The 57,671-nt window shown below is 66.5% G+C and carries 43 protein-coding genes and 1 tRNA gene (2 of these 44 only partly in view); 18 read left to right on the forward strand and 26 right to left on the reverse strand.

All coding sequences use genetic code 11. The annotated features are described in order from the left end of the window. A protein-coding gene (locus tag QY325_13790; protein WKZ65828.1) for a heme-binding domain-containing protein crosses the window boundary here: on the forward strand, positions 1-221 show its final stretch. The gene continues 262 nt to the left of window position 1, outside the view; 221 of the gene's 483 nt are visible here — the last part of the coding sequence; the start codon falls outside the window, past its left edge; it ends in the stop codon at positions 219-221. Positions 222-416: 195 nt separating this feature from the next. Here the strand turns inward: QY325_13790 and QY325_13795 are convergent, their stop codons facing one another. From QY325_13795 to QY325_13830, 8 genes are all read right to left on the reverse strand, one after another. After that, positions 417-2,504, reverse strand: a complete 2,088-nt coding sequence (locus QY325_13795; protein WKZ65829.1) for a T9SS type A sorting domain-containing protein — start codon at positions 2,502-2,504, stop codon at positions 417-419. Between the two features lie 237 nt (positions 2,505-2,741). After that, entirely contained in the window at positions 2,742-3,857 is a 1,116-nt protein-coding gene (locus QY325_13800; protein WKZ65830.1) for a hypothetical protein, read from the reverse strand. A 189-nt stretch (positions 3,858-4,046) separates the two neighbouring features. Further along, entirely contained in the window at positions 4,047-4,748 is a 702-nt protein-coding gene (locus QY325_13805; protein WKZ65831.1) for an ABC transporter ATP-binding protein, read from the reverse strand. After that, positions 4,745-5,956, reverse strand: a complete 1,212-nt coding sequence (locus QY325_13810) for an ABC transporter permease (protein WKZ65832.1) — start codon at positions 5,954-5,956, stop codon at positions 4,745-4,747. The genes QY325_13805 and QY325_13810 overlap by 4 nt, the downstream gene beginning before the upstream one ends. Before the next feature lie 2 nt (positions 5,957-5,958). Beyond that, a complete protein-coding gene (locus QY325_13815; GenBank protein WKZ65833.1) occupies positions 5,959-7,173 on the reverse strand; it encodes an ABC transporter permease in 1,215 nt (404 codons plus the stop codon). Between the two features lie 12 nt (positions 7,174-7,185). Next, positions 7,186-8,247 (reverse strand): ribosome small subunit-dependent GTPase A, encoded by a 1,062-nt coding sequence (rsgA, locus tag QY325_13820; GenBank protein WKZ65834.1) that lies wholly within the window; start codon positions 8,245-8,247, stop codon positions 7,186-7,188. A 4-nt stretch (positions 8,248-8,251) separates the two neighbouring features. After that, positions 8,252-8,998, reverse strand: coding sequence for an outer membrane lipoprotein-sorting protein (locus tag QY325_13825; protein WKZ65835.1), 747 nt, complete (start codon positions 8,996-8,998; stop codon positions 8,252-8,254). An 81-nt stretch (positions 8,999-9,079) separates the two neighbouring features. Continuing rightward, positions 9,080-11,575 carry a cation-translocating P-type ATPase gene (locus QY325_13830; GenBank protein ID WKZ65836.1) on the reverse strand — a complete coding sequence of 832 codons (2,496 nt, stop codon included), beginning with the start codon at positions 11,573-11,575 and terminating at the stop codon, positions 9,080-9,082. A gap of 198 nt (positions 11,576-11,773) precedes the next feature. Here QY325_13830 and QY325_13835 point away from each other — a divergent pair, with 198 nt between their 5' ends. Together QY325_13835 and QY325_13840 are read left to right on the forward strand one after the other, a co-directional pair. Further along, complete coding sequence (locus QY325_13835) at positions 11,774-12,169, forward strand: heme-binding domain-containing protein (GenBank protein ID WKZ65837.1); 396 nt, start codon at positions 11,774-11,776, stop codon at positions 12,167-12,169. A 102-nt stretch (positions 12,170-12,271) separates the two neighbouring features. Continuing rightward, positions 12,272-13,543: an NAD(P)/FAD-dependent oxidoreductase gene (locus tag QY325_13840; protein ID WKZ65838.1), complete on the forward strand. Its 1,272-nt coding sequence runs from the start codon at positions 12,272-12,274 to the stop codon at positions 13,541-13,543. Here the strand turns inward: QY325_13840 and QY325_13845 are convergent. The 6 genes from QY325_13845 to QY325_13870 all read right to left on the reverse strand — a co-directional run bounded on the left by QY325_13845 (position 13,515) and on the right by QY325_13870 (position 20,551). Further along, positions 13,515-14,603, reverse strand: coding sequence for a hypothetical protein (locus QY325_13845; GenBank protein ID WKZ65839.1), 1,089 nt, complete (start codon positions 14,601-14,603; stop codon positions 13,515-13,517). The genes QY325_13840 and QY325_13845 overlap by 29 nt on opposite strands. 57 nt (positions 14,604-14,660) lie before the next feature. Beyond that, the gene (locus QY325_13850) at positions 14,661-15,386 is read right to left on the reverse strand and encodes a hypothetical protein (GenBank protein ID WKZ65840.1); all 726 of its coding nucleotides are present in this window, start codon (positions 15,384-15,386) and stop codon (positions 14,661-14,663) included. A 41-nt stretch (positions 15,387-15,427) separates the two neighbouring features. Continuing rightward, a complete protein-coding gene (locus QY325_13855; GenBank protein ID WKZ65841.1) occupies positions 15,428-16,132 on the reverse strand; it encodes a response regulator transcription factor in 705 nt (234 codons plus the stop codon). Further along, positions 16,101-17,591 carry a HAMP domain-containing sensor histidine kinase gene (locus QY325_13860; GenBank protein WKZ65842.1) on the reverse strand — a complete coding sequence of 497 codons (1,491 nt, stop codon included), beginning with the start codon at positions 17,589-17,591 and terminating at the stop codon, positions 16,101-16,103. The genes QY325_13855 and QY325_13860 overlap by 32 nt, the downstream gene beginning before the upstream one ends. 247 nt (positions 17,592-17,838) lie before the next feature. Beyond that, positions 17,839-18,204, reverse strand: a complete 366-nt coding sequence (locus QY325_13865; protein ID WKZ65843.1) for a transmembrane 220 family protein — start codon at positions 18,202-18,204, stop codon at positions 17,839-17,841. A 10-nt stretch (positions 18,205-18,214) separates the two neighbouring features. Then, on the reverse strand, positions 18,215-20,551 hold the full coding sequence (locus QY325_13870) for a carboxypeptidase-like regulatory domain-containing protein (protein ID WKZ65844.1): 2,337 nt from the start codon (positions 20,549-20,551) through the stop codon (positions 18,215-18,217). A 61-nt stretch (positions 20,552-20,612) separates the two neighbouring features. Between QY325_13870 and QY325_13875 the strand changes: the two genes are divergently transcribed. Beyond that, positions 20,613-22,055, forward strand: coding sequence for an aldehyde dehydrogenase (locus QY325_13875; protein ID WKZ65845.1), 1,443 nt, complete (start codon positions 20,613-20,615; stop codon positions 22,053-22,055). Here the strand turns inward: QY325_13875 and QY325_13880 are convergent. Together QY325_13880 and QY325_13885 are read right to left on the reverse strand one after the other, a co-directional pair. Further along, complete coding sequence (locus QY325_13880; protein ID WKZ65846.1) at positions 22,045-22,179, reverse strand: hypothetical protein; 135 nt, start codon at positions 22,177-22,179, stop codon at positions 22,045-22,047. The two genes, QY325_13875 and QY325_13880, sit on opposite strands and share 11 nt — an antisense overlap. A 95-nt stretch (positions 22,180-22,274) precedes the next feature. Further along, entirely contained in the window at positions 22,275-23,333 is a 1,059-nt protein-coding gene (locus tag QY325_13885) for a SiaB family protein kinase (protein ID WKZ65847.1), read from the reverse strand. A gap of 54 nt (positions 23,334-23,387) precedes the next feature. On the opposite strand from QY325_13885, the gene ppk1 reads away from it, so the two are divergent. From ppk1 to QY325_13900, 3 genes are all read left to right on the forward strand, one after another. After that, on the forward strand, positions 23,388-26,081 hold the full coding sequence (gene ppk1 / locus QY325_13890) for a polyphosphate kinase 1 (protein ID WKZ65848.1): 2,694 nt from the start codon (positions 23,388-23,390) through the stop codon (positions 26,079-26,081). Positions 26,082-26,396: 315 nt separating this feature from the next. Then, a tRNA-Ala gene (locus QY325_13895) sits at positions 26,397-26,470 on the forward strand. A 37-nt stretch (positions 26,471-26,507) separates the two neighbouring features. Next, on the forward strand, positions 26,508-27,392 hold the full coding sequence (locus QY325_13900) for a fructosamine kinase family protein (GenBank protein WKZ65849.1): 885 nt from the start codon (positions 26,508-26,510) through the stop codon (positions 27,390-27,392). A 7-nt stretch (positions 27,393-27,399) separates the two neighbouring features. Here QY325_13900 and QY325_13905 read toward each other — a convergent pair whose 3' ends face one another. Further along, positions 27,400-28,386: an aldo/keto reductase gene (locus QY325_13905; protein WKZ65850.1), complete on the reverse strand. Its 987-nt coding sequence runs from the start codon at positions 28,384-28,386 to the stop codon at positions 27,400-27,402. A gap of 372 nt (positions 28,387-28,758) precedes the next feature. On the opposite strand from QY325_13905, the gene QY325_13910 reads away from it, so the two are divergent. Together QY325_13910 and QY325_13915 are read left to right on the forward strand one after the other, a co-directional pair. Beyond that, complete coding sequence (locus QY325_13910) at positions 28,759-29,439, forward strand: response regulator transcription factor (GenBank protein ID WKZ65851.1); 681 nt, start codon at positions 28,759-28,761, stop codon at positions 29,437-29,439. Continuing rightward, positions 29,436-30,806: an ATP-binding protein gene (locus tag QY325_13915; GenBank protein ID WKZ65852.1), complete on the forward strand. Its 1,371-nt coding sequence runs from the start codon at positions 29,436-29,438 to the stop codon at positions 30,804-30,806. The genes QY325_13910 and QY325_13915 overlap by 4 nt, the downstream gene beginning before the upstream one ends. Before the next feature lie 3 nt (positions 30,807-30,809). Here the strand turns inward: QY325_13915 and QY325_13920 are convergent, their stop codons facing one another. Genes QY325_13920 through QY325_13930 form a run of 3 tightly spaced genes read right to left on the reverse strand, consistent with a single transcriptional unit; the run spans position 30,810 to position 33,848 of the window. Then, entirely contained in the window at positions 30,810-31,493 is a 684-nt protein-coding gene (locus QY325_13920) for an ABC transporter ATP-binding protein (protein ID WKZ65853.1), read from the reverse strand. Then, complete coding sequence (locus tag QY325_13925) at positions 31,490-32,767, reverse strand: ABC transporter permease (protein WKZ65854.1); 1,278 nt, start codon at positions 32,765-32,767, stop codon at positions 31,490-31,492. Before QY325_13925 ends, QY325_13920 begins: the two co-directional genes overlap by 4 nt. Positions 32,768-32,771: 4 nt before the next feature. Further along, on the reverse strand, positions 32,772-33,848 hold the full coding sequence (locus QY325_13930; protein WKZ65855.1) for an efflux RND transporter periplasmic adaptor subunit: 1,077 nt from the start codon (positions 33,846-33,848) through the stop codon (positions 32,772-32,774). A 97-nt stretch (positions 33,849-33,945) separates the two neighbouring features. Between QY325_13930 and QY325_13935 the strand changes: the two genes are divergently transcribed. Both QY325_13935 and QY325_13940 read left to right on the forward strand, forming a co-directional pair. Continuing rightward, positions 33,946-34,356, forward strand: a complete 411-nt coding sequence (locus tag QY325_13935; protein WKZ65856.1) for a RidA family protein — start codon at positions 33,946-33,948, stop codon at positions 34,354-34,356. 197 nt (positions 34,357-34,553) lie between these two features. Then, the gene (locus QY325_13940) at positions 34,554-34,958 is read left to right on the forward strand and encodes a hypothetical protein (protein ID WKZ65857.1); all 405 of its coding nucleotides are present in this window, start codon (positions 34,554-34,556) and stop codon (positions 34,956-34,958) included. Here QY325_13940 and QY325_13945 read toward each other — a convergent pair. From QY325_13945 to QY325_13960, 4 genes are read right to left on the reverse strand one after another with little or no spacing between them, the layout of a single operon-like run. Then, positions 34,937-36,178, reverse strand: a complete 1,242-nt coding sequence (locus QY325_13945) for a hypothetical protein (protein WKZ65858.1) — start codon at positions 36,176-36,178, stop codon at positions 34,937-34,939. The genes QY325_13940 and QY325_13945 overlap by 22 nt on opposite strands. Beyond that, positions 36,171-38,609, reverse strand: coding sequence for a DUF2339 domain-containing protein (locus QY325_13950; GenBank protein WKZ65859.1), 2,439 nt, complete (start codon positions 38,607-38,609; stop codon positions 36,171-36,173). The genes QY325_13945 and QY325_13950 overlap by 8 nt, the downstream gene beginning before the upstream one ends. 29 nt (positions 38,610-38,638) lie before the next feature. Next, a complete protein-coding gene (locus QY325_13955; GenBank protein ID WKZ65860.1) occupies positions 38,639-39,844 on the reverse strand; it encodes a DUF418 domain-containing protein in 1,206 nt (401 codons plus the stop codon). 13 nt (positions 39,845-39,857) lie between these two features. Continuing rightward, complete coding sequence (locus tag QY325_13960) at positions 39,858-41,333, reverse strand: SLC13 family permease (GenBank protein WKZ65861.1); 1,476 nt, start codon at positions 41,331-41,333, stop codon at positions 39,858-39,860. 207 nt (positions 41,334-41,540) lie between these two features. Here QY325_13960 and QY325_13965 point away from each other — a divergent pair, with 207 nt between their 5' ends. Beyond that, entirely contained in the window at positions 41,541-42,842 is a 1,302-nt protein-coding gene (locus QY325_13965; GenBank protein ID WKZ65862.1) for a T9SS type A sorting domain-containing protein, read from the forward strand. A gap of 65 nt (positions 42,843-42,907) precedes the next feature. On the opposite strand, the gene QY325_13970 is transcribed toward QY325_13965, so the two are convergent. Continuing rightward, a complete protein-coding gene (locus QY325_13970; protein WKZ65863.1) occupies positions 42,908-43,693 on the reverse strand; it encodes an SDR family oxidoreductase in 786 nt (261 codons plus the stop codon). Between the two features lie 81 nt (positions 43,694-43,774). Between QY325_13970 and QY325_13975 the strand changes: the two genes are divergently transcribed. The 6 genes from QY325_13975 to QY325_14000 all read left to right on the forward strand — a co-directional run bounded on the left by QY325_13975 (position 43,775) and on the right by QY325_14000 (position 54,999). Then, positions 43,775-46,402: a GEVED domain-containing protein gene (locus QY325_13975; GenBank protein WKZ65864.1), complete on the forward strand. Its 2,628-nt coding sequence runs from the start codon at positions 43,775-43,777 to the stop codon at positions 46,400-46,402. Between the two features lie 162 nt (positions 46,403-46,564). Next, a complete protein-coding gene (locus tag QY325_13980) occupies positions 46,565-48,598 on the forward strand; it encodes a hypothetical protein (GenBank protein WKZ65865.1) in 2,034 nt (677 codons plus the stop codon). Positions 48,599-48,639: 41 nt separating this feature from the next. Then, complete coding sequence (locus QY325_13985) at positions 48,640-52,794, forward strand: T9SS type A sorting domain-containing protein (protein ID WKZ65866.1); 4,155 nt, start codon at positions 48,640-48,642, stop codon at positions 52,792-52,794. 90 nt (positions 52,795-52,884) lie between these two features. Next, positions 52,885-53,394 carry a hypothetical protein gene (locus QY325_13990; GenBank protein ID WKZ65867.1) on the forward strand — a complete coding sequence of 170 codons (510 nt, stop codon included), beginning with the start codon at positions 52,885-52,887 and terminating at the stop codon, positions 53,392-53,394. A 61-nt stretch (positions 53,395-53,455) separates the two neighbouring features. Then, positions 53,456-53,986: a 3-hydroxyanthranilate 3,4-dioxygenase gene (locus QY325_13995; protein ID WKZ65868.1), complete on the forward strand. Its 531-nt coding sequence runs from the start codon at positions 53,456-53,458 to the stop codon at positions 53,984-53,986. Further along, entirely contained in the window at positions 53,986-54,999 is a 1,014-nt protein-coding gene (locus tag QY325_14000; protein ID WKZ65869.1) for an amidohydrolase family protein, read from the forward strand. Before QY325_13995 ends, QY325_14000 begins: the two co-directional genes overlap by 1 nt. A 9-nt stretch (positions 55,000-55,008) precedes the next feature. Here QY325_14000 and dnaE read toward each other — a convergent pair whose 3' ends face one another. Continuing rightward, positions 55,009-57,671, reverse strand: the 3' portion of a protein-coding gene (dnaE, locus tag QY325_14005) for a DNA polymerase III subunit alpha (protein ID WKZ65870.1). Its footprint extends 433 nt past the window's final position; the window shows 2,663 of its 3,096 coding nt (coding positions 434-3,096); the start codon falls outside the window, past its right edge; its stop codon occupies positions 55,009-55,011.

Raw genomic sequence — 57,671 nt, forward strand, 5'->3', positions numbered from 1 at the left:
GCCTGTGGGACAAGTTCGCCACCGACAAGCACGCCCGTGAAGCGGGCAAGGAATTGGGGGAAGGCGAGATGCCCCCGGGCTACTATCGCCTGATGCACGGCCACGGCCGCATGGGCGATGCCGACAAGCAGAAACTGGTGGCCTGGTTCAATGCGAACCTGGGCAGTGTGGACGGTGGTGGTGGAGAGGCCACCGAGGCCGAGGAGGGCGAAGGGCATTGAGCAGCGCTCAATTTCTCCACCGGATCCGCAGATACGCCGCGTTGCCGCGCACGTTCCAGTCCAGGCCGTTGTCGTTCCAGATCGATTGCGCAATGATGCCCGGCTTGATGCGCCGATCGCTTCAAGAGCGCCTCATGTAACGATAACGGGCGATGACCGTTCTGCCATCGCCCGTCACCGGATTCAAGGACCTGCTCAATCCACCTTCACCACCCGCTGCACGTGCTCCCGGTCCTGTTGCCGGTAGCGGACGAAGTACAGGCCTTCGGGTAGCGCTGACAGGTCGAGTGTGGCCTGTGAAGAGGAGAACCGTTCAGTGAGCACCACGGCACCCAGCGCATCCACCACCTCGACCTGTCCCAATACGCCACCATCGTCCATCCGCACGTTGATCATACCGTTGGTCGGATTGGGCCAGAGCATCGGTGCGTTCGACGCAGAGGCCTCTGGCATATCCGTGGAAATGTCGCTCCCACGTCCCCAAACGCCCTCGCGGTGCGTGCCCGCCAGCAGGCGGCCGTCACTGGTGTTCAGGAAGCAGCGCACCGAGGTGCCCGCTGGCATGCCTTCCGATGCATCGGCCCAGGTGAGCCCGCCATCCGCACTGGCGTAAAGGCCGGGCACGGCGGCACCGGTCTGCGGCCAGCTTGCATCGAAGCCCGCGAAGAGCGAATCATTGTGGAAGGCGATCGCCCTGCAGTACATGCCGGCCGGTAGGCCGCTGTTGGCCGCCTGGAAGCTGTTGCCCCCATCCATGCTGCGATAGAACTGTGTGTAGGCACCGCTCTTGGCGCTCACCACGAGCAGTCCCGGTCGGGAGGCCATGGCCTCGATCTGCAGCACGCCGCTCAGCCCGTTGAGCACCGTCCAGGTGTTGCCATTGGTGGTGCGCTGCAGTCCGCTCGTGGTGCCGGCGTAGAGCGCGCCATCCGCAACGTGCAGTGCCGTGACCAGGCTGGGGGATGGAATCGACTGCCAGGTGAGGCCCTCGTCCACACTGCGGAAGATGCCGTCCCCATAGGTGCTGGCGTACAGCGCACTGTTCCAGGCCACGATCGCGGTCACATCGCCCGAAGGTCCGTTCTGCAGGAGGTTGGTCCACGTGAGGCCGTTGTCGGTGCTGCGGTACATGTTCAGCTGCGCACTGGCCAGCAGGAATTCCTCGCCGGCATACAGGGCGTCGAAATTCAGTTCCACGGCCAGCCCGGCATTGCGTGGTTGCCAGGTGAGGCCGCCGTCGGTGCTCATGTGCACCCCTTCGCTCTGTCCCGCCTCCGTATTGCGCGTGGTGGCGAACAGGCGGTCACCGGCATCCACCATGGTCACCAAACTGGTGTGCGGGATGCCGCCATCGGTGTGGCTCCACTGTGGCGTTGTGCCGGTGGTGCGCCAGATACCTCGGTTGGTGGCCAGCAGCAGGTCTCCGCCGCTGCGCACCAGGGTGTGGGGAAGCAGGGAAGGCGCCAGGCCCTGTGACATCAGGGTCCAAGTGAGCCCGCCATCCGTGCTGCGGCGAACGCCGCCGTAGGGGTTGATGCCCAGGTGCACCGTGTCGCCCTCCACCAGCATGGCCATGCCCTGCCAGCTTCCCACCGGCGCGCTGTGGGGCACGGTGGGGGTCCAGCTCTGGCCGTGGTCCGTGCTGCGGAACACCCCATGCTGGTTGGTGGTGAGCAACTGGTAGTCCGCATTGCCCGCGATGCGCAATGCACTGACGAAGTTGGGCAGACCGCTCATTAGGTTGGTCCAGCTATTCCCTTGGTCATTGGTCCGGAACAGCATGCCTGCGCCGATGCTGTACAGGTAGGTACCGTCGCTGCCCAGGTGCTGCATGAAGCTGCCTAGCTGGTCGTTCGGGTCGGCGTCCGTCCAGCTCTGTCCGCCGTTGCAGCTGCGGCGCACACCGCTGTTGTCATTCACGCTGTAGAAGCAGCCGTTGTGCCAGATCAGGTCGTTCACGGCGGTCACGTCAACCGACTGCCAGCCGGCGCCGCCGTTAATGCTCCGGAAGACCCCGTGGGAGTAGCCGCCCACGATAATTACGCTGCCGTTGGAGGCGAGGCTGTTGAAGAAGGCCTCGGGCAGACCGGTCACCAGCACCCAATCGGTACCATCGCTGCTCTGATAGAGACCGTGCTCGGTGGCCGCGAAGTGGGTGCCGACGTGCACCACAAGGTCCATTACCGTGCCCCCGTTAGGGCCGTTGAAACGCTGCCAAACGGCCTGCGCGGTGGTGAGGAGGAGGGAGGAGAGAACGAGAAGAAGGGATCGGAAGCCGTGCATGTTCGTGTTGCGTTCGTGTCATGGCCACGGCAATAGGCCATGGCAGGTACGGGACGCAAAGCTCCCCCGGCTGTTACAGGCGTGAAGGCCCATGCCGGATGGGGCGGCAGCATGAAGCCGACGAAACGGGTGAATGCGGTGATGGAACGGCGGGGCAGGTGTCCGGCTCCCGGCTCGATCGGGAAGCAGCCGCATGGATGCGCGACCCCGGGCGCGAATCAACCCCGCTGGAGGGGCTCAATAACTCCAGCGGATCCGCAGGTACGCCGCGTTGCCGCGTACGTTCCAGTCCAGGCCGTTGTCGTTCCAGAACGACTGCACCGTGAGGTCCAGGTCGAAGCTGGTGGCCACGTTCCACGTGAAGGTGGGGAAGAACACCGTCGTATTCAGGTGCGGGCTGTAGAGCACGGCCACGTTCATGCCAGTGATGGGCGAGAAGGCCTTGTTGGCCCCGGCGAAGAAGGTGTGCTCGAAGGGGAGGAGCTGCTTGGCGCTGAGCGGCAGGCTCAACAGCGGGTTCGTGAAGTCGCGCACCGCGTTGCCCAGTGAGTTGTAGAGGTAGGAGGCGCTGAGGTACCAGTTGCCGCCGAAGGTGCGGTCGGCCATCACCGAGGCGGTGAACACGCCGGTGCTGTCCAGTGGTTTGACCTTCGGCAGGAACCAGGAGGCCTCGCCCTTGAAGCCGGCATCCTTGATGTGGCCCGCCCAGCCGCCGCCCAGAACGAGGTCCTTACGGTAGAGGCCCGCCAGCACCTGGTAGTCATACTTCCGCCGGTTGAACTTGTACAGGGCGGCGCCGATGTGGTCGTCGGGACCAGTGCCGCGTGCATACGCCACTTCGAGCGTCCGTTCGGATGACGGGAACCACAGTGCCCGAACCGCATCGCTGCCGGGGCGCTCCTCGTAGTCGAAGTCCAGGTAGTTGAAGGCGTTGAAGAGGTCGTTGGGGTTCCACACGTTGTTGATGCCCCAGTTGATGCGCTGCCGGCCGATGTGGGCCTCCCATTTCTCGCGTCGGTGGCTCAGCACAGCGCGGTCGAAGGTGGTGAGCAGCACGGCGCCGGGTTCGTCCACCCATAGCACGCTCATGCGCACGTTGCCGGTGTCCACGTCCACCGTGCGGCCGAACTCCGGCTGCAGCTTCACGGCCTCGCCGTAGAAGAAGCGGTTGCGCATGCCCGCCTTCAGCGAGGTGTGGCGGGTCAGCACCGCCTGCAGGTTCAGGCGGTGGTGGAAGAGCTCGTTGGTGACGAGCTGGTCGATGTCGTTCACCCAGCTGGCGGAGTGCAGGTACTTCAGGTAGCCGCCGGCGGTGAGGTTGGGCTTGAAGGCGGTGGTATCCTGTGCTGACACCGCGAGGGGCGCGAAGAGGAACGGCAGAGCCGCGACGAGAAATGCGGGCAACCACAGAGGCACAGAGGGCGCAGAGAAAATGCTCAGGTGCCGCTCCAACGAGGGAACCTGAAGCGTGCTCGCTGCAGCTCTTGATGCGCTCCGCATTTCCATGCTCCGTGCCCTCTGTGTCTCTGTGGTGAGTTGGGCTTATGCGTTCACCTTGTCATCCACCACCTTCCCGTCCTCCAGGGTGATCACCCGGCGTGCCCTCTGGATCACGCGCTGGTCGTGGGTGGAGAAGAGGAAGGTGATGTGCTCCTCGGCGTTGAGCTGCGCCATGGTGTCCAGCAGCTTGAAGGCGGCTGCGGAATCGAGGTTGGCGGTGGGCTCGTCGGCCAAGATGAACTGCGGCTTGGGGGCCAGCGCACGCGCCACGGCCACACGCTGCTGCTGCCCGCCGCTGAGCTCGTTGGGGCGCTTGTCGGCCTTGTCCCAGAGGCCCATGCCGCGCAGCAGCTCGTCCACACGGGCATCGATCTCCTTCCGCGGACGCCCCTGAAGAAGCATCGTGAACTCGATGTTCTCCCGCGCGGTGAACACGGGGATGAGGTTGTAGCTCTGGAACACGAAGCCGATGTTGCGCAGGCGGAAGTCGATCAGCTGGTTGTCGTTGAGCGTGCCGATGTCGAGCCCGTTCACCACCACGCGCCCGCTGGTGGGGCGGTCCAGCCCGCCGATCATGTTCAGCACGGTGGTCTTGCCGCTGCCGCTGGGCCCGCGCAGCGCCACGAACTCGCCGCGCTCGATGTGCAGATGCACCCCGTTCACCGCATGCACGGGGATCTTGTCCTGGTCGTAGGTCTTCACCAGTTCGTGGGCGTCGATGACGACGTTCTCTCCGTGCTTCATTTCCGGATGGCTTCCGCCGCGTTGAGTCTCAGGGCCCGGATGGCCGGGTAGATCGCTGAGAGGAGCGAGATGGCCACCACCATGGCGAGAATGACAAGGGCGTGGTAGAGCTTCATCGAAGGGAACACGTGCGGGTCATATCCGAACTGGGTGGCTGTCTCGCCCCAGGTCCGCAGGTTGATGCCCTTGTTCGCGCCCCAGCCGATGGCGATGGCGGAGAGCAGCGCGCCCACCGGCACACCCGCCATCACCACGAGCAGGGTCTCCAGCACCACCATGCCGAAGATGCGCGCGCGGCCCATGCCCACGGCCATCAGCATCCCGATCTCGCGCGTTCGCTCCAGCACGGCCATCAGCATGGTGTTCACCAGGCCGAAGGCGAGCGCGAGGAAGATGATGCCCAGCAGCACGAACATCATCTGGTCGAAGGTGCCCACGAGGATCCGCATCTCCGGGCTCAGTTCGGACCATCCGCGCACCAGCAGGCCGGGCAGCGATGCGCGCAGGGCGGCCACCTCGGGCTCCACGGCCTCGCTGTGGTCCAGCAGCAGGGCGATCTCGTGCACTTCGTCGCCGAGGCCCAGCATGTCCGCGGCATCGCTGCGGGTGATGTAGGCGTTGGCATCATCGCGCGGACCGTTGATGGTGGCATAGATGCCGATCACGCGGAAGGCGCCGCTCACGATGTCGCCGCCGGGGCCTTGCGCCATCACCACCACCTTGCCGCGCAGCTTCACCTTCAGCTGGCGGGCCACCTTGGTGCTGATGAGGATGCCGTGGCGCCGCTCCGCGCTGAACCATTCGCCTTCCTTCAGCGCGCTGCGCAGTCCGGTGGTGGCGTCCTCGCGGTCGGGGTCCACACCGTTGAGGCGCAGGCCGGTGCTGCCCGTGGGCGATTGCAGCATGCCGGGGAAGGCCACGCGCGGGGCCACACTGCGCACGTGCGGGCGCTGTGCCAGCATCTGCACCAGGCTGTCGGCCTGCGGGATGCGGAACACGGGGTCCTGGTCGGCGATGAAGCCGGGGTGATGGACCTGGACGTGCGAGGTCTCGTGCCGCACCACGCTGTCGATGCGCTGTTCGATGAAGCCCTGGTAGAAAGCCACGAGCAAGGCCGAGGCGAAGAGGCCGATGGCGACCGCGGCGATGATGATGCCGCTGCGTCCGGGGTGGCGCCACACGTTGCGCCAGGCGAGCTTCAGCAGCATGGTCAGCGTTTCATGGCGGTGAGGGGCAGCAGCGTGATCACATGGCGCCAGGGGTAGATGGCCAGCACCAGCGCGATCACCAGCACCACCAGGGTCTGGTCCAGGAAGATGCGCAGGTCCAGCACGGTGGGCATCACCGGCTCGAAGCCGAAATCGGCGTACAGCTCGGCGAGGTTGGCCCCCAGGCGGATGGGCCATTCCCGCAAGGCCCACACCACCGGCCAGGCCAGCAGGTTGCCGGCCACTGCACCGATCATGGAGAGCAGCACCGATTCCACCACCACCAGCACGGCCAGCAGGCGCCGGCTCATGCCCACGGCCAGCAGCATGCCGAACTCGTAGGTGCGTTCATGCAGCATCATCAGGATGGTGCCGAAGATGCCGAAGGCCACCACGAGGTAGAGCACGCCGATGATGACGCTGGTGTTGAGCTGGTCGCTGCGGATGTGGCTGTCCACCTCGGGCATCATCTGTTTCCAGTTCATCACGCTGCGGTCCGCCGGCATCATGGTCCTGGCGAGGGCCTCCGCGTGCTCCATGGCGGCGGGATCGTTCAGGGCCAGGGCCCATGTGGTGACCATGGCGGGCGTGGAGAGCAGCTCCTGCGCGATGCCGAGCGGCAGGTACACCAGCCCGTCGTTCAGTTGCGGCGAACCGAAGTGGGCGATGCCGCGCACGGGGTACTTCCCGGCGGCCATGCTGCCGTGGTAGCCCTGTCCCAGTAGCACCACCGTATCGCCCACGTCCACCGCCAGGCGGCGGGCCAGCCCTTCGGCGAGCACCACGGCGGGCTCCCCGTTGCGTACCGGGCCACCGCGCACGATGCGGTCGTCGAGCTTCATCAGGTGCTGTTCGCGTTCGGGGTCCACGCCCATCACCATCGCTCCGCGGGTCAGCGTGTCGGCGCTCACCAGCATGAAGGTCTCCAGCCGGGGCACCACGGCCGCCACGCCATCGATCCCTTCGAGCTGTTCCTTCAGCACAGGATCATCCGTCATCAGCAGCTCCAGTGAGGGTTCGTCCCAATAGCCGGTGGCGTGCACCTGCACGTGGCCGCTGTAGCCGCCCACCACGCTGTCGATCAGCTGCCCGAAGGTGCCCTTCACCAGCGCCTGCGTCACCACGGCCAGCAGCACGGCGAAGGTCACCGAGCTGGTGGTGATGAGCGTGCGCCGCTTGTTGCGCCAGAGGTTCCGCCAGATGAGCTTGCCGATCATGGATGGTGAGGGTCACATCTTGCCAAGGTCCTTCTTGTACCGCTTGAGCATCTTCCAGAAGGCCTTGTCCTTCCCTCTGCGCTCGGCGACGGTCGTGCGGTAGTGTGCGGCCTCGTCCTTCATCTTCTGGTAGTTCGCGTAGGAGGCTTCGTCCAGTTCACCGCGCTGCAGCGCCGACAGCACGGCACAACCGACCTCGGAGGTGTGGGTGCAGTCGCTGAACTTGCAGTTCTTGGCAAGCGCGGCGATGGCATCGAAGGTGACATCGAGCCCGCGCTCCACATCGGTGACGCCCACTTCGCGCATGCCGGGATTGTCGATGATGATGCCGCCCGTTGGCATCACGAACAGTTCCCGGTGGCTGGTGATGTGCCGGCCCTTGCCCGTGCTGCCACTGATGGTGCCCGTGAGCATGGTGCCGGAGCCGATCAGGTTGTTGATCAGGCTCGACTTGCCCGCGCCGGAGGACCCTAGCAGGCAATAGGTCTTCCCATGCTCCATCATCCGTTGCAGGGGCTCGCTGCCATCCTGTTGAAGGTTGCTCAGGGCGATGAGCGGCACGTTCGGGATGCGCGCACGCACCTGTTCCTTCTGCTGCTCCACCTGTTCCGGCTCGAACAGGTCGGTCTTGGTGAGCACGATGATGGGCCCCACACCGCTCGCGTGGCAGATGGTGAGATACCGCTCCAAGCGGTTGATGTTGAAGTCCTGGTCCAGGGCTTGCACGAGGAAGGCGTGATCGATGTTGGCCGCGATGATCTGATCGCCGCCGTGACCGCCGATCGCTTTGCGTGCGATCACGGACGAACGCGGATACACATGATGTATCGTGGCATGACCGGGCTCGTGGACCTTGATCGCCACCCAGTCACCCACGGCCGGGAAGTCGTGCCGGTCGCGGGCCATGGCGCGCAGCTTCCCGATGATCTCCGCCTCCAGGTCACCATCGGTGGTCCTCACCACGTACCGTTCCTTGTGCTCGGCGACAACACGGCCGGTCTCGAAGCCACCGAGCCCGTGTTCGGTCCGGTACCGCTCCAGCGCGTCAGTGTATCCGAGGTCCTCGAGCGTCATGGGATCACCGCACCCGCGTGATGTTCTGCGTGGTGAAGAAGCCCGGCGGGATGGGTTGGTCGAAGGTGATGCTGCGGTAATGGATTACGGTCTTCTGTCCGGGCTTGTCCGCAGGGAGCATCTCCATGCGGGTGGGCAGCAGGCGGCCGCCGAGCAGCTGCACTTCGCCGGCTACCATGGTGTTCACCAGCTCGTCGTATTCGTCGTAGTACTCCGCGCGCAGCATCAGGTGGTCCTTCTTGTCGATCCACAGGCGCACCTCGCCCCACACCACGGCTGCTTCCGGCTTGGGCTTCATGATCACCTTGTGGCAGGCACGGCCCTCGATAGTGCCGTCGCCGGCCAGCGTGTGCGTGTAGTCCTCCACGATGCTGCTCTCCTTCACCAGGTCGTCGTTGGTGAAGTCGGTACCCATCCAGTTCTGGCTCATCATGCTCGGCGGCATCTTGATGGTGCGCTCCACGCTGGGGATCCAGTTCCACACCTCCTTGCCGCGCTTCAGGTACACGATGCCTTTCTCCTTGGCGGGGGCGGTGATCAGCACCAGCGCGTTGTCGTTGCCCTCGCTCCAGGTCTTCATGCTCATCTCGCGCTGCCAGGTGGGCCGCACCACGGTCATCGTCATCTCGGCCTGGCTGGTGGTGCCGCGCGCATGCTCGTCGGCCTTGCGCACGATGTCCGTGGCGTCGGTCTGGGCGGTGGTGGTGGCCGCGAACAGCCAGGCCAGCGTGGTCAGGAGATGTGGGCGCATCGGGTACATCAAGTACAAGGTCGGCATCCTGTTCCGGATGGCGATTGACGTCCATCACATCGATGATGGACCGGCTATGGACTACTTCCGCTTCCACGCCTTCACCCCTTCATACCACAGCACGCTGGCCAGGCCGGCGCCGGTGGCGAGGGCGAGCAACGCTGCGCTGGGCGAGGCCAGGTGGAAGAAGTCGCGCAGCACCGGCAGGTAGAGGAGCAGGATGAGCAGGGCCGCCGTGCCAAGCACGATGCCGCGCAGCAGCATGTTCCGGTAGGCGATGGTGGACAGGATGGAGTGCTCGAACGAACGGTTGACCAGCGTGAGGGCGATGTTGGCCACCACCAGCGCGGTGAAGGCGAGGGTGCGCGTCATGTCCTCGCCGAGCTCCTGCACCACGGCGTAGTGGTAGCAGCCCAGCACGCCCGCGGTGATCATCAGCCCCTGGGCGAGGCTGGTGCGCAGTTCGGTCCAGGAGAGGAACGTGAGGTCCATGCGGCGCGGACGGCGCTGCATGCTGCCGGATTCCAGCGGTTCGCTCTCGTAGGCGATGCTGCACGTGGGGCCCATGAGCAGCTCAAGGAAGATGACGTGCACCGGCGTGAAGATGTTGGGGTAGAGCCAGCCGAGCAGCAGCGGCAGGGCCACGGTGAGGATGATGGGGATGTGGATGCTGATGATGTACTGGATGGCCTTCTTGAGGTTGCCGTAGATGCGGCGGCCCTGCGCCACGGCGTCCACCATGCGGCTCAGGTCATCGTCCAGCAGCACCAGGGCGGCGGCTTCCTTGGCGAGCTCGCTGCCGCGCTTGCCCATGGCGATGCCGATGTGCGCGGCCTTGAGCGCGGGGCCGTCGTTGACGCCATCGCCCGTCATGGCCACCACTTCACCTTGTGCTTTCAGCGTCTTCACCACGCGCAACTTGGCCTCGGGGAACATGCGGGTGAAGAGGTTGCTGCTGCGCACGGTGGTGGCGAGCGCGGCATCGTCCATGGCCTGCACAGCATCGCCGGTGATGGGTGCGCCGGCGATGGCGAAGCCCACCTGCCGCGCGATGGCCGTCGCGGTGACGGGGTTGTCGCCGGTGATGATGAGGGTGCGGATGCCGGCCTGCTCGAAGCTTCGGAACACGCGGCCGATGTTCTTCTTCGGAGGATCCTCGAAGGCCACCAGGCCCAGGTAGCGGAAGGTGAAGTGCTGCTGCTCGGCGGGCCAGGCGTCGCCGCTGTGGGTGGTCTCGCCCACGGCGAGCACGCGGTAGCCTTGGGCGGCGAGGGCCTCCACCTGGTGCATCACGTTGGCGCGCGTGGTGGCGGCCAGGTCGCTGCAGGCGAGGATGGCCTCGGGGGCGCCTTTGGCGGCGATGATGCGTTCGCCGCTGTCGTTGGCGAAGACGTGCGTCATCATGGGGGGCTTACCGCTGAGGGGGTACTCATGCACCATGCGGAAAGCGGGGCGGCGATCGTGGGTGCTGTGGCGCGCGTAGGCGGCATGGAGCGCGGTCTCCATGGGGTCGAAGGGCACGGGCTCGCTGGCCCACATGGCGGTGGCGAGCAGGTGCAGGGCCTCGGGACTGTCCCAGCGGTCGGGGGGGCGGGCGGCGTCCTCGTCGCGGAGCTGCATCGCCACGAGCTCCATGCGGTTCTCGGTGATGGTGCCGGTCTTGTCGGCGCAGATGACGGTGGCGGCGCCGAGGGTCTCCACGGTCTTGGACTGCTTCACCAGCACGCCCAGCCGCATCATGCGCCAGGCGCCCAGGGCCATGAAGGTGGTGAAGGCCACGGGAATCTCCTCGGGCAGGATGCTCATGGCCAGGGTGAGGCCCTTGAGCAGGCTGTCCAGCCAGTCGCGCGAGGCGATGAAGTTGAGGCCCCACACGAGCAGGAAGAAGGCCGCGCCCACGATGGCCATGTTGCGGACGAAGCGCTGGATCTGGCGTTCCAGGGGGGAGCGCCCTTCCTCGATGGTGGCGAGCGATCGACCGATGCGCCCGATCTCGGTGGCGGGGCCCACGGCGGTGACGCGCACCACGGCGAGCCCGCCCACGGCCTGCGTGCCGCGGTACACGCGCCCGGGCTTGTCGGCGCTCACTTCCTTGAGCACGCTGAAGGCCTCGCCGGTGAGGATGGATTCGTTCACCGAGAAGTCGTTGGCGTGCACCACCTGTCCGTCGGCGGGCACCAGCTCGCCTTCGTTCACCACCACATGGTCGCCCAGCACGAGCTCCTCGGTGGGCAGTTCCACCACGGTGTTGTCGCGGATGGCCCTGGCCTTGGGATGGCTGAACTGCGCGAGGGCCTCCAGGGCTTTGCGGCTCCGCTGGTCCTGGTAGAGGGAGATGGCGCTGATGAGCACGATGGCGCCGAGCATGAAGAAGGCCTCGCTGAACTCGCCGAGGATGAAGTAGATGGTGGCCGCCGCGACGAGCAGCAGGAACATGGGCTCGGTGACGGCGGTGCGCAGTGCCTTCCAGAAGCCGTCGTGCTCGCGGCCGTTAAGGGCATTGGTGCCGTGGGCCGCGCGCGCCGCTTCCACCTCTGTGGGGGGAAGGCCGGTGAACGGGAAGGGATTGCTGGACAAGCCGATGGGGAGGGGAGTGGAAGATAGATCCTAGGTCCGCACCGGATGTCCTGACACCGGTCGGCACCCGCGCGGCGGAATCCCACGACCTTGCTTTGAGCTTCCATAAGGTCATGGTCAAGCGGATCCTTCTCATCGCCTTCGGGCTCTTCCTGGTGGCGTGGTTCATCCGGCCGGATCGGTGGGTGCCCGGCGTTGATGCCGCCAACGACATGCTGGCCGTCACCGGCGCACATCCTGCAGCTGGTGATCGGCGCCTGCCACGACAGCCACAGCTGCCGGACCGCCTTTCCGTGGTACGGCAGCGTGGCGTCTGTGAACTTCATCATGCACGACCGCATCAGCGAAGGGCGCGGGGTGCTGAACTTCTCGTTGTGGGATAAGCATGCCGGCAGCGAGGTCGCCTCTGAGTGCGGCGGGGAGATACAGGAAGGTGAGATGCCTCCGGGCTACTGCCGCTCCATGCACAGCCATAGCGACTTGGATACGGCCCTTGGGAAGGGGCTCATCGCATGGTGCAATGGCACGGGTGCCGCTGGTGAGGGCAGCGTGGATGCGCATGGCCATGAGGAAGAAGCCCGTGAGGCGCTCTGATCGGCAGCGGAGCGGCCGGCCGGCTGCAGCCGAATGACGCGTATGCCTGCCGCAGATCCGTGTGTGCGTTGAGGTGTCGGCGTGCCTCGCATCTTTAGCGCCGTGCAGCCCGGCTCCGCGCATCCTCAACGCATCGTCGTCATCGGCGGCGGTGCGGCGGGTTTCATGGCCGCCATCAGCGCCAAGGCGCACCGGCCCGATGCCGATGTGCAGGTGCTGGAGAAGAGCGACAAGGTGCTGGCCAAGGTGCGCGTCAGCGGCGGAGGGCGATGCAACGTCACGCACGACTGCTCCGAGCCGCGCAAGCTGGCCCGCCATTATCCGCGCGGCGAGGCATTCCTGCGCAAGGTGTTCGCGCAATGGGGCCAGCCCGAGGCCGTGCAGTGGTTCGCGCGGCACGGCGTGCGGTTGAAGGCCGAGCACGATGGTCGCATGTTCCCCGTCACCGACGATTCGCGGACCGTGATCGATGCGCTGCAGGCGGCTGCGGAGCGGCTCGGTGTGCGCATCCGCATGCACTGCCCGGTATCGCGCCTGGAGCGCGCGGACGGCACCTGGCGACTCGCGACGCCCCTGGGTGACTTGCAGGTGCATCGCGTGGTGGTGGCCACAGGCGGCTCACCCAAAGCGGAAGGACTGGAGTGGCTGCGTGCGCTCGGCCTGGAAGTGGTCGCCCCCGTGCCCTCGCTCTTCACCTTCAACCTGCCCGGTGAAGGCATCCGCGACCTGATGGGCGTGGTGGCACCCAACGTACGCCTGCGCATCGAAGGCACCGGGCTCGAGAGCAGCGGACCGCTGCTCATCACCCATTGGGGCTTCAGCGGACCGGCGGTGCTGCGCCTGAGCGCCTTCGGTGCACGCGTGCTGCACGGCATGGGTTACGCCTACGCCGTGCGGGTGCAGTGGCTCGGATCGGTGGGAGAGGCTCACGCGCGCGAGCAGCTGCAGGCGGAGGCTGCGGCGCATCCCAAGCGCCAACTCGCGAACGCGACGGCTTTCGGCTTGCCCGCGCGCCTTTGGACCTACCTGCTTGAGCGCGCTGGCCTGCCCCCCCATAAGCCCTTGGGCGAGCTCGGCCCGCGCCTGCTCGCGCGGCTGCTCGATGTGCTCACCAATGACAGGTACGCTGCGCAGGGCAAGACCACCTTCAAGGAGGAGTTCGTTACGGCCGGCGGCGTGGCCCTCGACCAGGTGGACCCCGCTACGATGGAGAGCCGCGTGGCGTCGGGCCTCCATTTCGCAGGCGAGGTGCTCGACATCGATGGCATCACCGGCGGATTCAACTTCCAGGCCGCTTGGAGCACCGGATGGCTGGCGGGCAGGGCAGCAGCCGAGCCCCCATCGATCACTCCACCGAGCATGAGCGCAGGGTGAAGCGGCCGTAGCTGAAGGGCCCTTCGGCCAGGTGCCAAATGGCTTCGCCATAGCCGGGAACCAGCCGCCCGTTCACATGCCGGTGCTTGCTGCATGGCGTGGTGAAGCGCAACGGCTCCATCCGGCCATCGGGCATCAGGCAGTACCGGTCGTCGCTGATGAAATCCACCAATCGTCCCTCTTCATCGATCACCAGCTCCGCGGAAACGGGGCGGGCGCCGTGCGTGAAGGTCACCCGTGCACGGTCGTCGGCGATGGGCGTCCAGGACATGCGGGGGTCGACGAGCGCGCCGGGGGCGAACAGGCAGAGGTCATTCAGCCAGGTCACGGTTTCCGAGGCGTCCATCCGGTCACCGCTGTGATCCATCACCGTAACCAGTCCCAGCAGCTTGATGTGCATGCGGGCATGCCCTCCCGCATAGGCATGATGGCCCTTGGTGGGCAGCCCCTTCATCACCGCATCGATCCAGAAGTGGCGCGTCGGTTCGCCGAAGGTGTTCACCTGCACGCTGGTGAAGGGCATCCAAGGGCCATCTGCGCCGCGGAGCTCGCCGCTCAACTCCATCCGGAGCACGCGCGGCCGCGGCCGGCCAACGGCGCCATGGGCGCGCAACAAGCGCTGAACCGGCGGCGGTAGCCCGGTCATGTCGCTCTCCGCGACCATCCGCTGCGGCTCCGCCAGGGCGCGCTGCACCGCCGCCGAGGTGCCGTTCGCGTACCCGTTGCGCAGGCTCCAGACCGCCGCCCCCAGCACCGCAGCGAGGAGGATGGCGGCGTTGGCGAAGGTCCCGAAGCGAGCATCCGACCAATGCAGGATGATGAGCGCTTGGGAGACCGCTGCCCCGGCGGCCGCAGGCACCCACCACGTATCGCGGTGGCGGATGACCAGGGCTAGAGCTACCAGGAACAGGATAGCGGCGGCTCCCCACAGCAGTCCCTGTGCGCGGGAAACGGGCTTGGCGATGGCAGCCACCGGGCCCCAGTCCCACGCCTTTGCGAGGCCCATCAGGTGGATGGCGCCATGAACGAGCAGCAGTGCAAGGAGCAGGAAGCGGAGCATGGCGCCGACGGCTGCCCCAAGGTTAGCGGATGCGGCGGGTCGCAGCACTGAGCATCCTCACCCGCGCACCACCTTGAAGGGCAGCTGGAATACCACCGGCACGGGACGGCCGTTCTGCGTGGCGGGCATCAGGGGAGGCAGCGCGCGGATCACGCGCTCGATCTCGGCCTGCACCGCAGGGCTGGGCTTGGGCACGCAGAGCACACGGCCGATGCGCCCTTCGGCATCAATCTCGATGGAGACGGTGGTGCGCTCCTCGCGGCGCATCTCGTCGGGCACCTGGAAATTGCGCTTCAGATGGCGTTCGATGAGCTCTTCCGTGCAGTCATCGAGCGCGGTGCGGTCACGGCCTAGGCAGCTACGGAAGTAGGGGCGCTGCTCCACGCCATCCCAAGGCATGGGGCCAGGGTCCACCGTTTCGGGAGGCGCGGGCCCGATCGGGTGGGGCACAATGGGACCGGGATCCGGCGGACCGGGATCCGGCCCCGGGTCGGGAACGGGCCCGGGCTCAGGTGCGGGCTCCGGCCCGGGCACGATGGGTCCGGCGCTGCGCTTGGCCGCCGCAGGCTGGGCGGCGGCCCGCTTCTCCAGGATCACCACGGGCGGGTATTCCAGTTCGTCCATGGGCGGCAGCGGATCGCCCGGAAGCGGCACTGCGGCACCGGCCGTGGTGCGCCACTCGAAGGCCACCAGCGCGAAGGAGAGGGAGATGAGCAGGCCCGCGAGGAATCGGCGGCCATGGCCGGCGGAGGCGGCGCGCCAAGGATGGAGGGCGGCATGCATGGTGAAGGGTGTTTATCCCTTCAACTGCGGGAGCGCGCCGGCTATTGCGGCCCGGGCGCCACCAGTCGGAAGCCCTTGCCGTGTATATTGATGATCTCCGCCTCGGGGTCCTCCTTCAGGTACTTGCGCAGCTTGGCGATGTACACATCCATGCTGCGGCCATTGAAGTAGCTGTCGCTTCCCCACACCTTGTTCAGCGCATAGGCGCGCTCCAGCACGTCGTTGCGGTGGGCGCACAGGAGACGTAACAATTCGCTTTCCTTGGTGGTGAGGCGGCGCTCACCGGCAGGGGTGCGCAGCACCTGCTTGCGCGGGTCGAAGTGAGAGCCGCCGAAGGAGTAGGTCACCGGTTCCTCGGGGCCGGGCTCAGTCCCGCGGGTGCGCCGCAGAACGGCATTGATGCGCAGGATGAGCTCCTCCATGCCGAAGGGCTTGGTGATGTAGTCGTCGGCGCCGCTCTGGAAGCCCTGCACCGTATCCTGCTTCATGCTCTTGGCCGTAAGGAAGATGATGGGCACCTCGGGGTCCTTCGCGCGGATCTCACGGGCCAGCGTGAATCCGTCCTTCAGCGGCATCATCACGTCGAGGATGAGCAGGTCGAAACGCCCCTTGCCGAAGGCCAGCCAGCCCTGCTGGCCGTCGGTGCGGAGCTCGGTATCGAAGCCGCGTGCGCGGAGGTAATCGGCCAGCAGGGTGCCGAGATTGGGGTCGTCCTCAACGACGAGGAGCCGTGCGCTGGTGCTCATGGGCGAAGGGAAGGAAGATGTGGAAGGTACTGCCCTGTCCGGGGATGCTCTCCACGCGGATGCGGCCGCCGTGGCGCTCCACCACGCTCTTCACGTAGCTGAGGCCGAGGCCGAAGCCCTTGGCGTTGTGCAGGTTCCCGGTGGGGATGCGGTAGAGCTTGTCGAAGATCTTGCGCTGCTCGGAAGGCGGGATGCCGATGCCATTGTCGGCGACGCTGAGCGTGATGCCCTCATCGTCGCTGTTCGTGGCGATGCGGATGCGGGGCTCCTGCTCGCAGTACTTCACCGCATTGTCGATGAGGTTGTAGAGCAGGTTGGTGAGGTGGATGCGGTCGCCTTGCACCCGGTGGATCTCGGCGCGCAGGTCGGCTTCGATCCGTCCGTTGCGGCGGCTCACCTGCATGGTGCTGCTGCGCACCACATCCTGTATAACGGCATGGAGGTCGAGGTCCACCGGCTTCACCACCATGCGCCCGCCGTCCTGCACGGCGCTCTGCAGCACATTCTCCACCAGCGCCCCCAAGCGCTTGTTCTCGTCGCGGATCATGGTGGTGTAGGCGCGCACCTGCTGCTCGGTGCGCGGGATGCTGGGGTCGGCCAGCGCCTCGCAGGCCAGCCCGATGGTGCTGATCGGGGTCTTCAGCTCGTGGGTGAGGTTGTTCACCAGGTCGTTGCGGATGTCGTTGAGCCGCTTCTGCCGGACCACCGCGCGCAGCGCGTAGGTGAAGACCAGCGCGATGATGAGCAGGAAGAGCGCCGAGGCGATGAGCATGGGCCAGGAGCCCTTGAGCAGTGCCGCACGGCCATGCTCGGCGCGCACGTGCAGGTAGTTGGGCGCCCCTGCCAGGTCGTGCCGGAAGAGCCGCGCCCGGTGCGGTGATGCGCGCAGCAGCAGGGCGGCGCTGTCGGCGGCCGGCGCCAGCGCCAGTGCCCCCTCGGCGGTGAAGACGGCCCAGGCGGGGTCGCCCTGGAGCCCCAGCGGCAGCAGCTCGCCCCGCAGTAGGCTGTCCAGCGTCACCGGGTCCACGCGTTTCCGGATGTCGCGGCCCAGCTCCGAGGCCAGTATGGCGCGCACCAGGTCGGTCACCATCTCCTCGTGCTCGTCTTCGCCCGGGAAGCCGGGAGGCGGCGGCAACGGCTCCAACGGAGCATCGGGCGGAGGCACCGGTTCGGCTCCGGCGAAGGGCTCGTCCGCAGGCTGCGGCAACGGCTGTGCCCGCCGCATCGAGTCGAGCCGGAGGAGCATGCGCCGGCCCTGCCGGTGGCGCTTCAGTTCGCGCATGCGCTCGATGCCCTCCAGCCGATCGCTCACGCGCATCAGGGCGTGCGATACCGCTTCGTCGAACTGGTCCTCGCGCAGCGCGATGGTATTGCGCGTCCACGCCACCTGGATGGCCAGCAGCCCCAGCATGGCCACCGTGATGGCGGCGAGCAGGAGCGCGATGGACCGCTTATCCATGGTGTAGAGCGAAGCTACCGGGGGGCCTCCGGGGGGGCTGCTGCTTAACGAGCTTTAACGTTCCTTGACGCAGCATTCACAAGCGCCGCGCGGGCTGGCGGTAGTTTTGCAGCGTCGGAGCACGCTAACGACGGCGCTTGTCGCCTCAGCATACTGAACGAGCTGTCAAGGAGGTATGGTTTTGGTTCTCTGAACAGCGCAACAAGGGGTCGGAAGGCTCTCACGCAAGTGGGGGCCTTTCGATTTCTCAGGCCTTGGGGGCGCGCACGGCCAGGCGCAGCAGGTGCAGCAGGCCCAGGAGGGCGGTGAGCAGGCCCAGGAATTCGCGCACCACCTCGATGTGCGGGGCTTCGGCCTTCATGGAGCCCACGATGGTGGGGAAGCCCATGCGCGCCCAGTCGGCCATGCCCGGCGCCAGGCTTCCCATCCATACCAGTACGGTCAGCGTCAAGGCGCCGGTGAGCCATTTGAAATGCCCGCCCAATGCGGCCAGCAGGCAAAGGGTGCCCACCGCACCGTACACCGCGACCCACAGGAGCGGGTCCGGGTCGTTGTACTGCAAGGCGGCGAAGAGGAAGAAGACCGCGGCGAGCACGTAGTTGAGGGCTTTCATCGGGCAGGGGTCAGAATTCGATGCGGTAGCTGAGGTTCGGGATCAGGCCGAGCTGGGTGCGGGTGATGAACTCGCCTTGCCGGTAGTCGAACACCCGGTAGGCCTCGTTGCGGGTATTGGCGGCATTCTGCAGGTCAATGGCCCATTGGCTCGTGCGCCCTGGGCGGTCACGCTTCAGGTATACCCGCAGGTCGATGCGATAGACGTCGTTCAGCTTTGCGGAGTACGGTTCGCCGAGTACGAAGGTCCAGATGCCGCGGCGGTTCTGTGCCTCCATGGGGGTATACCGCAGGCCGCCCACCCCCAGCGCGCGGAGGCCCGCACCCCAGGTGCGCACATGCGTCTCCTTGGCCTTGCGCCACTCCTTGCCGGCGATCGCGTTGGCGGTCCAGTTCGCGCTCCAGCGGCCTTCCCGCTCCAGGCCGTCCACGATGAAGGTGCTCCGGAAGGCGCTGCCGTTCACCAGCCAATAGTAGCCGCGGCTGAAGTCGCGCGAGAGGCTGAGCTCCGCACCGATGTTCCGCCCCTCGGCGGTCTCCTCCATCGGCAGGTATTGCGGTTGGTCCCAGAAGTTGAGCAGCGCACCGTCAAGGCCGCTGGCGCCCCTGAAGCCCGACCAGGGCCGGGGCACGCCGGTCAACCGCTGCGCGAAGGCCTCTGCGCGCACCACGAGGTTCGCCTGCACGCGGTGCTCGTAGCCCACCACCAGGTCCTCGCTGCGCTGCAGGCCGATGGAGCGATTGTCCGGCACGCCCAGGGCCAGGCTGGCGGGCGAGGGTGCATAGAGGTTCATCACCGCATGCTGCGGCAGTTGCCCGCGCACGCCGGCGCCGACCATGAGCGCACCGCGCGGCCCAGTGCGCACGAAGAGGTCGATGCGCGGCTCGGGCAGGTCGCTGTCGCTGTAGGTGAAGCGGCTCCAGGCCACGCCCGCGGTGAGGTGGCTGCCGTGGGAGAGCGGCACCATCACCTGCGCGAAGGGACGCAGCAGCCAGCCGCTGGTGGTGTCCCTGAGCACGTTCACCGCGGCACGTTCCATTGCGCCGGCACCGGCCGCATAGCGCAGTCGCTTCCCCAGGGCGCCCTCAACGCGCACCACCGCGCTCAGCTTGCGCTCATACAGGCTGGTGAAGGGCTGTGCGAAGGCGCGGGCGGCGGTGTCCGTCTCCGTCTCGGTGCGCTCCTGGTAGGCACCGCTCCAGGCCGCGGTGGCATGCAGTACCGACCGGCGCCCCAGGGGGAGCCGCAGCGTGGCGCCCACGGCGCCCATGCTGCTGGTGTAGTCGATGTCGCGCGAGTCCTTGTCGGTCTCCCAGAGCGCGGTGTCCGGTTTCGCAGCGAAGACGTTGGCGCTGGTGCCGCCCATCCCGAAGAGGCGCAGCTCGCCCTGTTCGCCCAAGCGCGTACCCACGTGGAAGGAGAGGTCCTGGAACCGGATCGCCTCATCGCCCAGGTCCACCCCCATCGCGCTGAGCAGCCCCACCGTGCTGTAGCGGTAGTTCACCAGGTGGAAGGCCTTGCCGTTGCGTCCGATGGGCCCCTCGGTGCTCAGGTCGATGCCGAGCAAGCCCGCCTGCACGGTCCACTCGCGGGCTTGCGCATTGCCGCGCCGCAGCTCCAGGTCCATGAGGCCGCCCACGGCATTGCCGAGGTGCGCGGGCAGGATGCCGGTGCGCAGGCGCGAGGGGCCGAGCATCTGCGCGCTCAGGATGCTCACGCCGCCGCCGCTCAGGGTGGGCAGGTCGCTCACCGTGCCCGCGTTGCCCAAGTGGTTCGGGCTCACGATCTCCGCTCCTTCCAGCAGCCAGCTGTTGGCCAACGGCGAGTTGCCGCGCACCATCAGGTGGTTGGCCTGGTCGTTCGGCGCGGCCACGCTGGGCGTGGCCGCTACCAGCCGCGCGGGATCCTGGAACATGGCCGGATAGCGCAGCCCCTGTTCAACGGTGAAGGTGCGCACGCCGAGGTGCGGGATGTGCCACACCTCCACCGCGCCCACTTCCACCGGCGCCAGCTGCACGAAAGCCGCCCTCAGTGCCAGGTCCACCACGGTCTCCTTGCCGCTGCGCACCCACACCTCGGGCAGCTCCTGGGGCTCGTGGCCCACCACGCTGGCCTTCACCGCGTAGAGGCCCACGGGCACCTGGCGCAGGATGAATCCGCCAGCGCTGTCGGTGGCCGCGCCGAGCAGGGGTTCGGAAGGGCGCAGCACCACCGTGGCCTGGGCCAGCGGCAGCCCGGTGGCGGCATCGCGTACCGTGCCGCGCACAACGCCCATCGGCTCCTGTGCCGCAGCCGCGATGGCGACGACGAGGGCGGCGGGCAGCAGCAGTGAGCGAAGGCCGTTCATGCCGCGATGTTACGGAAGCCCCGGCAGGGGTGCCTGCGGGCAGGATACCTTCGGCGCTGCCATGGAAGAGATCCTCAACCTCATCGGCGGGCGGTTGCAGCCGGCCATCAGCGGCGGCTGGCTCGATGATCACGAACCGGCCACCGGCCGCGTCTATGCCCGTATCCCGGATTCCGATGAGCGCGATGTGGAGGCCGCCGTTGCCGCTGCGGCAGCCGCCTTTCCGGCATGGAGCGCACGTTCGCGTGAGGAGCGCAGCCGCATCCTCCTGCGCCTGGCCGATCTCATCGAACGCGACCTGGAGGGCTTCGCGCAAGCGGAGAGCCGCGATAACGGCAAACCCGTGCACCTGGCCCGCAAGGTGGATATCCCGCGCGCGGTGTCCAACTTCCGTTTCTTCGCCACCGCCATCCTGCACGAGCACAGCGAGGCCCACCTGATGGACGACATTGCGGTGAACTACACCGACCGGAGTCCCATCGGGGTGGTGGGTGCCATCAGCCCATGGAACCTGCCGCTCTACCTCTTCACCTGGAAGATCGCGCCGGCGCTCGCCGCTGGCAACTGCGTGGTGGCCAAGCCCAGCGAAGTGACCCCCATGACGGCCTTCCGCATGGCCGCCCTCTGCGCTGAGGCAGGCCTGCCCCCGGGCGTCCTTGGCATCGTGCACGGGCTGGGGCCGAAGGTGGGCGCCGCCATCACCGCGCATCCGCGGGTGAAGGCCATCACATTCACCGGTGGCACGCGTACCGGGCAGGAGATCGCGCGCGTGGCCGCTCCCCAGTTCAAGAAGCTGAGCCTGGAGCTCGGCGGCAAGAACCCTGTGCTGGTGTTCGCCGATTGCGACTTCGAGGAGATGCTGCGCACCACGGTCCAGAGCTCCTTCCGCAACCAGGGCCAGATCTGCCTCTGCGGTTCGCGCATCCTCATCGAACGGCCCCTCTACGACCGCTTTCGCGATGCCTTCGTGGAGCGTGTGAAGGCGCTGCGCGTGGGCGACCCCAACGATCCCGGTAGCGATCTCGGCGCCGTGGTCTCGCAGGCGCACATGGAGAAGGTGCTCGGCCATATCCGCTTGGCCCAGGAGGAAGGGGGACGGGTGCTCTGCGGCGGCGAGCGGGTGATGCTGCCGGGCGACCTCGCGGCCGGCTGGTACATCGCCCCCACGGTGATCGAGGGGCTGGGTCCGGCCTGCCGCACGAACCAGGAGGAGATCTTCGGGCCGGTGGTGACGCTGGCGCCCTTCGACACCGAGGAGGAGGCGCTGGCGGCGGCCAACGGCACCACCTATGGCCTCGCCTCAGTGCTGTGGACGGGCGATGTGAAGCGTGCGCACCGGCTGGCGCGCAGGCTGGAGAGCGGTATCGTATGGGTGAACTGCTGGATGGTGCGCGACCTGCGCACGCCCTTCGGCGGCATGAAGCACAGCGGCGTGGGCCGCGAGGGAGGCGTGGAGGCCCTGCGCTTCTTCACCGAGGCGAAGAACATCTGCATCAGGCTCTGACGGGCCTTTTGGGGCTGCTGTGGCGCTGCTTCATGCCGTTGGTGAAGAACCACCCGAAGCGGTGATCGAACCAGGCGGCGAAGCGCTCGAAGCCGAGCAGGAGTCGATGGAAGGCGGTGACCATGGCGGCAGGTTTCAGTGGTAGAACACCGATCGCATGCCGATCGTTATGCCGCGGTAGCCAAAGAAAGCCAACGGCGGCGGCCGGCCAGGAACCGGTCATCGCAGGCGGACCAGCAGCACGGCCTGCGTGCGTGCCCCCTCCTCGCGCACATCAAGGATGCAGGGATCCCGGCTCAGGCGCGCCAGCTCGAGCAGCCCTGCATCGAGGGATGGGCCTGGGCCTGTGCGGCCCAGGAGGGCATCGCGGTAGCGCCGCTCAAGCAACGCCGGCTGCATGCCTTGGACATCCGCGACCTGGCCTCCCAGGGCATCGATGCGCGCGCGGTGTCCCGATGCCGCCAACAGGAGTGCAAGCCCCTCGCCATCGCGGAGCAGGGCCATCACGGCATCCGCCGCCAGGTCCTGGGCTTCCAGCCAGTCCGCGCCGCTGAGGAAGGCGCGCTGGGCGGTGCGTGATTCGGCGCCTTCCAGTTCGCGCTCCAGGAGTCGGAGCACCGCCTCGCGCACCGCGGCCGAAGGGCTGCACCGGCATGCCGCCACCAGGCCCAGCGCAGTGGCGTCGCCATGCATCCGTCGGATGGGCTCGAACGGGGAGGTGTGGGACGGTGTGCCGCCTACGGTGATGTGCAGCACGAAGAGCTGGTGCAGTGCATCAAGAGGCAGCAAACGGTAGCGCAACGCGTTGGCCGATCGGCGGGCCATCTCGATCAAGCCCAGTCCGGCACCGCCGCGGGCGGTGCGCGTGCCTTCGCGCAGGCGGGTCAGGAAGAGTTCCTTCAGCTGGCCGAGGTCGAGGTCGCCGAGGCGGCGCAAGGCGGACTCCAGCTCCAGGGCCTCGTCGGCCTCCACGGGGTCGATGGCCACCACCTCGTCCACCGTGGCCGAGCAGCGCAGCGCGAAGAGGCAGCGGCCGTTGGCGAGGCCTTCGAGCGAGCTGCCAGCGGCCTTGTGGCGGACGATGTTCTGGTAGGCCTCCACCATGATGAAGGCCAAGCGGTGCTGGTGCGTGCGGTCGCGGCCCATGGCTTCGGCTGTGGCCTCGCCCAAGGCGACCAGGCTGGCGGTGTGCGCGTCGGAGAAACCGCCGCAGTAAACCAGGCTGAACCGGTCGCCATGCAGCAGGTCGTAGAGGCTGTGCGCGGCGGCGGCATCCATGCGGGTGCTGCCAAGATAGGATCGGCGTGCGGTGCGCGTCTACCTTCGGCCGCCATGGCCACCATGGATCCTGCGCTCCTCGAGAAGGCCCGGCTGCATGTGCGGCACTGGTTCGCGCGCCGGATGCCCCGGCATATGCGCTTCCACGACCTGGAGCATACCCTGGCCGTGGCACGCACCGCCGTGGCCCTGGCCCGGGCCCGTCGGATGCCCCCGGAGGAGGTGTCCCTCCTCGAACTGGCAGCCCTCTTCCACGATACGGGCTATGCCCTCGCCTATGACGGTCACGAGCGGGAGAGCGCGCGGCTCGCCGAAGCGTTCCTGGTGAAGCATGGGGCGTCGGCCCGCAGCAGGGCCCAGGTGCGTGCACTGGTCATGGCCACCTGCTTCGGTGCCCGGCCGCGCACGGCGATGCAGGCCGTGCTGCGCGATGCCGACTCCGCCAAGGCCGGTCAGGTGGATTTCGCCGCCCGCAGCGAGCTGCTCCGAGCCGAGCGCGAGGTGGCGCAGGGCCGGAGGATCGGCGCACAGGAATGGCTCCGGGAGAACCTGGCCTACCTGGGATCCCATGTGTTCCACACCCCGGAGGCCCAGCGGCGCTACGGGCCGCAGAAGCGGATCAACCTCCAGCGATTGCGCGAGCAGGCCGAGCGGCACCGCGCGAAGGCCAAGAGCGACCGGGAGGACCGCGCGGAGCACCGCTTCGTGGACCGCGACCTCAGCTGGCTGTCCTTCAACGATCGCGTATTGCAGGAGGCCCGGGACCCGCGCAACCCGCTGCTCGAGCGCGTCAAGTTCCTCGGCATCTATTCCAGCAACCTCGATGAGTTCTACCGGGTGCGGGTGGCTTCCCTGCGCAGCCTCGGCCGCCTGAGCAAGGCCACGCGTACGGCGCTCGCTGTGCCGCCCGACAGGCGCATAGCCCGCATCAACGCCAAGGCCCTCGCCCAGCAGCGCGAATTCGGCCGCCTCTGGCGCGAGGAGCTCCTGCCGGCACTGGCACGCAAGGGCATCCGAATCCGCAATGAGGAGCAATTGTCGCCGGCGCAGATGCGCTTCCTGCGCGAATGGACCGCCAGGCGCATCGCTCCGCGCCTCGTAACGGCTGCCGTCCGCGCCGGCAACGCCCCGTTCGTGGAGGACCGGAAGCTCTACTTCGCCTGCCGCCTGGCCCCGGCGGGGAAGAGCGGCGGCAAGCAGCGCCTGGTGCTCGTCAACATCCCCAGCGATGAGCTGGGCCGCTTCATCGCCCTCCCGGCGCCCAAGGGGCGCACGGAGCTCATCTTCCTTGACGATGCCGTCCGCTTGGCGCTGCCGGGGCTCTTCACCGGATTCCGCGTGCTGGGCTGCCACGCCATCAAGCTCTCGCGCGATGCCGAGCTCTACCTCGACGAGGAGTTCACCGGTACCGTGCAGGATAAGGTGCGCAAGAGCCTGCGCAAGCGGATCACCGGCGTGCCCTCGCGCCTGCTCTACGATGCCGCCATGCCGCGGCGCATGGTGCGCACGTTGCGCGAGCTGCTGGGCCTGGCCAAGGACGACCTGGTGCCCGGTGGACGGTACCACCATTTCAGCGACCTCCTGCGGCTGCCTGTCGCAGGGCATAGGGCGCTGCGTGATGCACCCTGGCCGCCGCTGCCTCACCCGGCCCTGCGCGCCCGCAATGCCTTCGCAGCCGCAGACCGTGCGGATGTCCTGCTGCATTTCCCTTACCATGATTTCGGCCAGGTGACCGATTGGCTCCGGCGCGCAGCGCGCGATCCAGCGGTGCGCCGCATCCACATCACCCTTTACCGGGTTGCGGAGGACAGTGCCGTCTGCACCGCCCTTATCGAGGCCTTGCGCCGCGGCAAGGAGGTGCATGCCTTTGTGGAGGTGCAGGCCCGGTTCGACGAGCGTTCCAACCTGAAGTGGGGCGAGCAGCTGGAGCAGGCGGGCGCCGTGGTGAACTACGGCTACGAAGGTCTCAAGGTGCACTGCAAGCTCTGCCTCATCGAGCGGGTGGTCGGCGGCCGCATGAAGCGCTATGCCTACTTGGGCACCGGAAACTTCAACGAGCGCACGGCGCGCCTCTACGCGGATACGGCCCTCATTACCGCGAACCCGACCCTCACCCTGGAGGTGTCCGAGGTGTTCAGGCACCTGGCCGATCGGCGCCACCGGCCCCGGACCCAGCAGCTGATGGTGGCGCCCTTGGATCTGCGCGCTGGGTTGGAGGAGCTGATCGACCGCGAGATCCGCAGCGCTGCGCTGGGCCGACCGTCAGGCATCCTCCTCAAGCTCAATAGCTTGGAGGATAGGGCCTTGATTGCGAAGCTCTACGATGCCGCCCAAGCCGGTGTGCCCATCCGGCTCATCGTGCGCGGCATCTGCTGCCTCGTCCCCGGCGTTCGGGGCCTGAGCGAGGGCATAGAGGTGATCAGCATCGTGGACCGGTACCTCGAGCACAGCCGCACCTATGTCTTCCACAGCGAAGGGCGGCAGCGCGTATACCTGGCCTCGGCTGACTGGATGGGACGCAACCTGGACCGGCGGGTGGAGGTCGCATTCCCCTTGCAGGATGCGGGCCTGCGCGCGGAACTGCTCCACCTGCTCGATCTGCAATGGGAGGATGGGACCAAGGCACGGACCATCAACAAGGCCCAGGACAATCCCTACCGCAAGGCGCTACGGGGTCGACCTGTCGGTCACGCGCAGCGCGATGCCTACGGGTACCTGCGAGCCAAGGGGAAACGGGCGGTGCGCTGAGTTGGCGAAAGGGGGGAGAAGGCTTGCCCTACCTACCCTAATGGTCCCTTGCAGGTTCCATCGGTCCAAAACCACCTCCTCCCTCCCTTTCAAGTCTGTCCAACGCTGCCGGTCTGGCGCTTCACCATGGCTTGCCATCGAACCGGGCCAGCGGTGCAAAGTTGGCCTTGCACCCAAGGCGTTTCGTCCCGGTCGCGCCGGTAGTTTTGAACGATCGCGAATCCGGTGGGTGCCCTGTGCCGGCACAGGTAGGCGCAGATTGACACGGATCGCTTAAACTTGCACCCCGTTCCCGCAAGGGGGCGCTGAAAGAATGGGGAATTAGCTCAGCTGGCTAGAGCGCTTGCATGGCATGCAAGAGGTCACCGGTTCGACTCCGGTATTCTCCACGAAGGCCGCTTCACCTGAAGCGGCCTTCTTCGTTCCATGCCGCTGCCCGGTTCACTCGCAGAGCGCCTCGGTGAGCACATCGCCCGCCATGCCGGTGCCTATGCCGAGGTGGAGCAGGCGGTACCCGTGGGTGGCGGGAGCATCAACGACGCCTATCGCCTCGACACCGCTGCAGGCCGATTCTTCGTGAAGGTCAATTCGGCGGACCGCTTCCCCTCGATGTTCAGCGCAGAGGCCGATGGTCTCCGGCGCCTGCGCGATGCGAAGGCCCTCCGGGTTCCGTCCGTGATAGCCACCGGTGAGGACCATGATGACGCCTACCTGCTGCTCGAGTGGATCGAGGAGGGCGCCAGGACCCTCGCATTCTGGGAGTCATTCGGACGGGGACTGGCCCGGCTGCACGCGCATACGAGCGAGCGCTTCGGCCTCGAGAGGGACAATTACATCGGCACGCTCAAGCAAATGAACACCCCGGAGCCCGATTGGCCCGGCTTCTTCGTCCACCACCGCTTGGAGCCCCAGCTCAAACTCGCGCGCGACCGCAAGCGGATGGAGGCGGGCGCCTGCTTCCGCTTCGAGCGCCTTTTCGCCAAGCTGGACCGGCTGTTCCCGAAGGAACCGCCCGCGCTGCTGCACGGCGACCTGTGGAACGGCAATTTCCTCTGCGACAGCGAAGGCCGACCGGTGCTCATCGACCCGGCAGTGTACTATGGCCACCGCGAGATGGACCTGGCCATGACACGGCTGTTCGGCGGCCTCGACCCAGCGGCCTACGACGCCTATCAGGCTGAATGGCCCTTGGAGGCCGGCTGGGAGGAGCGGGTGGACCTGTGCAATCTGTACCCGCTGCTGGTACACGTGAACCTCTTCGGGGGCGGATATGCGGCCCAGGTGGAGGCCGTACTGCGGCGGTTCGTGTGAGGGCGCCCTACCACTGCGGCCGCACTGGTGCGTTCCCCAGCACCTTCTCGATCTTCTCCATCACCGCCGGGGTGAGCAGGTCCTGCGCATCGCTGGCCTTGAGGTTCTCCTTCAGCTGGGCCTCTTTGCTGGCGCCGAGGATCACCGTGCTCACATTGGGGTTCTTCAGGCACCAGGCCAGGGCCATCACCGGGAGCGAGAGTCCCAGGCCATCGGCGATCCTGTTCAGCTTCTCCGCGGTCTTCAGGCGTTCGGGGGTGAGCTCGCGCTCGCGGAGCCAATCGAGGCCCTCCATGGTGAGGCGCGTGCCCTTGGCCGCCTTGATATCGCGGTGCTTGCCGGTGAGGATGCCGCTGGCGAGCGGGCTCCAGATGGTGGTGCCCAGTCCCACCGTCCTGTAGATCTGCCCGAACTCCACCTCCACCTTGTCGCGGTGGAACATGTTGTACTGCGGCTGCTCCATCACCGGGCCGATGAGGTGGTGCTGCTTCGCCACCATGTGCGCCTCCATGATCTCCTGCGCGCTCCACTCGCTGGTGCCCCAGTAGAGCACCTTGCCCTGCATGATCAACTGGTGCATGGTCCACACCGTCTCCTCGATGGGCGTGCTCTTGTCTGGCCGGTGGCAGAAGTAGAGGTCGAGATACTCCAGCTGCAGCCGCTTGAGCGCATCGTTGCAGGCCTCCACCAAGTGCTTGCGGTGAAGTCCTACCTGCGTGGGGCGCTTCCCCCCGGCGCCGAAGTAGGCTTTGCTGCTCACGATCCAGGTATCGCGCGGCCACTTCTGCTTCTTCAGGATCCTGCCCATCACGCGTTCGCTCTCGCCCCGCGCGTAGATCTCGGCGTTGTCGAAGAAGTTGATGCCATTGTCGTAGGCGACCTTCATCAGCTTCCCGGCGGTGGCGTCGGTGATCTGCTTGCCGAAGGTGAGCCAGGAGCCGAGCGAGAGCTCGGAGACCTGCAGGCCGGAGTTGCCGAGGCGGCGGTAGCGCATGCGGGCGATGGATTAGGGTGGGATGCGTGAATGAGGGTGCGAAGATTGCGCGATCGGGATGGGTTAGCGCGAGGAGCCTCACCGGGGTACGCAGGGCTGAAGCCATGGGCGGATGCTGGATTTCACCCCTTTTTCACCCCCTGCTCATGCCGTCTTCCAGGGTGCCGGGCCACTTTTGGGCCGTGAATGTGATTCGGCAGGCATCCCGTCACGCGAGGCCCTGGAGCCGGTTGTTGGTGGAAGTGGAAGCACCCGTGGTACGGTGCAGGTGAACGGGCTGAAGGGCAGGATGTCAGCGAAATGAAGGAGGCTCGCACGGCGGGCCTCCTTTTCGTTGCGGCCGGGTTGGCGCCCGCCCTCTAGCTTCGTCCCATGCGTATCCTGCTGGCCGAGGATGAACCCAAGGTAGCGGCCTTCATCAAGCAAGGCCTTGAGGAGAGCGGCTACCAGGTGCTCAATGCCTTCGATGGCCTGATGGCGAGGCGCTTGGCGCAGGAGCCGGATATCGCCCTCGTGCTGCTCGATGTGGTGATGCCGGGGATGAACGGCGTGGAGGTCTGCAAGGCCATCCGGGCCGATGGGGGGCGGATGCCCATCCTCCTGCTCACGGCGCTCGGCACGGCGGACGACAAGGTGGCCGGGCTTGATGCCGGGGCGGACGACTACTTGGTGAAGCCCTTCGAGTTCAAGGAGTTGCTGGCCAGGATCCGTTCGCTGCTGCGGCGTGGAGCGGCCGTTCCGGAGCTGGGCGACCGGCTGGCCTACGCCGATCTGGAACTGGACCTTGCCAAGAAGGAGGCCGTCCGTGGCGGCCGTCGCATCGCGCTCACCGCAAAGGAGTTCGCCTTGCTGGAGTACCTCATGCGCCATCCGGACCGTGTGCTCTCCCGCGCCCAGATCAGCGAGCGCGTATGGGACATCGCCTACGACACGGGCACCAATGTGGTGGAGGCCTACATCAAGCTCCTGCGCAAGAAGGTGGATCGGGACTTCGAGCCGAAGCTGATCCACAACAGGGTCGGGCTGGGCTATATCCTCACCGACCGGCCATGACCATCCGCAACCGGCTCGCCCTGCAGTTCCTGCTGCTGGCATCGGTGATCCTCGGCATCTCCTTCGCTGCCGTGTTCTACATGGCCGCCCGGTTCCGGCAGGAGGAATTCGCCGGCCGCATGCGGGATCGGGGCACGCGGGCGGCGAAGCTGCTCATCCAGGTGGACGAGGTGGATGAGGACTTGCTGCGGAAGATCGAGGAGGACAATCCGGTGCGGCTGCACGAGGAGGCGCTCTGGATACTCGATGAGGATGATCGTGAGCTGTTCCATATGGGCGGCTTCATGCAGGCGCGCGCCGTCACGCCCACACTGCTCGATAGCGTGCGGTCAGCTGGCGAGCTGCTGCATGAGATGGGCGCCCGGGAGCAGCTCAGCTTCGTCTTCGGCGATGGGGGCGACCGGTTCGTCGTGGTCGTCTCGGGCGTCGATGTCTACGGGCGGAGCAAGCTCCGCAACGAGGCGCGCGTGGTGACGGCCACTTTCCTCATCGGGCTGGTGATCACCTTCCTGGCAGGCCGCTTCTACGCGCAGCGTGCGCTGGCGCCGGTTCAGCGCATGGTCACCGAGATCCAGGGCATCGGCGCTACGGACCTGGCGCGGCGCATTGCGGCGGGCAATGGGCGCGACGAGCTGGCCCAGCTGGCCGCCTCATTCAATGCCTTGCTGGGTCGCCTTCAGGCCGCCTTCGCCGCGCAGCGCAATTTCATCGCCAACGCTTCGCACGAGTTGCGCACGCCGCTCACCGCCATCTCAGGCCAGATCGAGGTGCTGCTGCTCAAGGACCGCTCGGGGCCCGAGTATGCCGCGGCACTGAGGTCGCTTCTTGTGGACATGCAGGCCCTCAACCGCCTCGCCGACCGCTTGCTGCTCATGGCGCAGGCCGAGTCGGAGGCCGCACGGCTCACCTTCGCCCCGGTGCGGATGGACGAGGTGGTCTGGGCGGCGCGCGCCGAGGTGCTCCGTGGACATCCAGAGCGCCGGGTGGACGTGGGCATCGACGACCTGGAGGATCCCGACGACCTGGTGGTGAAGGGCAATGAGGTGCTCTTGCGGTCCATGGCCGCCAATCTGATGGAGAATGCCTGCAAGTACGGGGGCGATGGCTGTGCCAGGGTGACCATCCGGTGCGCCGGGCCGGAGGTGAGCCTGGTTGTGGAGGATGAAGGGCCAGGGATCGGCGGTGCCGATCGGGAGCGCATCTTCGAGCCCTTCTACCGGTCCGACAGCACGGGGGGGACGCCCGGCCACGGCATCGGCCTATCGCTGGTCAGGCTCATCGCCAACCTGCACGGCGGGGGGGTGACCCTTGATCCCGCGGACGGGCGGGGCGCCCGCTTCACGGTGCGCCTGCTCAAGGCCGCGTAAGGATCAGGGCACGACGCGCCCGTCATCCATGGTGATGATGCGGTCCGTCCTGGCGGCGAGCTCATCGTCGTGCGTCACCACCAGCAGGCTGCGGCGCTGCTCATCGGCGATCCGCCGGAAGAGGTCCTCCACGATGGCGCTGTTGCGGCTGTCGAGGTTCCCCGTTGGCTCGTCGCACATCAGGATGAGCGGCTCGTTGATCAGGGCCCGCGCGATGGCCACCCGCTGCTTCTCTCCGCCGCTGATCTGGTTCGCACGCTTGCGTGCCTGATGATCGACTCCCATGGTACGGAGGTGGTCCATGGCGCGCTCCTCCACCTCGTGCTCCGTCAGCAGGCCGCGCTTGAGGCCGGGCAGCATCACATTGCGCAGGACCGTGAACTCGGGGATGAGGTAATGGAACTGGAACACGAAGCCGATCTTCTCGTTGCGCAGCCGGCTCAGGTGCTCGTGCGGGCTTCCCGTGATGCGCTCCCCATCGAGGAACAGGTCGCCCGTGTAGTCCGTGTCCATGGTGCTGAGGATGTAGAGCAGGGTACTCTTGCCGCAACCGCTCTTCCCCATCACGCTGGCGTACTCCCCGCGCATCACCTTCAGGTCCACCCCCTTCAGCACCTGCGTGTCCACCGGGTCGCGGAACCACTTGATGATGCCGCGCGCTTCGATGACGGGATCGCCGTTGCTCATTTCCCTCGGATGATCTCCACCGGATCCACGCGGCTTGCCTTGCGCGCGGGAAAGAGGCCGGCGAATAAGGTGGTGACGAGCGCGAAGGCCACGCCGATGAGGTAGTACCGCGGATTGTGGTCCACGGGGTAGGTGGTGATGGTGGGCAGCGCATCGAACCGGAAGGGGATGTGGTCGATGCCGATGGCGAGGAGACCGCCCAGCAGCAGGCCGGCAATGGCACCGAAGACACCGATGATCATGCTCAGGTTGATGAAGATCACGCGCACGTCCCGCCCGCTGAAGCCCGTAGCCTTGAGGATGGCGATGCTGTCGAGCTTCTCATAGATCATCATGTTCAGGATGTTGTAGATGCCGAAGCCCGCCACCAGCAGCAGCACCACGCTCACCACGTAGCTGATGAGGCTTCGCACGCCGCTGCCGGTCTCGAATTGGGCGTTGGCGGTCTGGATGTCCTGGGCGTCCGCATCGAAGCGCCGAGCGTATTCCCTTGCCACCGCCGGGGCCATGTCGAGGTCCTTGAGCCGCACCTGCACATCGGTTATCCAGCTCCGCGGCTGGGCCAGCAGGTTCTGGGCGGTGGTGAGCGTTACGAAGCAGGTGATGTTGTCGAAATCCGCCATGCCGCTCTGGTAGAAGCCGATCACCTTCAGGGTGAAGCGGTCGCCGGTGATGGTGGAGACCTGCACGGCATCGCCGATGCCCACGCGCATATTGTCCGCCAGGCCCTTGCCCAGCACCACGCCATTGGAGCTGCCGGCGAGGTCGGACACGGTGCAGCCAAGGAGATAGTCGCTGAAATGCAGCAGGCGGTCCTCCTCCAGCGGCTCGATGCCCTGGATGGCGCCGTTCACCTCGATGGTCCCTGCATTGAAGAAGACCTGGGCGCTCACCTTGGGCGCTATCCCGTCCACGCGCGGGTCCTTGCGCAGGGCGTCGATGATGGCCAGCGCGTTGCGCACAGCCGCCGGCTCGCCCTTGGGCTTGATGCGGCTGATGAAGGGATGGGTGAGGTCGCGGCCGGTGGCGCGCTCCAGGAGCTGCTTGATCTCCAAGGGCTGCCGCTCGGCCGGGCGTATCTCGTTGTAGATGCGGATGTGCGCCGTGCGGTTGAGGATGAGCCCGTCCAGGAGGCCGTTGAGGCCGTTCATGAACCCGCTGAGCGCGATGTACATGCCGATGCTGATGGCCACACCAACGGCGGCCACCACGCTCTGGCGGAGCCTTGCACGCAACAGGGTTGCGGAGATGCTCAGGAGCAAGCGGTCCGCCATGGGGTCAGGGGTGCAGGATGACGGTGGTGCTGTCGATGCCGCCGAGCACCTCCGCGCGCTGCAGGTCGCGGAGGCCCACCTGCACCGCGCGGCGCTCGCCCTTGCCCACCAGCACATAGCGGTCATCCACCAGATACGCCGCCGGTATGGTCAGCGCGCGCTCCTTGCGCGCCAGCACGATGTTGGCTTCGGCCGTGAGATTGGGGTAGAGCACGGCCGGGGGTTGCTTGAATACGGCCTCCACCGTGAAGGTGCGCGAGCGTTCGTTCATCAGCGGGTCCACGCGCGAAACGGTGCCCTCCAGCAGCTGGCCCTTGTAGCTGTCCATGGTGATGAGCACGTCCTGGCCGGGCTTCACGCGCACGATGTCGTATTCATCCACCTGCAGCTCCAGCAGGAAGGCGTCGGAACGGCCCACGATGGCCAGCGGCCGCTGCGGATTGGCCAGCTCGCCGCGTTCGATGAGGACATCGTATACGCGGCCATCAAGGAGGCTGCGCACCGTATGGTCGCCTTCGGCTGCCCGCCGCATGGCCAGTTCGTTCTCCGCCAGGCGTAGCTCGTTGCGCAGCCGCGAGCGGGTTTCGCTGTAGGCCTTCTGGGCCGTGAGCAGCGCATTGCGCGAGGAGGTGTAGGACAGTTCGCGGCTGTCCAGCTCGGACCGGCTGCCGATCTGCTTCTCCCACAGGGCCTTCTGCCGCACGTACTGCAGGCTGTCGTTCGCCAGTCGAGTGCGGGCCTGCTCCATGGCAAGCCGCAATTGCTCCAGCACGGGAGAGGCGCTGCCGGCGTTCTCGCGAAGCAGCTCCAAGGCCAGCGCAGCACGCTGTGTCCCCAGGCTGGTGGCCCGGTCGTCTATGGTGAAGAGCGCATCGCCCTTGCTCACGCTGTCGCCTGCCTGCGCATGCACCTCGGCCACGATGCCGCTCACCGCAGGGTAGGCCTGGTATTGGTCGCGTGCCTTCACCACGCCGCTGGCATATACGGCAGCTGTGATAGGGCCCGTTTCGGGCTGCGTGGTCTCCGGCTTGGACCCGCATGCGGCGAGCAGCCCTGCAGCTGCGATGAGGCATTGGCGCATGCGGCGAAGGTCGCAAGCCGGGCGCATCCCGCAGCCGACGGCGGTCAGCTGCGCAATTGCCGGGCAGCACCGAACTTCACCCGCCACAAACCCGCCCATGAGCAGCATCTCCAGCAGCAAGGCCCCCGAGCCCGTCGGCCACTACCCCCATGCGCGCCGCGTGGGCGACCTTATCTTCCTCAGCGGTGTGGGCCCCCGAGAGCGCGGCACGAAGAGGATTCCCGGCGTTGAGCTGGACCCTGAGGGCCGGATCGTCAGCTACGACATCGAGACGCAGGTGCGCAGCGTCTTCCAGAACGTGCGCTGGATCCTGGAGGACAGCGGCTCCTCGTGGGAGAGGATCGTCGACGTGACGGTGTACCTGACCAACATGAAGGATGACTTCCCCGTGTACAACCGCCTGTGGAAGGAGTACTTCGAGAAGGACCCGCCGTGCAGGACGACGCTGGAGATCAATTGCCTGCCCACCCCGATCGCGATCGAACTGAAGGTGGTCGCGACCATTTGATGGCACTCGGCGGGATGGCGCGAATGGACGCCCGGCCGGCGATGGTGCTCGTTGGCCTGGTGCTCGCCGGTTGCGCTGCGGATCGACCGGCCGCTGATGGCGCGCGGAGCGGCGGGCAGCGTGGCTCTGGCGTCCTCCACATCCACGCACCGTATACGGAAGCCTATTGCGGCGGTGTCGATCCCGGGCCCGAAGGCATGCCGCGACCCCGCCCGTGGAGCGGCCGCATGTACATCCGGCTGGCGGAACCGGACAGCACCGGCCGATTCGCGATGAACGACCCCGGCGCACCGGTCCTCGATTCCATCCGGATGAACAGCGAGGGTGATGGATGGCTGCGATTGCCCGCCGGCACCTACCTCATCCTCGACCGCGAACGCGTGGATCGCAGGAAGCATGACCAGCTTCTCCGCGATCACAGGGATGGCGCCTTGTACACCGACCCCATCGACAAGGCCTGCATGGATCGCTGGCTGCGCGGCCCGTTCCCCGTGCACAGCATCACTGCGGGGGACACGTTGCACATGCCCCTTCCCTTGCATGGCCAATGCCCATGGTACAGCACGCCGTGCGTGCGCTATCACGGGCCGCTGCCACCGTGACCTCGGTCCTTCCGAAGCATGCGCACCGCCATCCAGCCCATGCCCAGCATGAGGGCGATGATGGCGGCCCATACCCAGGCGCTGGAGGGGTCGAAGCGAGGCCTCTCGGGCTCGGGCTCCGGCAGCCGCTCCAGGCTGCCGTGCGCCATGGTATCGAGCGGCACCGGCAGCTCCTCGGCGAAATGCGCCAGATCATAGCGCGGCGGTGAGAGCCGTTCCTGGCCCGAGACGACCCGGTAGCGCATGCCCGGTTCCAGGCGCGCGAGCAGCACGCGCTGGCGGCATTGCGCGCTCACCGCGCTGATGCGCAGCGGCAGGTCGTCACCGTTGTCGATGCGGATCTCGAAGGTGTCGAGCCGCGCGGGCATGAGGCTGAAGGCGCAGCCGCCGCGCCGCTGGATCGTGAACGTGCCCATGGTTTCGCGCCAACGCTCGGTGCGCGTGCGCCTGCCCTCGCGCACCTCGGCGCTCCGCCAGGCGCTCAGCTCCGCGGTGCGCAGGAACGGAGCGGTATCCTGCACCGTGAACGCAAGCCGCTCGATCAGCAAGGCATTCGGCGATGCGACGCGCAGGATGGTCCATCGGGCGCTGTCCTTCCGCGTGAAGGGGAGGTCCACCGGAGGGCCATGGACGGCTTCGGGCGCCTGCTCCGGCACGAAGCGCCCGATGCCCAGCACCTTCATCGGCGCGGTGAGCGAATCGTTCAGCGTGAGGCGCAGGTAGCGGTAGTCGCTGCGCGGGGTCCGAAGCACGAGAACCTGATGGGGCGGCTCGCCGCGGGACCCACGCACGGCCACGTGCTCGTCCTTCACCATGTACCATGCCCGGCGATCGTCGCTGCCGGTGATGCGCACGCGCTTCTCCGCATCGATCGGCTTGATCCATACATGCAGTTCCTCGATCGCTTCGCCGGCCGGCCGCTCGATCTCCAGCTCGGTGCGGTGCGGGAGCACGGCATTGCGCAGCAGGTTGAAGGCAACGAAATGCTCCGGCCCCGGCGCGCGCGCCACTTCGCGGAGCACGTACGGCACTTCCGTGCCGGTGCTGTCGAGCAAGCGGATGTCGCCGAGGTCGGAACGGGCGCTGCCCAGCAGTTCGGCGCTCAGGGTGATGGCGTGCACCCCTTTCGCGGTCACCAGCGGAACAGGGGCGCCCCAAAGCCAAGGCTGGGCGTGCAGCGGCCCGCTCAACAGGAGCGCAGGCAGGAACAGGTCACGCATGCGGGCCATCGTCCGGCTGGTCTGGGGTGGTGGCATCATCGCGGAAAAGGCCTTTCAGCCGCTGGTACATGAACGAGATCACGAGCAGGAGCGCACCGAGGAAGATGAAGGCCGCCACGCGCCCGCCCTCGCTCAGCGCGCCGAGGTCGAAGAGGAAGAGCTTGACCAGCGTGATGGCGAAGAGCGCCAAGGCGATGATGCGCATGGTGCGCAGCCGGGTGCGCATGCCGTACCACATGAAGGCGAAGCTGCCGATGCCCCAGAGCAACGGGTAGCCCACGCGGCGCGCGGAGTCCAGGTGCGCATCGGTGCCCTGACCGAGGGCCATGGCCACATCGAGCTCCTGGCTGGCCAGGGTGACGATATAGCCCGAGGCGGCCCAGAGGTAGAGGGTCCACGGCGCGGAGGGCCGCGGCAGCAGGCGGCGGGCGAACCATGCGATGCGCACCACGGCCATGATCATCAGCGCCAGCGCCGCATAGTGGAAGGGCATGAAGCCTCGACCGTCGTCGGCATTGAACAGCATCCAAAGGGCATTGCGCCCCTGCGCATAGGTGCCGGTGATGTACACGAGTCCGCACACGAGCAGGATGGCTGCCACGGCGCGGCCATAGGCGGCATGGGCGTTCCGCACGAGCCGGCCCAGCGCCAGCGCGAAGGCCAGCGTATAGGCCATGAGGGCCTGGTGGACCACGCTGGAATGGAATGAACGGCTCAGCTGATGATCGAGCTCGAGGAAGTTCGTGAGGTAGAGGATGACCACGCTGCCGACGAGCGAGATTACCCGCCAATGCGCGCGCCGGAGTAGGGGCAGCAGCGGCTCCTGCGGTTCCACCCTGGCGAGCAGGAGGCAGCAGGCGGAGAGCGATGCCGCGGCGGCCATGCCGGTGATCCACCCCTTGTTGAGCATCACGCGAAGCGGCGCTTCACGCCAGTCGCCATAGGCATCGGCCAGGTCCATGGCCAGGCTGGCGATCATGAGCAGGCTGATGATCACGCTGGCGCGCTCGATCAACCGCAGCCCGGTGCGGTGGGCGAACCAGAGCAGCAGCACGGCCTCGGCTGCCCAGAACAGCGTGATGCTGCTGCCTTCGAGCTGAACGGGCGCTGCCAGGCTGATGAAGGTGAGGACGAGCCCGATGAGCAGCAGCCGGAGCGGCCGGGGGATGCCCTCCCGCTTATGGAAGTGGAGCGCGAATGCCAGGTAGAACAGACCGAGCAGCACCGTGAAGAGGCCGGTCACACGGACAGGGAGGTCGCTGAGGTAATGCAGGCCCGCCGCATAGTAGCAGGCGGTGTTCACCAGCAGCAGCGCATGGTCGAGCACGGTGAACGCGGCGCCGTGCCGGAGGTTGTACCGCAGGTTCATGGCGAAGAACACCAGGAAGAAGCCGGTGGCGAAGCCGAATGCCGGCCAGGAGGGCCGTGGATCCAGGCCGGTGTAGGCCGATACGGACCAGGCGCCGACGATGAGCACGGTGAGCACGAGCGACAGCACGTTGATGACCTGCCACTTCTTGTAGCCTGCCAGCACCAGCATGCCGGTGTCGAGGATCAGCAGGTAGGTGAACAGCACCCTGTAGTTGCCTTCGCCCGTGCTGACGAGGAAGGGTGCGGCGAAGCCGCCAAGCAGGCTGATGACGGCCAGTTCCTTACGGTCGTAGCCGAGCGTGAGCAGCACGGCCATACCGGTGATGGCGACCATCACGGCGAAGGCCATGCCCTGGCCGATGAGCTGGTACTGCTGGAAGGCGATGGTGATGGTGGTGTAGAAGACCGCGATGCCGCCCGCGATCAGCACCGAGCTGAAGGCGCGGAAGCGCTCGTGCAGCCGGTGGGCGAATAGCACGAGCAGGCCTCCGGCGCCGAGCCCGATCAGGGTCTGGCCGGTCTCGTTGATCAGGCCCTTGCCGATGGCGTAGCGCAGCAGCAGACCGATGCCCAGCACGAGCACGGCGATGCCGATCTTGTTGATGAGGTTCTCGCCGATGAACTTCTCCAGGTCAGGATGGCGTTCGAAGAAGGATGGCTGCGGCGGCGGCGCCGGACGCGGTCCGGGAGCTTCCACCACCACCGATGGCGTGCCATGCTCCGCAGGGCCATCGAATGCCTCCCGCATGCGGCGCAGGGTATCCTCCTCAACGGATGGCGCGGGCTCGGGGGGCTGGGGCGGGACGATTGGCGGTACGATGATCGGCGGTGGCACCACCGGTGCTGCCGGCGGTTCGGATGCCACCGGTGCCGCAGCAGGCGTGGCTGGCGCTTCCCCGATGTTGGGGGGATAGGCTTGCTGCGCCTTCTTCCATTGCGCCATCTGCCCGCGCATGGCCTCCAATTCGCGCGATAATGCGCCCATGCGCACCAGCAGGAGGATCATCAGCACGACGATGGCGATCGGGATCAGGATCGCGAGCAGGATGGCGCCTTCCATGGGTGAAAGCTAGGGAGCGGGTGCGGAGCTCACCTCCGCATCGCCATTACCCTGCCGTAGGTGAGCGAACGCCAGGCCCACTCGAAGGGTCCATACTGGAACCGTGCAAGCCACCAGCGGCTCCCGATCGCCTGCGCGATGAAGACCGCGAGCGCGATGCCCTCGAATGACACCGCGCTCACCCGCGTGCCCCAGCCCAGGCCCACGCCGGTGAAGAGCGCCAGGGCGATGATCGTCTGCATGAGGTAGTTCGTCAGCGCCATGCGCCCCATGGGCGCCAGCACCTGCAACCGCGGCCTCCACGCATTGCTGCGCCACAGCAGTGCGAAGCCGCATGCGATGGCAATGGCCAGGGGCACCACGCTAAGGGCGTAGCTCGCGGTCCGCACGAGCGATGATGGATCAGGCGGATACCCCGCATGCTCCTCCGCCCACCACATGAGCACCGACGCGGGCAGGCCTAGCAAGAAGCCCCCGATGCACAACCGCTTCAACAGCAACGCATGCCGTTCCGCATTCACGAAGAGCTGGCGGCGCGAGACCCACAGGCCCAGGAGGAAGATGCCGAGCACCTTCGGGATCCGGTTGCTCTCCACCAGATGCACGAACCGGAAGAGCCAGCCCCGCGCGTTCATCTCCGCGAACGCTTTCCAGCCTCCGCTCGGCGCTGCGAGGAATGCGTCGAACGTGCTGTTCCCATGGGCCGCATCGCTGGTCGCCAGCGCACGCATCAGGGGCGCCACCGGGTCGAAGCGGGCATCGGTAAGCACCACGGCGGCATCGATGGCGAGGGGTGACAGGATGAGCGCGGCGGCCGAGACCAGAAGAGCGCGGTCGCTGAGCCCGCGGAACAGCGGCAGCAGCAGGCCGAGCACCGCGTAGAGGAATAGGATGTCGCCCGCCCACAGGTAGCGCAGGTGCAGCCAGCCGATCACGAGCAGGATGAGCATGCGGCGGTAGAAGCGCCGCAGGCCATCGCTGCCCTTCGCCAGGAAGAAGCCGAAGCCGATCCCGAAGAGCATGGAGAAGATGGAGTAGAACTTCCCGTCGATGAGGATGGCGTGGAAGGCCTTCAGCGGTTCATCGAGGAAGGCGCCGGGCAGTGCGGCCCTGGCATCAGGGTCCATGAACATCCACAGCGAGAGCACCGCATAGTTGCTCCACACCACGCCGAAGAGCGCGAAGCCCCGGAGGGCGTCGAGGAGCTCGGTGCGCTGGGTGGCTGGGGCGCTCATGCGATGGATCGGGTCAGGCAAGACCGAAGAAGAGCATCAGCAGCACCACTCCGACCAGGTCCATCCACATACCGGCCTTCACCATCTGGCGCATGGGGATGCGGCCCGTGCCGAAGACGATGGTCTGCATGGGCGATGCCACCGGCAGCATGAAGCCGAGGCTTGCGGCCAGCGCCGCGGGCCATAGGATGCTCTGCGGATCCATGCCCCAGCGCTCGGCCATGGCGGCGAGGATCGGCAGCGCGAGGCTGGCCGTGGCGGTGTTGCTGCCCAGTTCGCTCAGCAGGCACACGATCAATGCAGTGCTGCCGATGAGCATCACCATGGGCAAGGAGCCGAGGCCTGCCATGGCCTCGCCGATGAGGTTGCTGAGCCCGCTCTTGTCAACGCCTGCGGCGAGCGCGAATCCGCCGCCGATGAGCAGCAGCACGCCCCAGGGCACGCGCTGCTCAGCGAAGCCCCAGCTCATGATGGTGCGGGCCTCTTCATGGGTGGAATAGGCATCGAGCGGATGGCGCATGCGCCTGCCGGCAGGCAGCAGGAAGAGCAGCACGGCACCCATCACCGCCACTGCTGCATCGCTCACCTCCTTCAGCGCTATCGCACGCTCGCGCCACCCTTTGAAGAGCACGAGTTCGCCTTGCTTGATCGAGTCGCCGGTCATCCAGAGCACCGCAACCAGCGCGAACACGCACCCGGCAAGCCACTCATCGCGCGATGGGCGGCCCAGCGCCTTCAAGCGGCTACGCACCGCATCGGCAGTGCCAAGGGCGTCACCTCTCAGGTTGAATGCGATGCGCGTGAGCAGCAGCCACGCAATGGCGAAGAAGGCCGCCGCCAGCGGCAGCCCGGTGGCCATCCATTGCCCGAAACCGATGGCCGCCCGGTCCGGGTACAGCTGTTTCCAGAGAGCAATGAAGACCAGGTTGGGCGGTGTGCCCACCGGCGTGGCCATGCCCCCGACCGTGGCGCCATAGGCCACGCCGAGCAGCAAGGGAACGGTGAGCCGCTTGCGCGCATCGGCTGGCGCATCCTCATCATCGATCAGGCTGAGCGCGATGGGAAGCATCACCAAGGTGGCGGCGGTGCTGTTGATCCACATGCTGAGCAGCGCGCAGGCGGCCATCACGCCCAGCACCAGGCGAGGTGAGGAGCTCCCCACGCCCGCCATGATGCGCAGCGCGATCCGGCGGTGGAGGCCGCAGCGCTCGATGCCCAGCGCGATGATGAAGCCGCCAAGGAAGAGGAAGATGATCTCTTTCCCGTAATGCGCTGCGGTGCCGGGAACGGAATCAATGCCGAGCAGCGGGAAGAGCACCAGGGGAAGGATGGACGTGACCGGGATGGGGACCGCCTCGGTGATCCACCAGAGCGCCATCCAGGCTACCAGGCCGGCCATGGCCGCAGGCTGCGGCCCGTGGTGTCGCATGAGGGCGAATGCGAGCGCGGCAAGGGCCGGACCGGCGAGGAGGAGGAGCCAGCGCTTCATGCGTGGGGTGAAGATGCGGAAGACAGGCAAATCCGTGGCTTCGGACCCCCGGCGGGAAGGCTTCGCTCCGTGCCGCCGCTCCATGCCTGTGGATATTCACGGCGGCCTGTTGTTCGGCTCGTCACAGGGGGCGGGGCGGTAACGCTGGCACGGCTATCTTCGCCGAGCGCTGCGCACCGGCAGTCGCTCCAAATCATCTCTACACGCATGAAGCACCTGTACACTTTCACGGCAGCGGCCATCCTTCTCGCTGCCAGCGCCTCGGCGCAGCAAGCCAAGCATCCCGATGGACTCACCCCGGAATTGGAGCGCCTGAAGGCCGCCCCGCGCACCGCGGTGGTCAATCCTGGCCTTCGCGGCGGTGGTGGCCCGGCGAACGACGAATGCTCCGGCGCCATCGTGATGACCGTTGGCACCAGCTGCGCTCCGGTCACCGCTACGCTGGCCGGCGCCACCGAGTCCCAGCCTGCGGCCGCCTGCAGCGGTTTCACTTCCGCTACGGCCAATGATGTGTGGTTTACCTTCACCGCCACCGGGGCCTCCACCATCATCAGCGTTACCGGAGGCGCAGGCACCACCGATCCCGACACCACCGGCATAGACCCCGTGCTCCAGGTCTTCACCGGCGGCTGCGATGCCCTCACTGCGGTCGGCTGTATCGATGCCACGCTCCCTGGCGGCACCACCGAGGCCGCCCAGGTGGTGACCACGCCCGGCACAACCTACTACTACCGTGTCTATTACTGGGACTACGGCGTGACCCCGGAGAACTTCGAGATCACCACCTGCGTGTACTCGCTGGTTGCACCCGACAATGATGATTGCGCCGGTGCGTTCCCCGTAACCGTTGATACCTGGTGCAACCTGACGCTTGCATCGGGCGTGGGTGCGACGCAATCCCTCCCGGCGATCGCCTGCGGCGGCTTCACGGGCAATGCCAACGATGATGTATGGTTCTCCTTCGTGGCAACTCAGACCACGATGACCGTCGGTGCCGTGGGCTCGCCCAACCCGACCACCCCCAACCAGGGGTACGATGCCGTGCTGGAGGCTTTCGATGCCTGCGGCGGCACATCGCTGGGGTGCGCCGATGCAACCCTCAACGGGGAGGCTGAGTCGCTGGAACTCACCGGCCTCACGGTCGGCAACACCTATTATTTCCGGGTCTACCACTTCTTCACTGCCGGTGCCAATCCTTATACGGTAGGCGGCTGTGCGGTGGAGGGCGGAGGCATCAGCATCGGCCTGCCGGAGCTGGTTGCAGGACAGGAGTGGGTGGTATACCCCAATCCTGCCGCAGGCGTCGTGAACCTGAGCTACGGTGGCCGCACCGGCATGGGCGCCGTCGAGATCTTCGATATCGCCGGCCGCAAGGCATTCGAGCAGCGCGGCACCCTGTTGAAGGGCACCACGCAGGCAATCGACATCACGGCCCTGGCCACTGGCACCTACACCGTGCGCGTCACGGTGGATGGCCACCGCACGGAGCAGCGCTTCGTGGTGGAGTGACCAGAAGCATTCAACGAGCGAGGGCCGTCTCACGTGAGACGGCCCTCGCTCGTTTCCAAGCTCATTCAAAGGCAGGCCGTACGGCCGCCATCCACCGGCAGGTTGATGCCGTTGATGTAGCCGCCTGATGGCCCGGCCAGGAATGCCACGGCGGCGGCGATCTCCTGCGGTTCCGCGAACCGGCGCAACGGGATCTCGGCTTCCATCTCTGCTGCGGCCGCCGCCTCGGAGATGCCCTGCTTCGCGGATTTGCCCCGGATGATGGCCGTGAGGCGCTCGGTGCGCGTCGCCCCGGGCAGCACATTGTTCACGGTGATGCCGTGGGGCCCCAGCTCATTGGCCATCGTCTTGCCCCAGTTGGCTACGGCTCCCCGGACGGTGTTGCTGACGCCAAGGTTGTGCAGCGGCTGCTTGACACTGGTGCTGATGATGTTGATCAGCCGCCCATGACGCTGCTGCTTCATTCCGGGGACGATGGCCAGTGCAACCGCCTGAAAGGCCATCAGGTGCTGCCTGAAGGCGGTCTCGAACCCCTCCAATCCGGCCTCGTGGGCAGGCCCAGGCGGAGGTCCACCGCTGTTGTTCACGACGATATGCACCGGCGCCTCGGCTGCCACTCTTTTCATCGCCTCGGACAGCGCCGCCGTGTCGAGCAGGTCGAGCACGAGGTAGCGATGTGACGAACCGTTACTGGAAGGCAGCTCTGCCAACACCGACTCGAGCCGGTCGCGGTCACGTGCAACGGCGATGATCGATGCCCCCAGGGCCGCGAGTTCCAGGGCCACGGCACGGCCGATTCCCTGCGATGCGCCCAGGACCAGGGCCCGTTGGCCGGTGAGTTGGATGTCCATGCGCGCAAAGGTGGAGTTGAATCCGCTTGGAAAACCCATGGGCAATGGTTCACTTCGTGCCGTTAATCCAAACCAACACCCATGAAAGGAATCTACCAGTTCTCGCTCAGCTTGTTCTGTGCGGTGGGGGTGGTCGGAAGCGTCAATGCCCAAGGCACGTTCTCCAACCCCTCCAAGGCCGCTTTCTCGAAGCTCTCGGTACAGCGCACCACCCCGGTTCCGGCCGTTCGTTGGCACCAGGATGCCGAGCAGGTGGCGAGCCTAGGAGGTGTGGCCAACGACCTCTGCGCCAACGCCACGGTGCTGACCGTGAACGCTGCCGGTGCCTGCCCGGGAGCCGCTGTGGGCGGCAACAACGGCGGTGCCGGGAATGACAACGGCACGCCCGGCTGCGATGTGACCGAGTCCGCCTTTGAGGATGTCTGGTACAGCTTCAACTCCGGGATCTATGCTTCGATCACCATGGACATCACGCCTGGCACGATCGAGGACATCGTCATCGAGGTGTTCGAGGGAAGCTGTGCTGGCTCGGTGATCGAGTGCGACCTGGGCGCGCTTTCCTACAACCTGGCCGTGACCCCTGGCACCAACTATGTGGTCCGCCTCGCCTCCAACAACGACTTCGGCTTCGGTGGCACCTTCGATATCTGCCTCACCGGGAACGGCGGCGGCGGCGGTTCCGCCAATGATGACTGCGCCGATGTGACCGCATCCCCGCTCGCCATCGGATCGACCGTTACGTTCAATGGCGACAACACGGATGCGGTGCCCGGTGGCGATGGACTCCTCGATGTGGGAGGCGATACCACCACGGTCTGGCATGCCATCACCATCACCGAGTGCGCCAACCTCACCGTTTCCTTCTGCGGCACCGCGGTGCCCGCCGCGAACAACTGGGCGGCCCTCTTCTCGAATTGCCCCGCTGACGCGGAGTACATCCTGTTCAGCGATGGCAACTTCGACGATTGCGGCGACGATAACCTGACCCTGTTCTATAACGACGTGCCCGCAGGCACCTACTATGTGCCCGTGCGGGGCGAGCCCGCCACGGCCGGCCCCTACACCCTTGAGGTGTCGGCGGAGGCCTGTGCCACCGCTGGCGCCTATTGCGCTGCCGGTGCCACCAGCTCCAGCGCTTCCTTCGAGAAGATCAGCAACGTGAACGTTGCCGGGATCGACAACAGCTCCACCGCTGCCTCCGGGTATGAGGACTTCACCGCCGTATCCGGGAGCATGACCGCCGGACAGGGTTACCCCATCACCGTCACCCTCAGCAACGGCTGGGAGAGCGATGAGGTGCGCGTTTGGATCGACTTCGACCAGAACGACGCCTTCGATGCCGGCGAACTGGTCTTCACCTCGACGATCGGCGAAGGCCCGCATGCGGGGACCATCAATGTGCCCGCTGGAGCGCTGGCCGGCAGCACCCGCATGCGCGTACGCCTGCACGACACGCATGACGGTTCGGAATACACGAACATTCCCAATGCCACGCCGTGCGGCACCTCCACCTACGGGCAGGTCGAGGATTACACGATCAGCATCTCCGGTGGTGGACCTGCGCCGGTCAACGACCTGTGCGGCAGCGTGACGGCCGTTCCGCTTGCCGTGGGCGGAAGCGTGGAATTCACGGGCGACAACACCAACGCCACGAACACCGGCGACTTCGTGCCGGGTTCCGATTTCGATGACATGGACCCGACCGTGTGGCATGCCTTCACCACCACGGAGTGCGCCAACGTCACCGTGTCGTACTGCGGCACCGACCCAGCGTTCGAGAACGTGTGGATCTTCCTCACGCAGGACTGCCCCGTAGGCGATAACTACGTGATCGGCGCATGGGAGACCACCACCTGCGGCCCGAACGTGGTGGTGAACTACTTCGACCTGCCGGCCGGTACCTGGTATGTGCCGGTGATCATGGACCTCGATGCCGCTCTCGGCGCCTATGAGATCACCGTCTCGGCCACGGCATGCGCTGAGCCCGGCCCCTACTGCGAAGCAGGCGCGACCAGCGTTCAGTTCGAGAAGATCGGCAACGTCACATTCGCCGACATCAACAACACCTCCACGTCCGCTGCGGGCTATGAGGACTTCACAGGCATCACGGGCTCCGTGGTGGCAGGCGTGACCTATCCCATCTCGGTGACCATCGCGGGTGGCTACGCCACCGATCAGGTACTGGCGTGGATCGACTGGGACCAGAGCAACACCTTCGAGGTGGGTGAACTGGTGCTCTCCTCCGCCAATGGTGCAGGTCCCCATACCGGCAGCGTGAGCGTCCCGCTCACCGCCCTCGCGGGCACCACCCGGATGCGCGTACGCCTGCACGATACCTACACCGGCCCCGACTATACCAATACGCCGAACAACACGCCGTGCGGGGAGTCCACCTTCGGTCAGGTGGAGGACTATACGATCGACATGATCGGCATCATCACCGGTATGGAGTCCGCGCAGCAGAGCGGGTTCTCGGTGTTCCCGAACCCCAATGACGGAAACATGACCGTGCGCTGGAATGCCGCATCGGGCCAGGCGCTGATCGAGATCATCGACGTGGCTGGTCGCATCGTGTTCAGCGAGCAGCGTGCCGTTAGCAGCGGCGCTGCCTTGCAGTTGGGCCTCGCCGGCACCATGGCTCCCGGTACGTACATGCTCCGCATGACGACGGACAAGGGCCGTGAGGAGCAGCGCATCGTGGTGCGCTGATCGGAATCGGTTCAGTGGGCGAGGGGCGGCACTGCGGTGCCGCCCCTCGTCGCTTCCGGAGCTTCCCCTTCCCCATTGTGGATAAGTCGTTCACCTCGCGGGGCGGCAGGGGAGTGGGTCGCGTGAATTTTGCTCGCTGATTCCATCCCCATGCGCGCTTCCATGACCCGTCCTGGATACTTGGCCCTGCTCCTCGCTCTGGCAGGGCCATTGCATGCTCAAGTCAACGACTTCTGCGGCGATGTGACACCCGTGCCGCTGGCCGTCGGCGGGTCCGTCCAATTCACAGGGGATAACACCGGCGCCACGGTCGATGGGGATTTCGCGCCGGGCTCCACGCTTGGCGGCTTGGGTATCCCCAGCACCTGGCATGCCTTCACCGTGACCACCTGCGCCGACATCACCGTGGATTACTGCGGTACCGCGCCCGCCTTCACCGAGTTCTGGAATGTGCTGGCCACCACCTGCCCCGCCAGCAATGCCTACATCGCCACCCAGCAGTACGAGTACGTGACCTGCGGCGATGGCAACCCGACCATGCGCTTCCTGAATGTGCCGCCCGCGACCTATTACTTCCCGGTGTGGTATGATGCCGCGGGTGCCTCCGGCCCCTACACCATCAATGTGAGCGCGGCGGCCTGCGGGTCCAGTGTTGCGCCCAACGACAACTGCGCGGATGCGCTGCCCGAGGTCCTTTCCCCGGGCGCTCAGCTGAGCTTCACCGGCGATAACACCTTCGCGACATCGACGGGGGATTTCGCCGCAGGCACTCCGTTCGCTGCAGCGCCGGTTGTGTGGCATGCTTTCACCCTCACCGAATGCACGCGGGTCACCGTGGCCTACTGCGGCCAGTCGCCGGCCTGGGGAAACACCTTGGGCGTGCTCACGCGCGATTGCCCCGGTTCCGACCTGGTGTATTTCAGCACCGTGAACACCTCCGCCTGCGGCGATGGCAATTCGAGCTATACCTTCAACTCCCTGGCCGCCGGCACCTACTACATTCCGGTGCTGCTGAGCCCGGGCACCAACGCCATCGGCGCGTATGAGCTCACCGTTTCGGGTGAGGCCTGCCCGCCACCGACATCCTTCCAGGATAACTGCGCCAGTGTGCAGTACCAGCCGCTGGCTGTCGGCGGCAGCATCACCTTTGAGGGCGATAATAGCAGCGCCACCGGTGCCGGTGACTTCCCCGAAGGCTCGCCTTTCAATGGCGCTCCCGTGGTGTGGCACGGCATCTCCACGGCCACCTGCACGCGGCTCACCATCGCCTACTGCGGACAGGACCCGGTCTGGGGCAACACCTTCGGGTTCCTGGCGCGCGATTGCCCGGCTTCGGACCTGGTGTTCTTCACGAACACCAACAGCACCGATTGCGTGGAGGGCAATGTCACCTACATCTATGCCAATCTTCCCGCCGGCGATTACCTGATCCCCGTGGTTCGGGACCCGGGCAACAATGCCATCGGCCCCTATACCATTCAGGTTTCGGCTGCCAGCTGTCCGGCTGTGCCCCCGGCGAACGACGCGTGCACCAATGCAACACCCGTGGTGCTCGACGCCCTGGCCACCCTGACCTTCACCGGCGACAATACCAATGCCACCAGTGGCGGTGATTTCGTGCCCGGCTCGCCCTTCGCGGCTGCACCGGTCACCTGGCATGCCTTCACCACGGAACAATGCGCCGATCTTCTAGTGGACTACTGCGGCCTGGCACCGGCCTGGACCAACACCTTGGGCATCCTCGCCACTGCCTGCCCCGGCGACGGCCTGGTTTATTTCACCACCACCACCAGCACCTGCACCGACGGCAACTCCACCTACCTCTTCAACGACCTGCAGCCCGGCACCTACTACCTGCCCGTGCTGCGCGATGCGCTCAACGGCTCCTTCGGCCCATACAGTATCGCGGTAACCGCCGAGGATTGCCTGTTCCTGGGTGATGCTGAACCGGCGGCATTCGAGGGATTGGTCCTGTGGCCCAACCCGGCTGCCGATGAAGTGAATCTGACCGGCGTGCCCGTTGGAGCGCAGCTGCGCATCCTCGATGCCGCAGGCCGCATTGTCCTGGAGCAGCGCGTCATCCAGTCGGGGAAGCAGCGCATCAGCACCGCTGGTCGTCTTGCGCCCGGCAGCTACACCCTGCTCGTTCAGGCTGCGGCTGGTCAGCGGGCTTTCCGTCTCGTCCTGAACAGATAAGCATCCGGCTTCGCCATCTTCCAATCACCGATTACCTGACCATGAACGTTTCATTACTCAAGCACGTGGCCGTCGCCGCTTGCTTCGCCATCCCGAGCATCCTGCTCGCACAGCCCGCCAATGACGATTGCGTCGGTGCAATTGAACTCTTCCCTGACGGAGCATGCACTCCGGTATCCGGTACCGTATCCGGTGCCACGCAGAGCACCCCGGGCACGGTGTCGTGCGATGGCTTCGGGGCGACCCCCGATGATGATGTCTGGTACCGGTTCACGGCCACGAACGCGGCCCATTCGATCCGCGTGGCCGGCAGCCCCTCCTTCGATGCCGTGATCCAGCTGCTCTCCGGCTCCTGCGACGGCACGCCCATCGTCTGCCGCGATGTGGTGAGCGCCGGCGGGGTTGAGGTCCTCAATGCCACAGGGCTCATCGTGGGCACGGAGTACCTGATCCGCGTGTTCCATTGGGCGGCCACGCCCCCCGCCACGCCGGATTTCACCATCTGCATCGATGAGCCCGCAGTGCCGGCGAATGATGAATGCGCCGGTGCGGTGGAACTGGTTCCCGCGCCCGTATGCACGCCTGTGGCGGGCAATGTGGCCAATGCCACGCAATCGATCCCGGGAACCGTGCTGTGCGATGGCTTCAACGCCACACCGAATGATGATGTCTGGTACCGCTTCACAGCCACCAGCGATGCGCACACGATCACCGTGGCCGGCGGAGCAGCGTTCGATGCGGTCATCCAGCTCCGCTCCGGCGCCTGCGATGGAGCGCCCATCGTATGCCGCGATGTGGCCGCTACCGGCCAGCCCGAAGTGCTCAATGCCACCGGGCTCACCATCGGTGAGCAGTACCTGGTGCGGGTCTTCCACTGGGCCGCATCGGTTCCCGCCACCACCGCCTTCACCATCTGCCTCGAAGGGCCCGAGCCTGCCGTGTGCGAGGCGGATGCCAGCACCCTTTCGCCCAATCGCCCGGAGGTCTGCTTCGAGGATGGCCCGACGCTCATCGATGCAGCTTTTGATGTGCCGCCCACCGTGCCTGCGGGCTTCGAGGTGGTCCATGTGCTCACCGAGGGCCCGGGCCTCGTCATCCTGGCCACTTCGCCTGCTCCGGCGTTCACGGTGGATGCGCTCGGCAACTACACCATCCATACGCTGGTCTACGACCCCGCGACGCTCGACCTGGGCATTATCGAGCCGGGCGTCACCACCGGATTCGATGTGAATGCACTGCTCCTGCAGGGGGGCGGCTCCATCTGCGGCAGCCTCGATGTGGTCGGCGCCGCGATTGCCGTCATCGTCTGCACGGAATGCGAAGCGGATGCGGGCACCCTTACGGCGGATGCGTCGACCGTGTGCCTCGATGCGGGTGCGGCCGATATCACGGCCACGCCTGATGGCAATGCGGTGGTGCCCCTCGGCTTCGAGGTGATCTATGTGCTTACGCAGGGCAACGACCTCGTCATCCAGCAGGTGGCCACCGATCCGGCCTTCACCGTTGCGGAGGCGGGTGATTACACGGTGCATACCCTGGTCTACGACCCGGCCACCCTCGATCTCGGCATCGTGGAGCTCGGCGTCACCACCGGCGGGGAGGTGAACGCCCTGCTGGTCCAGGGCGGCGGTGCGATCTGCGGCAGCCTTGATGTCGCCGGGGCGGCCGTGACCGCGGAGGAATGCTTAGCCTGCGACGCGGATGCCGGCACCATCACTCCCGATGCGAGCAGCGTCTGCCTGGAGGGCGGCGCCGCGGACATCACAGCTACGCACGACGGCAATAGTGTAGTGCCCGATGGCTATCAGCAGGCCTATGTCCTCACCCAAGGTCCTGGCCTGGTGATCCTGGCGGCCGGCACCACCCCCGCGTTCCCCGTTACCGAGGCCGGCATCTATACCATCCATACGCTGGTCTATGATCCCGCCACGCTCGACCTGGGCATCATCGAGTTCGGCGTTACCACGGGCTTCGACGTGAATGCGCTGCTCATCCAGGGCGGCGGCGCAATCTGCGCCAGCCTGGACGTGACCGGAGCGACCTTGGCTGTGGAGGAGTGCGTGGTGTGCGACGCTGATGCGGGCACCATCACGGCCGATCTGGCCCAGGTCTGCTTCGTGCCTGATGAGACGGTGATCAATGCCACCCCTAACGGCGATGCCGTGGTGCCCCCCGGTTTCGAGACGGTGTACGTGCTCACGCAAGGCGCCGGCCTGGTGATCCTGGATGCAGGCGCGACCCCTGATTTCCTGGTTCCATCCGAGGGCGACTACACGATTCATACACTGGTGTACGATCCCGCCACGCTCGACCTGGGCATCATCGAGTTCGGCGTCACCACCGGTTTCGATGTGAATGCGCTCCTCGTGCAGGGCGGCGGGGACATCTGCGCCAGCCTGGATGTAACCGGTGCGGCCTTTACCGTTCAGGTCTGCATCGAGTGCGATGCCGAGGCCGGCACACTCACGGCGGTTGATTCCATCGTCTGCTTTGCCGACGGCATGGGCATGTTCGCAGCGACGGCGAACGGTGATGCCGTGGTGCCTCCGGGCTTCGAGACCCTCTACGTCCTCACCGAGGGTACAGGGCTGGTGATCGTCGATGCCGCTGCCACGCCCGGCTTCATGGTCACGGCCACCGGCAACTACACGATCCATACGTTGGTGTACGATCCCGCCACGCTCGATCTGGGCATCATCGAGTTCGGTGTCACCACCGGGTTCGATGTGAATGCGCTCCTGGTACAGGGCGGCGGGGACATCTGCGCCAGCTTGGATGTAACTGGTGCCGCCTTCTCGGTTCAGGTCTGCTGCGAGGCCGATGCCGGTACGCTCACCATCGATGAGACGCCCGTGTGCCTGATGATGGGCAGCGCCCAGGTGGGTGCGACCCCGAACGGCGATGCCGTGGTCCCCGATGGCTTCGAGACGGCTTACGCCATGACGCAGGGCGCGGGCCTCACCATCGTCGCCCTCAGCGGAGGTCCGGTCTTCACCGTGAGCGAGCCGGGCACCTATACCCTGCATACCCTTGTCTATGACCCGGCGACCATCGACCCCGCCGGGATCGAGCTCGGGGTCACCACCGGATTCGACATCAATGCGCTGCTGGTGCAGGGAGGCGGTGCCATCTGCGGCGCCCTGGATGTGGCCGGCGCTACGGTCGTGGTCAACGACTGCAGCCCCGCGAACGACGATTGCATCAGTGCCATCCCGCTCGCCATCAATGGTGCGGATGACTGCCCGGCCAATGCGGTCGCTGGCGACAACACCTATGCGGACATGGATGGAGGCATCCCATCGTGCGACGATCCGGGCAGCACGCTGCTCGATGTCTGGTACACCTTCAATGCCGGCGAGAACACGGAGGTCGCGCTGACGCTCGACCCCGGCACCATGGAGGACTGGGCCGTCGCCGTGTACGACGGATGCGGAGGCACGGAGATCGCCTGCTTCATCACGCCCACGGAGCCCATCATCCTGGCCACCTCCGCCTTCACCGATTACGTGGTGCAGGTATACAGCAACTTCACCTTCGGGAACGGTGGCCAGTTCACCCTGTGCCTCACCGGTGATGTGCCCACCGTGGTCTGCGACGGCGGCCTGGTGCAGACCAGTGATGGCCACTTCTCCGTGGATGTCTGCCAGGATACCGAGGCTGATGTGATCGATTTCGTCAACAGCAGCACCAGCTCCGAGGAGTATGCCTTCCTCCTGACGGACGACAATGATGTGATCGTGGCCGTGCTCTCCGGCAACTCGCTCGATTTCAACAGCGCCGCCATCGGTCTTTACAGGGTGTGGGGCATCAGCTACAACGGCGTCCTCACCGGCGCGGATCCCGGGGCGCTCGCCACGGAGATCGCGTCCACAGGCAGCTGCTTCGAGCTCAGCGACAACTACGTGCTGGTGAGCGTGGACATCTGCGATGGCATCGCGGCCGCCGACCGGATGGAATGGTCGCTCTTCCCGAATCCCGGGAATGGCGACTTCAGCATCACTTATGCCGGTACGGCCGGCCCGGTTGACCTTGAAGTCTTGGACATGGACGGCCGCATTGTGCATGCGGAGCGCGTGGCCATGACCAAGGGCCAGGCCCAGGCCTTCGCCCTCGCAGGAAAGCTCGCAAGGGGCCTTTACACGGTGCGGCTGCTGGGCCCCGGCGGCCCGGCGCAGCTCCGGTTGGTGGTGCAGTAGGGTCCCTGTATCGCATGGGATGGGGCGGGAGAGATCCCGCCCCATCGCGTTCGCGCGTAACCTGCCGCCGCCCCTGGCGGTACAAGGCCCATGCTCCGATGGCTCATCCCCATTGCCCTGCTGCAGTTCGCCACGGCGGTCGCGCAGCAGGACGACTCGCGCATCCTCGAGGTCACCGGCCGCATCACCGATGGTCAGCAGAAGCTGCAGGGCTGCGAGGTGGTGGTGTACGAGGGTAACGTGGAGGTGGGGCGGCAGTTGACGGACCGTTCGGGGCGATTCGGGCTTGGCCTCGGCATGGGCAAGGAGTTCGCCATTCTCTTCCAGCGCGAAGGATACCTGCCCAAGCGCGTGCTGGTCGATACCCGGGCCAGGATACCCGAAGAGCTTGCGGGCATCCCGCCGTGTGAGATGGAGATGAGCCTCCTGGCGGTGGACAGGTACGCGGGCGCCGACACCGATGTGCTTGATTTCCCCTTCGCCATCGTCAAGTGGAACAGGCAGTTGCTAGCCTTCGTGCAGGACCAGGAGTATACCGTGGGCATGATGCGGGCGAACGGCGCAGCCCTGCTGCAGGCCGGCCGTGCCGGCAAGCCGTGAAGGCGCGTCCGCGGTGAAGGTGGCGCAGGCGCTGCTACCTTGCGGCGGAAACGATACGGTCATGCCCATCCGCCGCCCCTTCAATCTCAAGCAATGGATAGCCGAGAACCGCGATGCGCTGAAGCCTCCGGTGGGCAACCGGAACCTCTACAAGGAGGCCGGCGATTACATCGTCATGGTGGTGGGCGGCCCCAACGCGCGGAAGGATTACCACTTCAACGAGACCGAGGAGCTGTTCTACCAGGTCGAGGGTGATATCGAGGTGGGCATCCAGGAGGACGGCAAGGCCGTGACCATCCCCATCCGGGAGGGTGAGATGTTCCTGCTGCCGGCCCGTGTCCCCCACCAGCCGCGCCGCGGCCCGAACACCGTGGGTCTGGTGATCGAGTGCAAGCGCGACGATCGGCAGATGGAGGATGGGCTTCAGTGGTATTGCGAGAAGTGCAACAACCTGCTCCACGAGTACCGCTTCGTCCTGCACAACATCGAGCAGGACTTCCTCCCCCGCTTCCGGGAGTTCTACGCGAATGAGGGGTACCGCACCTGCAAGAAGTGCGGTCATGTGATGGAGACCGATCCGCGCTTCGTGTGATGGAGCTGTTCTCCATCGACATCCATACGCATATCCTGCCGGAGCAGATCCCCGATTTCGGGGCGCGGTACGGCTACCGGGGATTCATCCACCTCGACCATCATCGCCCGGGATGCGCGCGCATGATGATGGACGACAAGTTCTTCCGCGAGGTGCAGGCCAATTGCTGGGATCCCGTGGTCCGGCTCGGGGAGTGCGATGCGCATGCCCTCCATGTGCAGGTGCTGAGCACCGTGCCCGTGATGTTCAGCTATTGGGCCAGGCCGCAGGATACGCTGGACCTCTCGATGTTCCTCAATGACCACATCGCGGGCATCGTGCAGCAATGGCCCAAGCGCTTCGTCGGGCTGGGTACCATCCCCATGCAGGAGCCCGACCTGGCCATTCAGGAGCTGGAGCGCTGCAAGCGGATCGGCCTGGTCGGGGTGCAGATCGGCACGCACGTCAATGGCCTCAACCTCGGTGAGCCTCGGCTCTTCCCGGTCTTCGAAGCCTGCCAGGAGCTGGGAATGGCGGTGTTCGTGCATCCCTGGGATATGATGGGGGCCGAGCGCATGGACAAGTACTGGATGCCCTGGCTGGTCGGCATGCCGGTAGAGACCACCACGGCCATCGTGAGCATGATATTCAGCGGGCTCTTCGAGCGGCTGCCGAGGCTGCGCGTGGCCTTCGCGCATGGCGGCGGGTCCTTCCCGGCCACGCTGGGGCGCATCGAGCACGGATTCCTCGTCCGCCCTGACCTCTGCGCAGTGGACAACGACGTGAATCCCCGCCACTACCTGGGCCGCTTCTGGATCGATGCGCTGGTGCACGATCCGGAGATCCTCCAGCTGGTGGTGGACCAGATGGGCGCCAACCGCGTGGCACTCGGCACGGATTATCCGTTCCCCTTGGGCGAGCTGGTGCCCGGCGCGCTCATCAAGAGCATGCCATGGGACGATGCGCGCAAGGAGATGCTGCTCAGCGGTGCGGCGCTGGAGTGGCTGGACATGCCCCGCTCCCTTTTCCGCTGAGGGCGCGCCTCAGGATCCATACCGCGGGTCCGGTTTCCAAGGCAGGCGCTCGAGGGCTGTCGTGCGCAGGGCATAATGCCCGAACTCCTCCTCCACGATGCCGGCCAGCCGGTAAACCCCGCGCCCGCCGAAGGGATGCTTGGCGGCCACGTCCGGGAATTGCGTGCTGTCCCAGAAATCGCCGGCCGGGTCGATGAAGGAACCGAAGCTCATGAGCGACCCGGCGCTGGTGGTGGTGCTCTTCACATGGATCATGTAGCCGAGCATCTCCACGCGTCGCCCGGCATGGGCGGCCATCTCCCGTGCCAGGATGCGCGGGACGCCCGGGCGCGGGGCCTCCGCGTGCCCTTCCGCAACCAGGTCGAACGGGTCGCAGAGGGGGAAGCCCAGCAGCTCCAGCTCATCGAAGGCATCGGCCAGGGGGTGGTGCTCAAGGGCGGGCAGGCGGGGCTCCTCCACGCGTGCGGTGAACAGGTCTCCGCCAGCGGGGGTGCACGAGGGGCGGTGCAGAAGGGTCAGGTCCCACAGCAGCCGGGGCTTGCCCTTGCCCGTGAAGCGCAGCGCCCCGGCGCGGATGAGCGCGCGTGCCTGGTCGGCGTGCAGGGGAACCCGCTGCAGCAGGTCCTGCAGGTCGGCGAAGGGGCCCTGGCGGCGTCGTTCGCCCAGGATCAGCGCGACCGCTTCGGTGGGCAGTGACCTGATGTTGCCCAAGCCTAGGTGGATGCGGGGCTTCGCCAGAGGGAATCCGTCGCGCACCAGGGTGCACAGCTCCCCGCTCGTGTTGATGCACGGCGCCTCTATGGCAGCCCCGGCGCGCCTCGCTTCATGCAGGTAGAATTCGGTTCGGTAGAACCCCCCGAAGTTGTTGGCCACCGCTACCATGAACTCCAGCGGATGGTGGGCCTTCAGCCAAAGGCTCTGGTAGCTCTCCACGGCATAGCTGGCGCTGTGCCCCTTCGCGAAGCTGAAACTGGCGAAGCTCTCGATCTGCCGCCATACCTCGCGCGCCTCCTCCTCCGGGTGGCCCTTCGCGCGGCAGCCGGCGAAGAACCGGTCGGCGACCTCCTTGAATTCCGGCCGGTCCCGGAAGCGCGCGCTCATCCCGCGCCGCAGCATATCCGCATCGTCGAGCGAAAGGCCGGCATAGAGGTGCGCCACGCGCAGCACATCCTCTTGGTACACCATCACGCCGTAGGTCTCGGGCATGATCCGCAGCAGCGATCGCGGAGCCATCCGTCGCCGTTCGGGGTCGTTGTGCCGCAGAAGGTACTCGCGCATCATGCCGCTCTCGGCCACGCCGGGCCTGATGATGCTGCTGGCCGCCACCAGCCCCAGGTAATCGTCGACCTTCAGCTTCTTGAGCAGCATCCGCAAGGCAGGGCTCTCCACGTAGAAGCAGCCGATGGTGTTGCCCGTGCGCAGCAGCTGCTGCACCGATGCATCCTGCTTGAACCGCTCGATGTCGTGGATGTCCACCGCTTCATGGGCGGCGCAGGATTCGGCGCTGTTGCCGCGGCGCCCGGTTGCCTCCGCGCTCCCGCCCGCGCCTTGCGCCCTGTTCACGAGCTCCACGCAATCCCGGATGTGCCCCAGCCCGCGCTGGCTGAGCAGGTCGAATTTGTGCAGGCCCAGGTCCTCCGCCTCCAGCATGCTGAACTGCGTCACCGGGAACCCTTTCGGCGGACGGTGGAGCGCCGAGTAGCGGGTCATGGGGCGCTCGCTCACCAGCACGCCGCCCACATGGATGCTCAGGTGATGCGGCATGCCGAGCAGCCGATGGGCGTACCGCACCACCGTGCGCGCCACGCGGTCGAGCCCTTGGTCGACGGCCGTTGCGCTGGGCCTGCCGCGGCCGTAATGGCCGGTGCCGCCTTCGCTCAGCGCCTCGATCTCCCCGGGCGGCAGCCCCAGCGCCTTGCCAATTTCGCGCACAGCGGCACGCCACTGGAAGGTGGCGTAGGTGGCGAGCTGCGCCACATGGTGGTGGCCGCCCTTGCCCTCGTTGTAGCGCGTGAAGACGTAGCGGTAGATCTCGTCGCGGTCCTTCCAGCTGAAGTCGATGTCGAAGTCGGGCGGCTTCTTCCGCGCGGTGCTGATGAACCGCTCGAAGTACAGGTCGAGCTCCACCGGATCCACGTCGGTGATGCCCAGGCAGTAGGCGACCAGGCTGTTGGCGCCGCTCCCGCGGCCCACATGGAAGAAGCCGCGCCGCCGGGCGTAAGAAACGATGTCGTGGTTGATGAGGAAGTAGCTGTTGAATCCCATCGTAGCGATGGTCTCCAACTCGCGCTGCAGCCTACTCTCCGCCCTGCCGGCATGCGCGCCATAGCGGCGCTGGAGCCCCGCACGGGCCAGCCCTCCCAGCAGCTCCTGATCCGCCTGTGCGCTGCTGCCCACCACGGGAGGCGTCTTGTCGCTTCCGTCGAAGGCGATGGAGCAGTTGTCCAAGAGCCGCTGCGCGTTCTGGAGCAGGGCAGGGAATCCCTGGTAGGCCGAGCGGGCCTCCTCGGCGGTGCGGAAGCGCTCATCGGGCTGCGCCAGCTCCTCGTTCGGCAGCAGGCTCAGCACCGTGTTCCTGTCCATGGTGCGCAGCAGGCGATGGGTGTTCCGGTCGGCCTTGCCGCTGCCGAAGGTCACGGGCATCAGGGCGACGAGCCCCTCCGCATGCCGTG

The organism is Flavobacteriales bacterium (assembly GCA_030584065.1).
GTDB lineage: Bacteria > Bacteroidota > Bacteroidia > Flavobacteriales_F > PHOS-HE28 > PHOS-HE28.

Excerpts from the sequence above, each read along its gene's own strand:
- QY325_13795 (WKZ65829.1), bottom strand. The coding sequence starts at position 2,504 with ATGCACGGCTTCCGATCCCTTCTTCTCGTTCTCTCCTCCCTCCTCCTC.
- QY325_13805 (WKZ65831.1), bottom strand. The coding sequence starts at position 4,748 with ATGAAGCACGGAGAGAACGTCGTCATCGACGCCCACGAACTGGTGAAG.
- QY325_13810 (WKZ65832.1), bottom strand. The coding sequence starts at position 5,956 with ATGCTGCTGAAGCTCGCCTGGCGCAACGTGTGGCGCCACCCCGGACGC.
- QY325_13815 (WKZ65833.1), bottom strand. The coding sequence starts at position 7,173 with ATGATCGGCAAGCTCATCTGGCGGAACCTCTGGCGCAACAAGCGGCGC.
- rsgA (WKZ65834.1), bottom strand. The coding sequence starts at position 8,247 with ATGACGCTCGAGGACCTCGGATACACTGACGCGCTGGAGCGGTACCGG.
- QY325_13825 (WKZ65835.1), bottom strand. The coding sequence starts at position 8,998 with ATGCGCCCACATCTCCTGACCACGCTGGCCTGGCTGTTCGCGGCCACC.
- QY325_13835 (WKZ65837.1), top strand. The coding sequence starts at position 11,774 with ATGCCGCCAACGACATGCTGGCCGTCACCGGCGCACATCCTGCAGCTG.
- QY325_13845 (WKZ65839.1), bottom strand. The coding sequence starts at position 14,603 with ATGCTCCGCTTCCTGCTCCTTGCACTGCTGCTCGTTCATGGCGCCATC.
- QY325_13850 (WKZ65840.1), bottom strand. The coding sequence starts at position 15,386 with ATGCATGCCGCCCTCCATCCTTGGCGCGCCGCCTCCGCCGGCCATGGC.
- QY325_13855 (WKZ65841.1), bottom strand. The coding sequence starts at position 16,132 with ATGAGCACCAGCGCACGGCTCCTCGTCGTTGAGGACGACCCCAATCTC.
- QY325_13860 (WKZ65842.1), bottom strand. The coding sequence starts at position 17,591 with ATGGATAAGCGGTCCATCGCGCTCCTGCTCGCCGCCATCACGGTGGCC.
- QY325_13865 (WKZ65843.1), bottom strand. The coding sequence starts at position 18,204 with ATGAAAGCCCTCAACTACGTGCTCGCCGCGGTCTTCTTCCTCTTCGCC.
- QY325_13870 (WKZ65844.1), bottom strand. The coding sequence starts at position 20,551 with ATGAACGGCCTTCGCTCACTGCTGCTGCCCGCCGCCCTCGTCGTCGCC.
- QY325_13875 (WKZ65845.1), top strand. The coding sequence starts at position 20,613 with ATGGAAGAGATCCTCAACCTCATCGGCGGGCGGTTGCAGCCGGCCATC.
- QY325_13880 (WKZ65846.1), bottom strand. The coding sequence starts at position 22,179 with ATGGTCACCGCCTTCCATCGACTCCTGCTCGGCTTCGAGCGCTTCGCC.
- QY325_13885 (WKZ65847.1), bottom strand. The coding sequence starts at position 23,333 with ATGGATGCCGCCGCCGCGCACAGCCTCTACGACCTGCTGCATGGCGAC.
- ppk1 (WKZ65848.1), top strand. The coding sequence starts at position 23,388 with ATGGCCACCATGGATCCTGCGCTCCTCGAGAAGGCCCGGCTGCATGTG.
- QY325_13900 (WKZ65849.1), top strand. The coding sequence starts at position 26,508 with ATGCCGCTGCCCGGTTCACTCGCAGAGCGCCTCGGTGAGCACATCGCC.
- QY325_13905 (WKZ65850.1), bottom strand. The coding sequence starts at position 28,386 with ATGCGCTACCGCCGCCTCGGCAACTCCGGCCTGCAGGTCTCCGAGCTC.
- QY325_13910 (WKZ65851.1), top strand. The coding sequence starts at position 28,759 with ATGCGTATCCTGCTGGCCGAGGATGAACCCAAGGTAGCGGCCTTCATC.
- QY325_13915 (WKZ65852.1), top strand. The coding sequence starts at position 29,436 with ATGACCATCCGCAACCGGCTCGCCCTGCAGTTCCTGCTGCTGGCATCG.
- QY325_13920 (WKZ65853.1), bottom strand. The coding sequence starts at position 31,493 with ATGAGCAACGGCGATCCCGTCATCGAAGCGCGCGGCATCATCAAGTGG.
- QY325_13925 (WKZ65854.1), bottom strand. The coding sequence starts at position 32,767 with ATGGCGGACCGCTTGCTCCTGAGCATCTCCGCAACCCTGTTGCGTGCA.
- QY325_13930 (WKZ65855.1), bottom strand. The coding sequence starts at position 33,848 with ATGCGCCAATGCCTCATCGCAGCTGCAGGGCTGCTCGCCGCATGCGGG.
- QY325_13935 (WKZ65856.1), top strand. The coding sequence starts at position 33,946 with ATGAGCAGCATCTCCAGCAGCAAGGCCCCCGAGCCCGTCGGCCACTAC.
- QY325_13940 (WKZ65857.1), top strand. The coding sequence starts at position 34,554 with ATGCCGCGACCCCGCCCGTGGAGCGGCCGCATGTACATCCGGCTGGCG.
- QY325_13945 (WKZ65858.1), bottom strand. The coding sequence starts at position 36,178 with ATGCGTGACCTGTTCCTGCCTGCGCTCCTGTTGAGCGGGCCGCTGCAC.
- QY325_13950 (WKZ65859.1), bottom strand. The coding sequence starts at position 38,609 with ATGGAAGGCGCCATCCTGCTCGCGATCCTGATCCCGATCGCCATCGTC.
- QY325_13955 (WKZ65860.1), bottom strand. The coding sequence starts at position 39,844 with ATGAGCGCCCCAGCCACCCAGCGCACCGAGCTCCTCGACGCCCTCCGG.
- QY325_13960 (WKZ65861.1), bottom strand. The coding sequence starts at position 41,333 with ATGAAGCGCTGGCTCCTCCTCCTCGCCGGTCCGGCCCTTGCCGCGCTC.
- QY325_13965 (WKZ65862.1), top strand. The coding sequence starts at position 41,541 with ATGAAGCACCTGTACACTTTCACGGCAGCGGCCATCCTTCTCGCTGCC.
- QY325_13970 (WKZ65863.1), bottom strand. The coding sequence starts at position 43,693 with ATGGACATCCAACTCACCGGCCAACGGGCCCTGGTCCTGGGCGCATCG.
- QY325_13975 (WKZ65864.1), top strand. The coding sequence starts at position 43,775 with ATGAAAGGAATCTACCAGTTCTCGCTCAGCTTGTTCTGTGCGGTGGGG.
- QY325_13980 (WKZ65865.1), top strand. The coding sequence starts at position 46,565 with ATGACCCGTCCTGGATACTTGGCCCTGCTCCTCGCTCTGGCAGGGCCA.
- QY325_13985 (WKZ65866.1), top strand. The coding sequence starts at position 48,640 with ATGAACGTTTCATTACTCAAGCACGTGGCCGTCGCCGCTTGCTTCGCC.
- QY325_13990 (WKZ65867.1), top strand. The coding sequence starts at position 52,885 with ATGCTCCGATGGCTCATCCCCATTGCCCTGCTGCAGTTCGCCACGGCG.
- QY325_13995 (WKZ65868.1), top strand. The coding sequence starts at position 53,456 with ATGCCCATCCGCCGCCCCTTCAATCTCAAGCAATGGATAGCCGAGAAC.
- QY325_14000 (WKZ65869.1), top strand. The coding sequence starts at position 53,986 with ATGGAGCTGTTCTCCATCGACATCCATACGCATATCCTGCCGGAGCAG.